Annotated in this window: 37 protein-coding genes and 1 riboswitch (2 of these 38 running past the window's edge); of the genes, 10 read left to right on the forward strand and 27 right to left on the reverse strand. The window is 39.2% G+C overall.

What is annotated here, in order from left to right:
* On the reverse strand, positions 1-113 hold the 5' portion of the coding sequence (locus tag LQ227_RS16820) for a CHRD domain-containing protein (RefSeq protein WP_230150050.1). 355 nt of this gene lie to the left of the window's left edge; 113 of the gene's 468 nt are visible here — the first part of the coding sequence; it begins with the start codon at positions 111-113; the stop codon falls past the left edge of the window.
* A 561-nt stretch (positions 114-674) separates the two neighbouring features.
* On the opposite strand from LQ227_RS16820, the gene LQ227_RS16825 reads away from it, so the two are divergent.
* The gene (locus tag LQ227_RS16825) at positions 675-4,661 is read left to right on the forward strand and encodes a hybrid sensor histidine kinase/response regulator transcription factor (protein ID WP_230150051.1); all 3,987 of its coding nucleotides are present in this window, start codon (positions 675-677) and stop codon (positions 4,659-4,661) included.
* A gap of 229 nt (positions 4,662-4,890) precedes the next feature.
* Here the strand turns inward: LQ227_RS16825 and LQ227_RS16830 are convergent, their stop codons facing one another.
* The 8 genes from LQ227_RS16830 to LQ227_RS16865 form a co-directional block, all read right to left on the reverse strand.
* A complete protein-coding gene (locus LQ227_RS16830) occupies positions 4,891-7,101 on the reverse strand; it encodes an alpha-galactosidase (RefSeq protein ID WP_230141827.1) in 2,211 nt (736 codons plus the stop codon).
* Positions 7,102-7,146: 45 nt separating this feature from the next.
* Entirely contained in the window at positions 7,147-9,192 is a 2,046-nt protein-coding gene (locus LQ227_RS16835) for an alpha-galactosidase (RefSeq protein ID WP_230141830.1), read from the reverse strand.
* Positions 9,193-11,532 (reverse strand): glycoside hydrolase N-terminal domain-containing protein, encoded by a 2,340-nt coding sequence (locus LQ227_RS16840; RefSeq protein ID WP_230141831.1) that lies wholly within the window; start codon positions 11,530-11,532, stop codon positions 9,193-9,195.
* Positions 11,533-11,817: 285 nt separating this feature from the next.
* Complete coding sequence (locus LQ227_RS16845; RefSeq protein ID WP_230141832.1) at positions 11,818-13,026, reverse strand: DUF4998 domain-containing protein; 1,209 nt, start codon at positions 13,024-13,026, stop codon at positions 11,818-11,820.
* Positions 13,027-13,142: 116 nt separating this feature from the next.
* Positions 13,143-14,366: a DUF4959 domain-containing protein gene (locus LQ227_RS16850; RefSeq protein WP_230141833.1), complete on the reverse strand. Its 1,224-nt coding sequence runs from the start codon at positions 14,364-14,366 to the stop codon at positions 13,143-13,145.
* A 20-nt stretch (positions 14,367-14,386) separates the two neighbouring features.
* On the reverse strand, positions 14,387-16,324 hold the full coding sequence (locus LQ227_RS16855; RefSeq protein ID WP_230141834.1) for a RagB/SusD family nutrient uptake outer membrane protein: 1,938 nt from the start codon (positions 16,322-16,324) through the stop codon (positions 14,387-14,389).
* Positions 16,325-16,345: 21 nt separating this feature from the next.
* Positions 16,346-19,621 carry a TonB-dependent receptor gene (locus LQ227_RS16860; RefSeq protein WP_230141836.1) on the reverse strand — a complete coding sequence of 1,092 codons (3,276 nt, stop codon included), beginning with the start codon at positions 19,619-19,621 and terminating at the stop codon, positions 16,346-16,348.
* 816 nt (positions 19,622-20,437) lie between these two features.
* Positions 20,438-21,460 carry a GntR family transcriptional regulator gene (locus tag LQ227_RS16865; protein WP_230141843.1) on the reverse strand — a complete coding sequence of 341 codons (1,023 nt, stop codon included), beginning with the start codon at positions 21,458-21,460 and terminating at the stop codon, positions 20,438-20,440.
* A 315-nt stretch (positions 21,461-21,775) separates the two neighbouring features.
* Here LQ227_RS16865 and LQ227_RS16870 point away from each other — a divergent pair, with 315 nt between their 5' ends.
* Positions 21,776-22,087 carry a hypothetical protein gene (locus LQ227_RS16870; RefSeq protein WP_230150053.1) on the forward strand — a complete coding sequence of 104 codons (312 nt, stop codon included), beginning with the start codon at positions 21,776-21,778 and terminating at the stop codon, positions 22,085-22,087.
* Between the two features lie 192 nt (positions 22,088-22,279).
* Here the strand turns inward: LQ227_RS16870 and LQ227_RS16875 are convergent, their stop codons facing one another.
* Together LQ227_RS16875 and LQ227_RS16880 are read right to left on the reverse strand one after the other, a co-directional pair.
* A complete protein-coding gene (locus LQ227_RS16875; RefSeq protein WP_230141845.1) occupies positions 22,280-23,716 on the reverse strand; it encodes a SusD/RagB family nutrient-binding outer membrane lipoprotein in 1,437 nt (478 codons plus the stop codon).
* An 11-nt stretch (positions 23,717-23,727) separates the two neighbouring features.
* Positions 23,728-26,895, reverse strand: a complete 3,168-nt coding sequence (locus LQ227_RS16880) for a SusC/RagA family TonB-linked outer membrane protein (protein ID WP_230150055.1) — start codon at positions 26,893-26,895, stop codon at positions 23,728-23,730.
* Positions 26,896-27,222: 327 nt separating this feature from the next.
* Positions 27,223-27,330: riboswitch (SAM riboswitch) on the reverse strand.
* Positions 27,331-27,467: 137 nt separating this feature from the next.
* On the opposite strand from LQ227_RS16880, the gene LQ227_RS16885 reads away from it, so the two are divergent.
* Positions 27,468-28,739, forward strand: coding sequence for a peroxiredoxin (locus LQ227_RS16885; RefSeq protein ID WP_230150057.1), 1,272 nt, complete (start codon positions 27,468-27,470; stop codon positions 28,737-28,739).
* A gap of 727 nt (positions 28,740-29,466) precedes the next feature.
* Here LQ227_RS16885 and LQ227_RS16890 read toward each other — a convergent pair.
* The 12 genes from LQ227_RS16890 to LQ227_RS16945 form a co-directional block, all read right to left on the reverse strand.
* Positions 29,467-31,143, reverse strand: coding sequence for a trypsin-like peptidase domain-containing protein (locus tag LQ227_RS16890; RefSeq protein WP_230150059.1), 1,677 nt, complete (start codon positions 31,141-31,143; stop codon positions 29,467-29,469).
* A gap of 2 nt (positions 31,144-31,145) precedes the next feature.
* A complete protein-coding gene (locus LQ227_RS16895) occupies positions 31,146-31,733 on the reverse strand; it encodes a TlpA family protein disulfide reductase (RefSeq protein ID WP_230150061.1) in 588 nt (195 codons plus the stop codon).
* A 67-nt stretch (positions 31,734-31,800) separates the two neighbouring features.
* Positions 31,801-33,669 carry a protein-disulfide reductase DsbD domain-containing protein gene (locus LQ227_RS16900; protein WP_230150064.1) on the reverse strand — a complete coding sequence of 623 codons (1,869 nt, stop codon included), beginning with the start codon at positions 33,667-33,669 and terminating at the stop codon, positions 31,801-31,803.
* 24 nt (positions 33,670-33,693) lie between these two features.
* Complete coding sequence (locus LQ227_RS16905; protein ID WP_230150066.1) at positions 33,694-34,827, reverse strand: TlpA disulfide reductase family protein; 1,134 nt, start codon at positions 34,825-34,827, stop codon at positions 33,694-33,696.
* Positions 34,828-34,892: 65 nt separating this feature from the next.
* Positions 34,893-36,314, reverse strand: a complete 1,422-nt coding sequence (locus LQ227_RS16910; protein ID WP_230150068.1) for a PKD-like family lipoprotein — start codon at positions 36,312-36,314, stop codon at positions 34,893-34,895.
* A gap of 10 nt (positions 36,315-36,324) precedes the next feature.
* Positions 36,325-37,134 carry a DUF4843 domain-containing protein gene (locus LQ227_RS16915; protein ID WP_230150069.1) on the reverse strand — a complete coding sequence of 270 codons (810 nt, stop codon included), beginning with the start codon at positions 37,132-37,134 and terminating at the stop codon, positions 36,325-36,327.
* A gap of 30 nt (positions 37,135-37,164) precedes the next feature.
* Entirely contained in the window at positions 37,165-38,655 is a 1,491-nt protein-coding gene (locus tag LQ227_RS16920) for a RagB/SusD family nutrient uptake outer membrane protein (RefSeq protein ID WP_230141877.1), read from the reverse strand.
* Between the two features lie 32 nt (positions 38,656-38,687).
* Complete coding sequence (locus LQ227_RS16925; RefSeq protein WP_230141879.1) at positions 38,688-42,020, reverse strand: SusC/RagA family TonB-linked outer membrane protein; 3,333 nt, start codon at positions 42,018-42,020, stop codon at positions 38,688-38,690.
* A gap of 276 nt (positions 42,021-42,296) precedes the next feature.
* Complete coding sequence (locus LQ227_RS16930) at positions 42,297-43,415, reverse strand: FecR family protein (protein WP_230150071.1); 1,119 nt, start codon at positions 43,413-43,415, stop codon at positions 42,297-42,299.
* Between the two features lie 145 nt (positions 43,416-43,560).
* Positions 43,561-44,145 carry an RNA polymerase sigma factor gene (locus tag LQ227_RS16935; protein WP_230141890.1) on the reverse strand — a complete coding sequence of 195 codons (585 nt, stop codon included), beginning with the start codon at positions 44,143-44,145 and terminating at the stop codon, positions 43,561-43,563.
* A 292-nt stretch (positions 44,146-44,437) separates the two neighbouring features.
* Positions 44,438-44,929 (reverse strand): DUF1772 domain-containing protein, encoded by a 492-nt coding sequence (locus LQ227_RS16940; protein ID WP_230141898.1) that lies wholly within the window; start codon positions 44,927-44,929, stop codon positions 44,438-44,440.
* Between the two features lie 311 nt (positions 44,930-45,240).
* Positions 45,241-45,462: a cold-shock protein gene (locus LQ227_RS16945; RefSeq protein ID WP_230141899.1), complete on the reverse strand. Its 222-nt coding sequence runs from the start codon at positions 45,460-45,462 to the stop codon at positions 45,241-45,243.
* A gap of 122 nt (positions 45,463-45,584) precedes the next feature.
* Between LQ227_RS16945 and LQ227_RS16950 the strand changes: the two genes are divergently transcribed.
* Positions 45,585-46,310 (forward strand): LytTR family DNA-binding domain-containing protein, encoded by a 726-nt coding sequence (locus LQ227_RS16950; RefSeq protein WP_230141901.1) that lies wholly within the window; start codon positions 45,585-45,587, stop codon positions 46,308-46,310.
* Between the two features lie 94 nt (positions 46,311-46,404).
* Here the strand turns inward: LQ227_RS16950 and LQ227_RS16955 are convergent, their stop codons facing one another.
* On the reverse strand, positions 46,405-46,584 hold the full coding sequence (locus LQ227_RS16955; protein ID WP_029279213.1) for a histone H1: 180 nt from the start codon (positions 46,582-46,584) through the stop codon (positions 46,405-46,407).
* 340 nt (positions 46,585-46,924) lie between these two features.
* On the opposite strand from LQ227_RS16955, the gene LQ227_RS16960 reads away from it, so the two are divergent.
* The 3 genes from LQ227_RS16960 to map all read left to right on the forward strand — a co-directional run bounded on the left by LQ227_RS16960 (position 46,925) and on the right by map (position 49,787).
* Entirely contained in the window at positions 46,925-48,079 is a 1,155-nt protein-coding gene (locus LQ227_RS16960) for an AraC family transcriptional regulator (RefSeq protein WP_230141903.1), read from the forward strand.
* A gap of 175 nt (positions 48,080-48,254) precedes the next feature.
* Positions 48,255-48,866: a Crp/Fnr family transcriptional regulator gene (locus LQ227_RS16965; protein ID WP_230150074.1), complete on the forward strand. Its 612-nt coding sequence runs from the start codon at positions 48,255-48,257 to the stop codon at positions 48,864-48,866.
* 120 nt (positions 48,867-48,986) lie between these two features.
* Entirely contained in the window at positions 48,987-49,787 is an 801-nt protein-coding gene (map, locus tag LQ227_RS16970) for a type I methionyl aminopeptidase (RefSeq protein ID WP_230141908.1), read from the forward strand.
* Between the two features lie 78 nt (positions 49,788-49,865).
* On the opposite strand, the gene LQ227_RS16975 is transcribed toward map, so the two are convergent.
* Complete coding sequence (locus LQ227_RS16975; protein ID WP_230141909.1) at positions 49,866-50,870, reverse strand: 2-hydroxyacid dehydrogenase; 1,005 nt, start codon at positions 50,868-50,870, stop codon at positions 49,866-49,868.
* Positions 50,871-50,932: 62 nt separating this feature from the next.
* Positions 50,933-53,686: a glycoside hydrolase family 2 TIM barrel-domain containing protein gene (locus tag LQ227_RS16980; protein WP_230141910.1), complete on the reverse strand. Its 2,754-nt coding sequence runs from the start codon at positions 53,684-53,686 to the stop codon at positions 50,933-50,935.
* A 203-nt stretch (positions 53,687-53,889) separates the two neighbouring features.
* On the opposite strand from LQ227_RS16980, the gene LQ227_RS16985 reads away from it, so the two are divergent.
* The 3 genes from LQ227_RS16985 (at position 53,890) to LQ227_RS16995 (ending at position 57,196) form a co-directional block, all read left to right on the forward strand.
* The gene (locus LQ227_RS16985) at positions 53,890-54,153 is read left to right on the forward strand and encodes a hypothetical protein (protein ID WP_230141911.1); all 264 of its coding nucleotides are present in this window, start codon (positions 53,890-53,892) and stop codon (positions 54,151-54,153) included.
* A gap of 8 nt (positions 54,154-54,161) precedes the next feature.
* Entirely contained in the window at positions 54,162-54,353 is a 192-nt protein-coding gene (locus LQ227_RS16990) for an RNA-binding protein (RefSeq protein WP_230141912.1), read from the forward strand.
* A gap of 134 nt (positions 54,354-54,487) precedes the next feature.
* Positions 54,488-57,196 carry an outer membrane beta-barrel protein gene (locus LQ227_RS16995; protein ID WP_230150076.1) on the forward strand — a complete coding sequence of 903 codons (2,709 nt, stop codon included), beginning with the start codon at positions 54,488-54,490 and terminating at the stop codon, positions 57,194-57,196.
* Between the two features lie 166 nt (positions 57,197-57,362).
* Here LQ227_RS16995 and LQ227_RS17000 read toward each other — a convergent pair whose 3' ends face one another.
* Positions 57,363-57,671, reverse strand: partial view of an AI-2E family transporter gene (locus LQ227_RS17000; protein ID WP_230141915.1) — the end only. The gene runs 816 nt beyond the window's last position; 309 of the gene's 1,125 nt are visible here — the last part of the coding sequence; its start codon lies off the right edge, out of view — the gene reads right to left on this strand; the stop codon is at positions 57,363-57,365.

A 57,671-nucleotide genomic window follows, 5' to 3' on the forward strand; every position in this document is an offset into this window, starting at 1 on the left:
CATTGTTTCTTAATAAAAACTTCAGAGGTGTAGGTATCTTTTTTGCAGGCGCTAAAAAACAGCAGCGCAAGCGCAGGCATCAGGCAATGCCTTTTCAGTGTAAATAGGTTCATAAAAATTTAGTTGTTGATTGTTTAAGGACGTTGATTTAATTGATCATCCATTTTTGTTGATTTTCACGTGTACGAACAAGAACTGCCTATACAGGTCCCTAAATTTTAAAAGCACAGCTTTTGGTGAAAGTAGTTTTTGTTTCATGGTTGGTTTGGTTAATACTTACTGCCAGCTTTGTGATGGGTTGATATCAGATTTGCCTGCAGCGTTGGTTGTTAGTCAAATTTGGTTAAGCCAATGGCAGAAATGGTTAATCTCTGCTGATGATTGCTCTTTTATCACCTTGCATTCGCTTTACCAAAATTAGTTGGGCATAAAATGAAAAAGGTCGAAAATTGTAAATGAAAGGGTAGAAAAACTGTAATCCTTTAATATTTTGATATGTTCGCGCTATATTTAAGGGAAATACATCAGGAGCTATTTTACTATTAGCTATAGGATGGCCAAAAAACTAGCTTAATTTTATGAATCTGCGTTTAAACGCTTTATGGTTTTTGTCAATGCTTTTTATCTGCACCTCTTTGTGTGCCCAGAAAAATATTGTTTTTAACCACCTCAGGATGGAAAATGGCCTGTCGCAAAATTCGGTGATGGCCATTGCGCAAGACAAAAACCAGTTTATTTGGATGGGTACCAAGCATGGATTAAACCGCTATGATGGCTATCGTTTTAAAATTTACAATAATAACGCCGATAACGTCAACAGCATTTCGGATAATGTGATTAATACCCTATTGAGTGATACCAAAGGAAGATTATGGGTAGGTACAGAGACCGGGCTGAATATTTACAATGAAAAAACCGATCATTTTTATCGCATCAATAAACGGAGTTCTGCAAATTCCTTTAGCTGCGATTCAGTAGAATGTTTATATGAAGATCCTCAAAAAAACATCTGGGTAGGCACCTATAATGGGCTCAACCTGGTTATAGATGCTGAAAAACAGATTTTTAAGAAATTCCTCTTTGATAAGCCCAATTATAAGTCTGGGCTCAACTGTGTTTTCTCGATTTTCAAAGACGAAAAGCAAAACCTTTGGGTAGGTACTTATAATGGCTTAGTGCGTATTTACCTGATTAAGGGCAAATATCACTTTGAGATTTTCAGACACAATCCCAATAACAAGAACAGCATCAGTTCTAATGCCGTAAAAAGTATTGTGATCGATAAGCAAAAGCGGCTTTGGTTAGGTACATACAACGGCTTAAACCTATTCGATTACGAACATAAAACCTTTAAACGATACCAAACCAGTGCTATAGATCCAAATTCGATTGTAAATAATGACATTAGAAAACTAACCTGCGACAAAGCGGGTAATATTTGGATCGGTACACAGGAAGGATTAAGTATCCTCGATCCAAATACGCGAAAATTTAGTAATTACCGTTACGACCCGGAGCAAGCAACCGGATTGAGCCAGAATTCTATCCACAGTATTTTTCAAGATCTTAACGGTTCAATGTATGTTGGTACTTTTTATAAAGGGGTAAACATAGTTTATCCGTCTGCTACGCCATTTACTGTATTCCGGAATTCGAAAAAACAACAGGGCTTGAGCAGCGATATTGTAAGTACCATTGTTGAAGATCAATACCAAAACCTGTGGATTGGAACAGAAGGCGGTGGTTTAAATTACATAAACAGAAGCAACAATACCTTTACCTATTATAAATCTGAACCTAATAAGCCCAACGGACTCAACTCCAACTTAATTAAAACCTTATGCCTCGATAAAACCGGGCAATTATTGGTGGGTACGCACCGCGGGGGCCTTTATGTGTTTAATCCAACTACCCATAATTTCAGGAAAATAACTAATGTAAAGGATGTAAAAAATATGCCCAGCAGTGCTGAAGTGATCGCGATAATGGAAGATAGTAATGGAATGGTTTGGGTAGGTTCCAGAGATGGTTTATCTACCCTGAACAAAACCAATGGAATTTATGCCAGCACCACGGTTAAAAGCATTGTAGAAAAAAGCTTAAAGAACCAATATATCGAGGTAATTTTTGAGGATCGAGCCAAAAACCTCTGGATCGGCACCAGGGCAGGATTATATGCCTACAACCCTGCATCAAAAAGAATTACAGCTTATTATCTGAATAAAGCCAAAGGTTTAAAGTCAGAATATATCAATTGTATCATGCAGTTGAAAAATGGAAATATCTGTATCGGAACAGCTTTGGGTGGATTGAGCATTTTCGACAATAAAAGCAGAAAATTCAAAAACTACAGCGAAAAGGATGGCTTGCCAAACGGTAATGTATTGGGAATAATTGAGGATGACGAAAATAACATGTGGATCAGTACAGATAAAGGACTATCCAAATTGGTTTCTAAAACGGGAAAATTCATTAATTACACTAAAAGCGACGGGCTTGCAGGCAACGATTTTAATATCCGATCGTTTTTTAAAGATAGTAAAGGCGAATTATTTTTTGGCGGTTATGATGGTTTAACAGCCTTTTATCCCAGCCAGATTGATATTAATAAGAATGTTGCACCAATCACCTTTACCGAACTCAAACTGTTCGATCAACCCGTAGCGGTAAATGCACCAGATGGATTGTTAAAAGAAGATATCAAAAGCACCAAACAAATTACGTTTAAACACGACAACAACAATTTCAGCATTGGTTTCGCTTTACTAAACTACATTAAACCAGAAAAAAACACTTACCGTTATATCCTCAAAGGTCATAGTAAAAATTGGGTAAAAACCGATGTACCGAGTGTTACCTTTACCGATCTTCCTGCCGGCAATTATACCTTTATGGTTACAGGAAATAATAATGATGGTAATCCCAGTGGTAAAGTTGCAACGCTTAAAATAACGGTGCTTCCACCCTTTTGGGCTACCTGGTGGGCCTATCTTATTTATTTGGCTTTCTTTTCGGGCTTACTGTTTTTAATTGTACGTTATCTTTTTGTACGTGCCCTGCTTAAACGTACGGAAGACATTCAGAAAATGAAACTGAATTTCTTCACCTATGTGGCCCACGAAATCAGAACACCACTTACCTTAATTCTTGGCCCCTTAGAAAATCTTTCCAGGCAATATCAAACCGATACAGAGTTAAATCGTCAGATTATTCCTATAAAAAATAATGCCAACAGGCTAATGCGGCTTATTACCGAGTTAATGGATTTTAGAAAAGCTGAAACCGGGCACCTTACCCTGCATGTTACAGAAGATAATATTGTCGATTTTATTAACGAAATTTTCATCTCCTTCTCTCATCTCGCCCAAACAAATGATATACAGTACGAGTTTGTACACGAGCAGGAAAACATCAGTCTATTTTTTGATAAACGGCAGCTCGAAAAAGTATTGTTCAACCTGTTATCTAATGCCTTTAAATTCTGCAATAAAGGTGGCAAAATATCTGTTTCTCTCTTGGAAATGGAGAATGAAGTAGCGATTAGCATTTCAGATAATGGATTGGGCATACCTGCAGAAAGTTTAAAGAATCTTTTCAGCGATTATTTCCAGGTAGATGAGCAACATTCAAATCAAATCGGTTCGGGAATAGGTTTGGCACTTTCTAAAGCAATTGTAGAAGAACATAAAGGGCATATTACCGTAGAAAGCACACCTGCTGAAAATAATGAACGTGGTTTCACAAATTTCACCGTAAGGTTAAAGAAAGGAAAATCACATTTTAAAACGGCTCTTTTTGATGGCGTAAAAGATTATTCAAGCTTTCCTGATATCTACACGCAACAAGCAGAACAAGAGGTAACAATTTTAAAATCCGAAAAAGAAACTGATATTTCAACCGAAACCATATTGGTGGTGGAAGATAATAGCGAAATCAGGCTACTAATTGCATCACTGGTTGGCAAACATTACCAGGTAGCGGAAAGTGAAAATGGATTAATGGGTTGGGAAACGGCTGTTGAAACACTGCCCGATCTGATTATCTGCGACATTATGATGCCGATAATGGATGGTATAGAACTTTGCCGCAAACTTAAGCAAGACGAACGGACCAGCCACATCCCTGTTATTATCCTTACAGCCCGCTCTTCTCATATCCACCAGGTTAGTGGTTTAGAAACAGGCGCCGATGCTTACATTACCAAACCTTTTAGTCCTGAATTGCTTTTACTTAACGTTCGTAATTTACTGATGTCGAGACAGGTAATGCGTCAAAAATTCCTGAAACACATCCATTTACAGCCGAAAGAACTCACCATAAATGCCATTGATGAAGCTTTTATGCTAAAACTCTTAAAATACATTGATGAACATATCGCCGATGAAGATTTTGGGGTATCTGAACTCGCTTCAATGGTTGGGATGAGCAGGCCTATTTTGTATAAAAAAATCAGAAAACTCACTAACCTCTCCGTAAATGATTTCGTTAAATCGATCCGTTTAAAGAAAGCGATGGAGCTGTTTAAACAAAATAGGTTTACCATTTATGAAGTGGCTTATCAGGTTGGCTTTAACGATCCAAAATATTTTAGCAGGGAGTTTAAAAAACAATTTGGAAAAAGTCCGCGGGCGTTTATGAATGGTAATGAAGAAGAGGATTAGTTTGGTAAAGAGTCCTTAGTCTGTAGTCCAAAGTCTTCAGTCGATCACCCTCGGTTCGTCATCCTGAATTTATTTCAGAATCTTAATAACAAGATAGATTGCGATGATTTGAGACAGCATTACGATCGCATAAGACAAAAGAGTTAAAAACAAAAGTGGAGAAACCTTTAAAAGATTTCTCCTCCAAAGGAGTTCCTTTGGAATATTATGGTCGAAATGACGAATTCTATTACTTTGCTTCTTCTAATTTAAGCACCACACTGGTTCTGGTAGTATTAAGAATAGGATTAAAGCCCACTTTCATCAAGAAATCACCTGTATAAGTTTTAGTAGCATCTATCGATGATTTTGTACCTGGATAAAGGTTGATTTCTTTAATGCGGTACTTCTTTGTTGCATCTAAACCGTTCAATTTAATTGGATACTTACTATTTTCACCATAACGGAAGTTTACCAGGTAATTGAAAATAACACCTTCGTTTTTTTGCGCATTCACATACAACATGGATGCTACGCTACCCGTACGTGGATTAGTCAAACGGTATTGTTCACCTTGCCAGATCGTTTGTTTTACATCGTTATAGTTCTTAATCGCCTCCTGACAGAACTGAAGCTCTTTTTCAGGTAATTTACTCACTACAATATCAAAGCCCAATTTGCCCATCATGGCTACATCGGTACGGAATTTTATTGGCTGTTTTCCCCAATCGGTTACATGGTTGGAACTGCTGATGGCCGGATAAAAATAAGAGTATTCCCATTGCATAAATATGCGCTCTAATGGGTCGGTATTATCACTAGGCCAAAACTCTGTAAAATACTGTAAGGCAGCATAATCTACCCTACCACCTCCACCAGAGCATAACATCATGGGCACCGTTGGATATTTTGCACGGATTCTTTGCAATACACTATACAATCCCCTTACATAATCGATGTAAAAATGAGATTGATTTTTTAAATGAGCGGAGTATGCATTGTAAATTACAGCATTACAATCCCATTTAATGTAAGCCAGTTTAGGATTTTTGGTAAACAGACCATCTACCACACCGAAAACAAAATCCTGTACTTTTGGGTTACTCAGATCGAGTTCTAATTGGTTTCTGAAATAGTACTCAGGTCTGTTTGGCTGTTTTACCACCCAATCTGGATGTTTTTCATAAAGTTCGCTTTTAGGGTTAACCATTTCGGGCTCTATCCAAATTCCGAATCTGGTTCCTACATTATCGGCCTCTTTTACCAAAGATGCTATTCCGTTTGGCAATTTCTTCTTGTTCTCCTGCCAATCGCCAAGCCCGGCATGGTCATCGTTACGTGGATATTTGTTCCCGAACCAACCATCATCAAGTAAAAAGAAATCGACACCCAGTTTTTTGGTATCTTTTAATAAATCGGCCAATTTTTGCTCATTGAAATCGAAATAAGTGGCCTCCCAGTTATTCAAGAGGGTTAACCTACTGCCTTTACCATCTAATATTTTATAATTACGCGCCCAATCTTGCAGTTTTCTGCTGGCATCGCCTTTTCCCTGGTCAGAAAAAGTGTACAAAAAAGCAGGGGTTGTAAAAACCTCACCTGGTTTTAAACTATAGGGCGAAGCATAATTGTTCATTCCGGCAATAATGCGGAGGTTATCCTGGTAATCCAGTTCAAGATCGATCTTAAAATTACCACTCCATTCCATTGCACCATACAAAACATTGCCTTCATTTTCTTCAGCAGGTTTATCTAACGAAATCATAAAAACAGAAGGTTGAAACAAATTTGCCCTCGTACCCAGTTTGCTATCCAAAGTTTTAATACCATGGGTAATTTCACTTTGCTCTGGCTGCATTTCTTTGGCCCAATCGCCATGATACTGATTTAACCAGAAACGTGGTGATTTTAAGTGCAGATTGGCCGATGCATATTTATGTAATACCACTGTACCTTTCTCATTATGTTTAATCTCTGTCCATTGTTCTATTACATCTTGTTTATAAAAAGACTTATAAAACATGGTGACTTCAAAATTGTAAACCGGGTCTTTCAACCTGATTTTAAGTAGGCTCACATTATCATCAATAGCCGTTACGGCATGATCAACGTATTTCAGATCGAGTGAGTTATTGCCATCGGCATGGGTAACGCTAATGGCTGGTTCTACAAGATTTCTCGATCCTGAAGGTGTATACACCGAATTTAGCTGACCGGTATAATCTTCAGTTTGTTTATATTGAGCAGTAACTTGGGCGTATTCTTGCTTATTTGCCAGTTTTTTTCCAAAAAAGATAGTGTTTACATCTTTCTTTACATCGGCCTGTAATACCATGGCATTATGCGCGGTTTCAATAGGAATAACGGTTTGGGCGTTAATATTGCCAACGGTAAAGAGTGAAATGGTAATGGCCAATGCCCCACGCTTGATGTAACCGGTAATTTGATCTGACTTGTTCATTTGTGTTTTCAATGTTAATCGGGTAATGTTTATAGGTAGTTGATTTTATTTATTGTTTATTATGATTTTGAAGATGATGGCATCTTTTGGGCCCACACTTAAAGCTTGGTTATTTTTGAAGTTTTCAGTTTTTTGAGTGATCAAATTCTGACAGCGGTACACTTCATCGATTTTTAAACCGATTCTCGAAAAGTCAAGTATAAAAGATCTTGATTCATCGCTATAATTAAATAACGTGAGATATTTCACATTTCCAACCTGTTTTACAAAAAGTTGCGAAGCCGATTTGCCCCTATTCCCTTCTACCGGAAGAAATGCCTTTCCATCTTTTAATACGTTTAAGATTTCGGTATTGTTCAATAAACGCTGTGCTGTATTGCTCCATTTGCCCTGTCGGGAAAAATCATCGCCGGTAATGCAGGATCCCGTAACAATCGCTGATAAAAACCTGGCCGTATTTTCCTGTTCAGATTGATCGGAAAATACCACGTGATCGGCATCAATATAGTCGTAAAGATAAGTTTGCCACCAGCCGTTGCTTAAACTATTTAAAGTGTACTCGGTATCTTTTATTGTTTTAAACGCATCGCAGGCAATGCGGCGTACATGTACATAACGACCAGATGCCAAACTTGGCGATATGGCTGCGTAAATCAACATTTTATTATCCAACTGTTTTAATAAAAATTCCATGCCCGCTTTATATGCTTGCATCCCCGTAGTAACCTTCGGATCGTAAAAATGATTGGATTCTATTGCAGCGTGACCTAAAAAGTCGATTTTAATCATTTCAAAACCGCATTCTTTAAACTTTTTAATCACTGTAGCAATACGTTGCTGCGTACCTGGATGCGTTGGATCGAGCGCCCTTGCGCCATCTATATCATGGTAGCCTGAACCGATTTTGGTCCACATCTCGCCAAATGTACAATCGCTTCCTTCCGCCTTGCGGGTACCGCCACCAGCGAATCCCCAATCTACAAAGGGTGCCCAGTAAATGCCTGGTTTTAATCCTTTCGATTTAGCATAATCAGCAAAGGCTTTTAGTTTAGAGTAGTCGCCGGTTAAGCCCCCTTTTAGCAGGTTATCCCAATAAGAATCGAGATCGATATACGCTACACCATCGCTTCTAAAGGTTTTTAGGCTATCAGCAAAAAAATCGACAACCTGATTGGCTTTTTCGAGTGTTATTTTCTCTTGCATTACACCCCAACTGTTCCATCCCACCGGAGTTCTGGCTTTCCATTTGAAAACAATAGGCGGCTCTGCTATCCGGTTGGCTCGTGCATAGGTCTCCATACCCGAACGCCAATCGGCAAAAGCACCAAAAAATACTTTTGACGAGCTGATGGTATTTCCTTTTAAATAACCATGTTCAATTTTATCGCGGGTAATGCTTTCTTCGGTATAACCACAAATGGCCTGTATATTTATTTTTTTATCAGCATTCATGCCCGTAATGATGCCTGTTTTCCAGTTGCTATGTTCTATCGAGCCAATTACAAAACCTTTTCTGGACTGATCGTGATACAAAGCCGTAACCTCCGCGCTTGGATTACTTGTGTTGGCCTTTAATGGAACGGCATTGTAAGAAATAAAGGTATCGTTATCAAAAGGAACAAATAAACTGGTTGGTACTTGTGAAGCTTCCTGATCGATTAAATTTCCATTTATAGGCACCATATGGTTGATGGATAGATCAGTGCCTAGCAAAGTAAGGCTGATCATAAAATAATTCTTACCTGCATAGGTATAAAAAACCTGTTGCATAGTTGGTAAACCATGCTGCTTTAACAAGAAAACATGTTTAAAACCCTTTCCAAAACCATCCATTATAACTGTTTTGGTGTAGCTAATCTGCGAGTAATTTTTAGAACTGATTATCTTTTTCTGATGTGCTGCCTGCGAAAAACCATTTAATAATAGTTGCACCGCTCCATCTGATACCCGAAAAGTGCCGGTTTTAAGGTTGTAGTCTATTTTTCCTGCCCGACCATAATTGATTATAATCGCTGACGCTGACCGTTCAGAAAATAACAGGATCAGTAAAATCAAGAATAGCTTATGCCTGGATAAAAATTTAAGAACCATTTATTTACTTAATTTGCTCGACATTATTTCGGTTAATTTTCCATTCATTTTTAGCTTTACCTTTTGAGGTACGGCCGAGGCAATTCTGTAATTTGTAATTTTACCATCTTTCCAATCCATATCAACTGTAAAATTACCCCTTGCCTTTAATCCTTTAATTTCACCAAAAGCTTTCCAGGCATCAGGAATAGCAGGGAGCAGTTCGATAAAACCATCATGACTTTGGATCAGCATTTCGGCAATAGCTGCAGATGCACCAAAATTCCCATCAATCTGAAACGGTGGTCCGGCTGATAACATATTTGGATAAACGCCTCCGCCGGCTCCATAATTAATATCGGTTCTCAAAGTAGGTTTTAAAATCTCTCTAAACAGTTTAAAAGCCCTGTTACCATCCTGCAATCTTGCCCAAAATAACTGTTTATAAGCAATTGACCAACTTGGTCCATCATCCCCCCTTACTTCTAGTGTTTTCTTTGCAGCCTCTGCCAATGCCGGAGTAGCTGTTGGCGTAATTAATCCGGCAGGATAAACCCCATATAAATGCGAGATGTGCCGGTGCTGCGGATCGGTTTCTTTATAATCTTCCAACCATTCCTGTATCCGGCCATCTTTGCTGATTAAACCCACTGGTGGAATAGATTTTAATTTTTCTTGTAACGAAGCACTAAAGGCGGCGTCAGTTTTAAGCAGTTTGGCTGCAGTAATTACATGATTAAAAAGCTCCCTCACAATCTGATTATCGATAGTTGGCCCCATTGAAATGCTTGCTGTTTTTCCGTTGGGCAGGTAAAAAGTATTCTCTGGCGATACTGATGGCGAAGTAACCAGCCAACCTGTTTTTGGATCTTTAACCAAAGCACTTTGATAAAATGCAGCTGATCCTTTTAAGATCGGGTAAATGCTTTTCAGGTATTTTAAATCACGGCTATAGGCAAAATGATCCCATAGATTGCTGCATAACCAACCCGAACCTGCATTTGATGCACCCCATGAGGCACTTTCGCCAGGCTCGGTAAAGCCCCAAACGTTCGTAATTACGTGGGCAATCCATCCATCGGCATTGTAATATGCTTTCGCTGTTCTTGCACCTGGCCCAGTTAAATTTCTTACCAATTCGGCCAGTGGAAGATTTAACTCTGAAAGGTTGGCCGGCTCAATAGCCCAGTGGTTCATCTGTACGTTTACATCTAAATGATAATCGCCGTTCCATGGCGTGTTGATCTGGTTTGCCCATAAACCCTGAAGATTTGGTGGCAAAAGTCCAACCCTTGTACTGCTAATGCTTAAATACCGACCGAACTGAAAAAACAAGGCGCTAAGCGAAACATCATTTTTGTAATCTTTATAGAAACGATCTAACCTCACGTCTGTTGGCAGTTTAGCGGCTTCGCCTTCTCCTAAATTAATTTTCAACCTGTTAAAGAGTTTAGCAAAATTTGCGCTATGATTTGCAAGTTCTAAACTATAAGCTTTCTTTTGAGCCGCTTGCAAAGCCTGTTTTACCCTGGATTCAAAATCCGCATGCTTAAAATCGGTTTCTGCCGCAACGTAAATAATCAGTTCAGTTGCATTTTTTATTTTAAGAATGTTCCCTTCGTTTGTTAGCGTACCATCTTTAAGTTTTGTACTTACGCGGCTCAGGTATTTCATTCCCTTACCATCAGTACCGTTATCCAGCTGGCCAAACATCAGCAGTTCATTACCTTCGCTAGCTAATGTTGCTTTTTCTGATCTGCTGATCGAAATATTACAATTGAGTTTATTAGGTTGATCGGCTGTGAGGCGGATGATATTTACATCATCATCAAAACTGCAGAAATATTCTCTTTTGTATTTTACCCCATTGAGCGTAAATTCGGTTGTGGCCACCGCTTTATCCAGCGATAATGTTCTTTTGTAAACTTCGGGTTTTACATCTTTAACGCCAGAAAATTCATAATCGAGCTGCAAATTACCCAATGTTTGGTATTTGCCCCAATTCGCTCCACCCGATCCCTGCCCTTTGCAAACAAAATCGCGGTTAACCAATTCCTGTGCTTCATCGTTTTTACCTTCCAATATCAGCTGCCTAATTTTGGGTAAACTTTTATACGCTTCGTAATTATTGGCATCTTGTTTCCCACCACTCCATAAAGTGATATCATTCAGCACTATATTCTCCCTGTTAATGCCCCCATCTGGTGTCATGCCCAATTTACCATTACCTAAAGGAAGGGTTTCCTCCCAAATTTTGGCAGGTTTATCGTACCACATCGTTAAAGGCTTTTGCTGGGCAGCGGTATATTCACCTATGAAAAACGAGAATAGTGAAAAAATAATCAAATACTTCTTATACATAGTTTCATTTGTGTGTTGTTATACTCGTAATTAAAAAAGGTTTTAACCACAGATGTACACAGATAAACACGGATTTTATATCTATGTGCTCCTTTTCATCTGTGGTTAAAATGGATCCAGTCACCGGGATCGTCATTTCGACTGGAGTGCAACGAAGTCGAGAAATCTATCTATATAGATCTCTCTATTCCGCTGCGCTCCAGTCGAGATGACGGCCCTTTTGTTTGAATACTTCATTCGAGATGTCGAAATTCAATTATTAATGAATTGAATTATATAAAAAGATTACTGTTTATTCCAGAACCTGATTTCGCTCATATTACTATAGTTCCCATCACCAGTGGTTACATGTTTAATCCTGATGCGAATATAACGAATCGGTTTTCCTGCATTATCCAGTTCTGCGGTTATTGCATTTTTGCCATCATCGCTTCTGGTTACATCTTTTAAAAGTGTCCATCCCTTACTTATTGCTTCAGCTGGCCAACCATTATTACTGGCTGATAAAGTAGTTGTGGCATTGGTTAAATCGGCTGTTCCCCAAACCTCAAAACGATCCGGATTATTGCAACAATCTCTTCCGGTTTCTTCAATACGCGATAAATTGGTATACACCTTACCTAAATCGAATGTGATTACATGAGGCATTCCGCTATTACCCGCACTATGAAAGATATTTGGATAACCTTGTGGCCCTACGCTTCCATCCCAAAGTTTACTGATGCTGGTACCCGATTCGTAAGTTGGCGCATCGCCTGGCAAACGCACTTCGCTAAAAAGCGAGCGATCGCAAAGTACATAATTATAAACCCTTGGAAAAACAGAATAGGCGCCTGCGTCAAAAATATCCAATGAATTTCTTTGCGGAATATAAGAAGAAAGGTACTGTATTTCAGTCCCCGTTTTATAGCTGGGAAGAACAATAGAATTGTCTTTAGGTAAAAGCGTAAGTTCTGAGGCGTTTCCCGAGGCATTGGTATATTTAATAACCGTACCCGTATTTATAGTATCGGGTGCATTAAAATTAAGTTTAACAGATCCGTCAGCATTTACAACATAAGGTTCAGCAGCATTGTAAGCCCTGTTCAGCAAGCCATTTTTGTAAATTGGCCCGAATACTTTTACATTGTTTACTTCTTTTGGAATTGATCTGTTCCCATTTTTATCATAAGAGTAAATCGTAAAAGAATAAACAAATTCCTGAAGGTTCGGTATCGTCGCAAAAACACTATCTGTTTTGCTATTGATTGCTATTACCTGAGAATCTACTTTATTATTATAGTAAATCACGTACTTTACAATACTCGGGTCGGAACTTGATTTCCATTTTAACTGTGCACGAAGATTTCCCGGCCTGCTAAGCACTTCTTTAGGACTACCCGTATAGATAATTTCATGTCCATCAAAAAAGTCCCTGAAATCTGTTTGCTGTTTTTTGCAGCCCATTGTAATAGCCAATGTAAAAAGGCCGACTAAAATTATAAGATTTTTCATCCGTATATAATTATTTTTCTGGTGATGAAGCCGTTACGGTTTATCGATCTCTTTGCGTGAATAAATCGTAACAGTTTCATTTTTTTAAAATTTGATATCAGATTCAATTAGTACTATTATTGTGCGGTGCCATAAGGTGTAAATTCCATCAGGTGAGCTGCGGCTTCGTTGCCCCACACCGTTTGTACGGCTATCCGGAGATATTTCACTGGCGGGGCTGCTATAGGTACTTTAAAGCTGACGCCGTTTCTAACAAAATCGTTATCTGATGAATTGATTGCGGTAGGAAGATTACCCGATGGCGGATCTGGAAAGCGGAAATTACCAAGATTTACCCAATTCCCGATAATCGTACCTTCAGCAGCTGTTACAGGAAGCTGAACATCAGTCGGCGTAGATGAGTTCGTCCCCCAAAGTGCAAATTGCTTAGGATTTGCAAATTTGTAGGTATACTGGTCTCCTGTTCTTTCGTAGAGCACAAAACGGCTTAACTTATAGGTTTTTCCAATACTAAAACTACAAGAATATGGAAGTGAAACGCCGTATCTCGTATGCCAGCCATTTCCATCCTGTTTCCCATCCCATAAATATGGTAGCGTCCAGCCAAAGTCAATCGGGCTGTCTGTGTTCAGGTTTAATGCGCTGAATTTTGATTTGTCAACCGCTTCTTCGGCCAGCGGGATTATTGCTTTCTGAAGCGTGTCTGAAATATTGCCCCATCTGTCAGTAACGTACACCCCAAACCGACGTTCTGTTGATGAAAAACCAGTAACCGAATAATCGATTTTTGGATCTTTAGTAAAACGCTGATCCTCGATTTCCAGGGATTTGGTATTGTTATTATAACTCAACACCACAATACCGATCTGTTTTTTTAGTGGATTCTCCGCTTTAATATTCACCCCACCAAAATCAGCAGAAAGATCTAATGATGGACGCACAACTGAATAAACCGGAGTTAAGGGATTAACCGTAACGGTAACAGGATCAGACATTACGTTTGCCCTCGAAACGGTGTAAAGGGTTACCTGGTATGCTTTTGCTTTTGCAAATCCTTCAACCACTACCGTATCCTGGTAATAGGATGATTTTGTCTCCCGGCCTACATTGTCATTTATCTTGTACTTGGCAAGCACATAAAGAATATTCTGTGAATTGGGAAGGTTATAGGTGATGTTTGCACCTCCGTTAAAATTGTCGACCTTAATATTGCTTACGGGTAATGGTTTAGTTGTATCTTCAGAAATAACGGCGTTAAAACCATTATTTTTCTTGCATGCCACTATGCCAATAATGATCAGCATGATCAAACAACGAAAACTATATTTTTTTATATTCATGATCAAATCTTCTTTAAATATTACCAAAATGGATTTTGAACTAAATTGGGGTTAACCGCCAGATTATCAGACTTAATAGGCCATAAATAATCTTTTGTATTAAACACCGGAACAAAAAGATTACGCGGACGATAGTAGTTCACCGCCTGATCGTCGAAAATGCTCCATCCCTGCATCGGTTTGGCCATTACCGTCTGTAGTTCTTTCCATCGGCGTAAATCCCATCCCGGCATACATTCAAAAGCAAGTTCAATCCTTCTTTCCTGATGAATGATTTGACGAAGACCTGCCTGCGTGCTATATTTTAAAGGGCTTGTAGAAAGCTGAGCCGTCCACGATTCTGCAACTGTCGGAATTTTTGCTCTTTTTCTTACCTCGTCTATATAAGGCAATACTTCAGAATAGTTTTTTCCCTGCTCATTCAAAGCCTCTGCATAAAGCAGGTAAAGATCTGAAAGCCTCATTAATGGAAAATGAAAATCTTCGTAAGACAAACGATCATTATAAACGGTTAGATAATTGACCAGTTTTTTTGGCCAATAGCCTGAAATGTTGGTGTGACTTCCATCTTTCGGACCTGCAAAACTCGTAGTACCACGTGCCTGTACATAATTTGCATTTGCCGGATCGCCCAGTTGACCGTTGCCATACCAAACACCGCCATCAAATCCAATAGATGCGTAAAATCTTGGTTCACGTTTAAAATGTGCTTTAACAGTTTCATAACCATTATGCACATAGTATTGATCTTCGGTTCCTGCAGTTTTTAAAGTGTAGCGGTCTCTGTAATCCCAGGTTTTATCCTCATCAATAGGTAGCCCGTTATTGGTATAAAACAACTCCTGCTGTGCAATGGGAACAGCGAAGAAACCCTGAGCGCTACCTATATTCAGGGCAGCGGCAGCATTAAGACGAGGGATACATCTTTCCTGTTTTCCAAATCCGAAAACCGGAGCCATGCCCCATATCAATTCTGTGTTCTGCTCCCATTTATCGGTAATTGCTGTCTGAAACGAAAGTACATTAATCAGTTCCTGGGGTAGATTAGCGGGCATATTTGCTGTCGGAGTAAAGGTGTGTAACTTCAGTCCGGCTGCCAAACATGCCTTTAATGCCTCATCGCAGGCCTGGGCAGCACGGTCCCATTTCCGTTGATCTTTTTGTGGGTTAAACAGCTGTTGCCCATCTTTATTACTAAGCCCGGCGTAATCAGCGTTGCCATTAAATAATGGGCTCGCAGCAGTTACCAAAATCTGAGCTTTAACGGCGCGTGTAACAAGTGAAGTCACCCTGCCAAGTTCCTGTGTCTGATTTTGGATTTGGGTCGGCAAATCCGGCGTAGCCTCATCTAATAACTGAACCATATAATTTACTACTGAATCTACAGGTTTTCTTTTCACCCTTGTAGCCTCTATCGAACTGTTAATCGGCAGGTTAACATTGGTGATTGGAATAGGTCCATACATCCTGAACAGGTAAAAGTGATAATAGGCTTTTAGGAATTTCACCTCCGCAATCCATCTCTTTTTTTCTGTATCGCCAAGATCTATCGGCTTGTCGATATTTTCCAGCATCGTATTACAGCGTCTGATGGCGTTGAACATTGCCTGCCCTCCCTCATTTCCATCCCAGTAATTTAATCCAGGGTTGTTGCTGGTCTGCGTACCCCTCATCATGTTAAAGCCAACGGCATTAATACCCTGCGTATCGTTCAATTCATTCTGCCCCGGGAAAACAATTTCACCCGAAGTAGAAAATCCCCCGTCCATCCATGGCTCCTGCAACCGCTGTAATGTACTATAACAGGTGAAGAGATAATTTTCAGCCTCGTTACGGTTTCTGAACGCATAATCTATTGTACCTACATTGTCTGGGGTAACGTTCAGGTACTTTTTGCATGATGCCATGGACAATACCATAACAACAGCATATAAAATTTTTGAATATAATGGTTTCATACCCTAATTCTTTGTTTTAAACTATAAACTAACATTTATGCCCAGGTTGTAAACTTTCTGCAATGGGTAAGAAAATCCATTGCCACCTATTTCCGGATCCCACATTTTAAATGGGCTCCAGGTTACCAGGTTAAGTCCGCTGAAATAAACCCTCAGGTTTCTGAGTTTAATCTTACTTGCCAGCGTTCGGGGTAAGGTGTAACCTACTTCCAATGATTTCATTCGGAGGAAACTGCCATCACGTAACCACCACGAACTATTCTGGCGGTTATTTTCAATCACCGCACCGTTTATGCCAAGCCTTGGATACAATGCATACAGATTCTGATTATCTTCAGACCAATGGTCATCTGCGAACTGTTGGATCACTTGGGTATTACCTGGTAACCATGCATCGGGGCTTTTAATAAACGGACTTGTTCTTGCCGGATCAATTACAAAAGATACACCTGCCTGTCCCTGGAAAAACATATTAAGATCGAAGTTCTTGAAACCGGTTGAGATGCCAAATCCATATACAATTGTGGGTACGGTAGGGTTTCCGAACCATGTTTGATCTTTACCGTCAATTACGCCATCATTGTTTAAATCGCGATATTTGATATCGCCACCCATTGGTGCGACGCCATTGGTACTGAATATCTGTTTAGGGGAGTTTCTGGCTTCACTGTCGTCTACAAATAAACGTTCTGCGATGTAGCCAAAATTTCTGTTCAGGGCAACACCATTGTGCAGACGGTACTTATCACTGAAATCAGGTTCCTCGTATTGTGTATATTTGTTTTTGGCCAAAGTAAAATTGGCTAAAGCTGATACCCATAAATCGTTACTGAAATTATGTTTTCCGTCAAGCGAGAATTCGATACCCTGCGATTCTACCTTTCCTATGTTAGCGGAGATCTGTGATTCCAATCCCGTTGTACTCGGAATATCTTTTCTATCCTGAAGGATGTCTGACTTAAAGTTTTTATAAACCTCTGTGGTAAATCTTATGTTTTTGAGGAGCGTTAATTCCAATCCCAGATTGATCTGCCTCGATACCTCCCAGGTAACATCCCTGTTTTCATAATTGTTGATCGTAACCCCGTTATGTGAGTAACCAAGGTTAGTTCCGAATGAAGCCGGATTTCCGCCGTTCAGGTTAACGTCTGATAAGTAAAAAAATCGTCTGTCACTGATCGCATCATTACCAACCAAACCGTAGCTACCCCTGATTTTCATGCGGCTGATCACATTGGAAAGATTTCCATAGAATTTTTCTCCAGATACGATCCACGAAGCACCAACAGTTGGGAAGAAACCAAACCGATGGTTTTCTGAGAAACGTTCCGAGCCATTGTAACCAAAGTTGAACTCTAAGAAATATTTACTCTTATACGCGTAAGTAGCACGTCCTGAAAGGCCGAGATTCCGGAAGGGTAAAGAATTAAATAATGTAGTGGCGTTTGCGTTGAGCAATTGCTGTTGTGTACCGATCAAGGCAGCACTTACATTGTGGTTTTCATTAATATCTGCTGAATAATCGAGTACACCCTGTAGATACAGAAAGGTATTAAGCGTACTCTGCCCTGCGTAGTAGTTTAGGTATTCTCTGGCCTGATCAGGCTTGTTATTGATCCAGTTTAGTGTATATTGGTTAGATGCCTTGTCGTACGACTGAACATTATAAAAATAAGGTGCATAGGCTAACTCTGATTCGAATCTGGCGTATCTGTTGGTACTGAAGATTCCTTTAAAGTTTAGGCCTTTTGTAAGGAAATCCAGTTTTTGGTTAAGCTCAAGTTGTGCGAGCATCCTCGATTCTGAAAATCGTCTGTTTCCTCTTAACAATGCAGCGTATGGGTTAATGTTTTTTACATCTGTAGAAGAAGTAGGCGGTGTGCTTCCATCGGGCAGCACTGTAGCTTCGGTATTGTTACCAAAAAGAATGTGCTGAACACGTGCATTGGCTTTGTCTGGTTCGTAATAGGCCGGAAAATCGACCGGGCTTGTGTGTGTAGCTATATTATATAGATCTGTTGCAAACGACGGGTCATTCGTCATAGGGCCTACATATTCATTAAAGTTACCCGATAAACGTACAATCAGTTCGGTAGTATTGGTTAGATCAATATTTACATTCGATCGTAACTGATAGTTTTTAAAACGAACGTTATTGTTATTGTTGTTTCTGATATCTGTTTTCAAGATTCCATTATCATTCGAAAAAGATCCGGCTACATAATACCTGGCTACTCCACCACCACCGGAGATATTCAGGTTAGCCCTTTGTGTTGATGTATTTTTTTTAAATAACATATCCATCCAGTTTACCGCAGGATAAACGTAAGGATTACTACCAGGGGCACCAGCCAATGAAGCCTGTGTGTTTAATATTTTGTTCGGAGTGTATGGTGCTCCCGGCGAATTTCTTGTACTCAGCGCTTCGTTGTAAAGCTTCATATAGGTAACCGGATCTGCAATTTGCAGCGGGCTAATCGGTGAAGATGTGGAGCCCTCCATGCGAACGCTAATCTGTGCTTTCCCGGCTTTCCCCTCTTTAGTTTTAACAAGGATTACACCGTTTCCACCTCTGGCACCATATAACGCCGTTGCACTTGCATCTTTTAAAACTGAAAAACTTTCAATATCATCCACTTGGAGGCGCGCCAGATCAGAAGAGGTCATTTCCACATTATCTATCAAAATCAATGGGTCTCTTCTATAACCAAAGGTAGTTACTCCCCGAATAAAGAAATTAGCATTGTCCTGGCCGGGTTGTCCACTCGGCTGAAATGCAACAACACCTGCTATTCTACCAGCAAATGCGGTGGTAAGGTTACTGGCAGGCACTTTTAAATCACCGGGCCGTACAGATGTTACCGCACCAACGATGGCTTCTTTTCGTTGTTTCTGCCCCAATGCTGTAATCACAACCTCGTCTGCCTGTACCGCATTTTCTGCAAGTTTAACGTTAAGTATGGTCGTGTTTGCAGTAACTGTTATTCTTTTTTCTACGTAACCCACAAACGAGAAACGGAGTTCGACACCAATGTTCACATCGAGAATAAACCTCCCATTGTTATCCGTTTGGGTACCGGCCTTAGTACCAGTAACAGTGGCCACAACAACGCCCGGAATGGCCATTCCTGCCGAATCGGTAACCTTACCGGTAATGGTTTTCTTTCCCGTTTGAGAAAAGCCTGTGGCGGGCATAAAAATCAGGAAAAACACAAGAATCGAACCGGTCAATACCATTGCATTTCTTAACCTGTTGGGCACCGATAAGTGCCCACAAAACAAAAATAATTGCTTCATTTGCTAATTAGCTTTTAAATGAGTGAATTAAAACTATTTAAGATAGATGTGAACAAACAGCAGTATTAATGCCCTTTAAGATTTTGTAAATCTGATGGTCGCCATTTAGCGATCATAAAAGAAGGAAATTGCTTCCCGGTAAAGTAATTTGTAAAATTTCTCATATTGTCTGGTTATTTGGTTAACGAAAATGTAATCTGGACTGGATTAACTTTTACAACAGTTCATTTAATTGTTTCGCATCTCTAACATGAAACTAAGCACTGAAACGCAATCAAATTGTTATTTTATCCTATCCTATCCTATCCTACTATTTTCGAATACAATTATAAACAAAAAAACTAATATTCCAACTTTCTAGAGATAAATCGTTTAAGAATAATGAAAAGGATTAAACCAGCATATCAACAGCATGGAAAAAGGATTTCTGCCAAATGTAAATTTAGGCTGATTCTTAATCTTTGGAAATGAACGGTTCTATCCTTTGGCGGTTTTCAGCCCCGCTCTCCGTTACTCCCGACGTAAAGTCGGGGACCACTGCGATCGTATTTAGTATAAAGTTTGGTGCTTTTGGCAACATACCGGGAGCAGACCTTTCGATTATAAACCTGACAGCAGCGGCAGCCTCCGATTTTTTCTATCGGAGCTAAAGTGGATGGCAGGGCTACAAAGGCTAAGAACTACAGCACGCTCGTTTTCAAAAAAAATAGCTCTTGATGTAAATTTAGATAGCTTCTAAGATTTTGAACAAGAAATTGCTTGAGTAAGAATATGAACTGTGTGAAATAGAGATTAGCTGTCGTGATGAAGTTTGCACTAAAGTGAATTCCTTCTCATCAGTTTATTCTCCATAATGTGTTTAATGGGTTTCAAACTGAGTACAAATTCAGCGGCCAGGCGGCCCATATGCGCAAAATCGATAGAAAATGTAGTAATCCCGTCAAATATGATCTCTTTCACATTATCATCATTATGCGAAAGAATACCTAAATCTTTACCCACCTTTAAGCCTTTTACCTTGGCATCTTTTAACATTTCCCAAAGTTCGAGGTTGTGGATGGTAAAATAAACCTTATCGGGTGCAATACTGCCAGATTCATAACTGTTTTTAATTACACCATTAATCTTAAACTCTTTTATGAAACGCTTAAATGAAACCAAAACTTCATTGGGCTCTGCAGACGATGGTTTAAAAAAGAAAACAAACTCTGAAAATTCTTTTATCCGGGGTGCCAGTTGCAAAAACGCATTATAAGAAGCTTTCTCAAATTCCTGAACGATGTAAGAATACTCGCCTTTCAATGCTACGTACCGGTCTACCATCAGGAGTTTTTCTTTGGGTAACTGTTCTAGTATTTCTTTGGCTTCGTTGCTTTCTATTGGTGCAATAACATACAAACCATACTGGCCTTTATTGCTGTTGATGATAGATTCGAAAACACTTAAATTATTGTGGTGGAAATATACGTCAACCTGAATATTTTCACCTAAATGGTCGCGGAAGTTCTGGTAAAAAGTTTCCTGAAAGGTATCGAATGCATAAATTAATAAACAAACCTTAAGGTGTTGTTCAGTATCATCAGTAGCTACAAAATAACCCCTTCTGTTTTTCGATTCTAAAATCCCCCTGCTGATCAGTTCTTTATATGCTTTGCCAATGGTTTCTTTGGCAAAACCTGTTTCCCTCATCATTTCGTTAACTGAAGGCAGAATATCTCCCTTAGCAATCAGTTTATGGTTTAGGCCATTAATGATTCCCTGAACAAGTTGTTCGTGTTTCGATAAAGAATTTATGATACTCAAATTCTTGATTTCAATGAACAGCTTTTCTTTATTCATGCAACTCCATTTAGTTTATAATCGATTTAGTTTAAGGTAATTTTGCTCGAAATATATAAATTTAATAGTGAAAATATTTAATTTTTTTATCGCTATACCAGCTGTTGATCGATCGTATTTAAGAAAATTCTTCATCGCGAGGCAAGCCGGCCACGCAATTACTTGCTTAAAAAGCAATCATTTGCACCTTAAAAACGAGCAAAATGCTTTTTTCATTGTAATGCCAAATTTTACATCCTGCAATATTAAATCCAGTTAATTACAGTGCATAAATAGATGATAATATCCTGTCGCACAACAACAAAAAAATGTTAAATGAGCAGAATAAAAATGCTCCATGAAACAACAATATGTAACAACCGGTATAGGAAATTGTCTAAAACTTTTAACGAGCTCAGAATGTTAATTAATAAAATAAGAAAGAACATGGGAATTTTAAAAACAGCAATTATTGGCGCTGCAGTTTATGCCGGCGTAAAATATATCACGAAGAAAGATCCAATTACCGGACAATCGATAGTTGATGAGTTATTGGATAAGGCTCCAGGATGGGTAGATAAAGCAAAAGGATATACCGAAGATCTGAAAAACAGGGCAAGTAATGCCGCCGAAGACTTAGCCAGATGAATACCTGGAAGAAAGCAGGAACTCCAATACACGAGATACCTTTTTCTTTAAAATTACAAACAAAAGCGTCCCGATTTAAATCGGGACGCTTTTGTTTGCAGTTTAAGATAATAACATATGATACCGCACTAAGGTGCTAACAGTTGATAATACTAAGAGTGTCAGATGGTAACATCTGATACCACTATCGGATTAAAATGCATCAAACCAAAGTTTGGTGGTTAATAAATCTGCACCCTGGCTGCTCACCGCATTTTTATAATTCTGTCCGTTTAACGATTGTTCAGAACCTGGATAAATAAAACGTACCGGAATTTTGCCATTCAACACGGTATTAACAGATGCAGTTAATTGGGGATAATCTAACCTTCTCTGCTCTGCCCAGGCTTCTAAACCCTGACCAAATAAAGCAATCCATTTTTGTTCACCGATTGATTTTTTATAATTACCTGCATCATATTGTACTGAAGCCTGATTAATATAATCATCAACAGCACTTCCACCAATACTGTATTGATCAAATGATGCCCTGATGGCCTGTTTATACAGATCAGCTGCATTTTCGGCAGTAAAACCTCTTGCAGCGGCTTCTGCCCTATCAAAAAGCAGTTCGGCATAGCTAAAAATCACAGCAGGTGCTTTTGGTGCTAAAAAATAAGTTCCTGGTCTGGAAGAATTTGCCAAACCTATTGCACTGGCTTCTGAATTTGTTGAGCCATTCGGAATGCCTACATACGTTTGAGGTGTAGCATTATCAGTTTTGCTTGCATAAACTGGCAACCTAGGATCATTTAGTGCAAAAAGTTTATCCACGATGGTTTTGCTGATCCGGTAATCATTCCTGGTTTCGAACGAGGCTGCTACCGGATTTTGCTGAGGTGAATCACTGTAGAACAGTTGTGCATTCTCCGATTTGCTATTAATATAAGTACCACCTTCTGCAAGTATTTCATCAATTACCTGTTTAGCTTTAGCTGGCTCTTTATCTGCAATGCGTAATGCGATACGGAGGCGTAAAGAATTGGCAAACTTTTTCCATAAAGCAATATTGCCGCTATAAATCACATCTCCACCTATAACTTTTCCTGAAGCTGGATCTAAAGCTGCCTGTGCAGTCTTTAAATCGTTAAGAATACCGTAGTAAACATCCTTTTGTTTATCGTAAACTGGTGTAACAAACTGTTTGATTTTTCCAGCCTGTGCGTACGGTATATCCCCATAAGCATCGGTAAGTAACAAAAAAACCCACGATCTCAGTACCAGGGCTACACCTTTATAATTTGGATTGCCCTGTGCATCGCCTAATTCGATAATTTTATTAAAGCCAGCAATACTTTGCGCATAACCAGTAGACCATAAAGAAGTAAAACTACTGTTCGAAAAGATATAACGATCTTCTTCGGTATATTGAACTTTAGCCCAGTGTTGTGCAAAAAGCAGACTCGAGTTCATGTTATTGGTTACCCCCCAATACGTATCAGCTGTAGTTTTAGTGGTACCAGTAAGTAAATAATCGGGTTGCGGAATTTCCGGAGCATTCGGATTAATGTTTACCTCATCAAGTTCTTTATTACAAGATGAAAATGCAATTGCCAGAATAGCCAGTATATATAGTTTTTTATTTTTCATGATGGTAAGATTTAAAATTTAACATTCAGGTTTATACCGTAACTGCGTGTGCTTGGATTAGAAAGACTTTCTAAACCCTGACCGTTACCCGTATTAAAAGCTACTTCTGGATCGATATCTACTGTGTTGCGGTGGATAATCCATAGGTTACGGCCAACAAGTGATACTGAAACGCCTTGTAAACTTAATGGGCGAAGCCATTTTGACGGCAGGTTATAACTTAATTTAACCTCGCGGAGTTTTACATATGAAGCATCGAAAATATTTGCTTCATCGATATTTCTGAATGATTTATAATATTGTTGCGCAGGCAATACTCTTTCATTGCGTTTACCATCGGCAGTTACGCCATCAAAAACAATCCCATCATCATAAACCGTAACTCCCGCCGGGGCTGTTCCGTTTATCCTTACCGTACCATTTTCCTTCTTATTATCCGGATAATAATATGAGATTCCGCCGTATTCTGCTGCTCTTCCCGGAAGCGTAGAGGCTAAAACCCCGGTATAAGTTCCTGTAGCATAAGTTCCGTTATAAATAGAGCCACCAATACTGGCATCAACCAAAACGCCTAAACTGATGCCTTTATAATTGAAAGTATTGTAAACGCCGCCAATCCAATCTGGTGTATATTTTCCCAATACCTGTTTTGTTGGATTTGTAGTTGGTGCACCTGTAGCGTTTACAATGATATTTCCATTGCCATCTCTTAAAAAAGCGGTTCCGAACAATGATCCATAAGGTTGTCCAACGGTAGCAATAACCTGCGCCGAATTGGTAGCCACAATATAATTCGTTAATAATTTCTCCGCATCAAGTTCAATTACCCTACTTCTATTAGCAGCAAAATTGAAATCAATATCCCAGGTAAAAGTTTTTTTAATTGGTGTAATGCCCAACTGTGCTTCAATACCTTTGTTGTTTATTTTTCCGGCATTAAGCAGTTTTGAACTAAATCCGGTACTTTGACTTACATCGGCAGCTAAAATCTGATTGTAACTATTGGTGTTATATGCACTTAAATCGAAACGTAACCTTTTGTTAAAGAAAACAGCCTCAACGCCCAGTTCTGTTGAAGTGGTAGTTTCTGGTTTAAGGTTAGGATTAAGGTCGATATTACTTGTGGTAAGCTGAGGGTTTGCGCTAAACGGTGCACTAAATGCATAAGTATTGATCAAGCGATAAGGATCTGCATCTTTACCTACTTTAGACCAACCTCCACGTATTTTCAAATAATTAAGGGCTTCACTTTTAATGTCGAATGCTTCTGTTGCTACAAAACTTCCGTTAAATGATGGATAAAAATACGATCTGTTTTGCGCTGGTAAGGTAGATGACCAATCGTTACGGGCCGTGATGTTGGCAAAAAGGTAATTCCTGAAACCAATCTGTCCAGAGGCATAAACACTGTAAGATTTTAACCGCGATAAATTATTTGATGAAATTAAAGGATCGCGGGAGTTTTTAAGGGTATACAGTCCGGCAATGGCCAATTTAGGCGCACTTTGATCGTTCTGCTCGATATATTGCCTGCGGATGTTCCCACCACCTAACAATTCGAGACTAAAATCGTCATTCAACTGTTTGTTAAAGTTTAATGTCGCATCTGTATTATTTTCACTTACTGTAAAGGCACTCTCAGTATAAGAGCCGAAAGGCGTTCCATTGGTGCCATATGCAATCCTAACTTTACGTCTATCGTTGTAATAATCGGTCCCTGATCTGAAATTGAAATCAAGTCCATCAATAATCTTATAATTCAGGGCTAAACTTCCAATAATGCGGCTACGGTTTTGCGATACGGTATTTTCGTAAGCTACCCAATAAGGATTGCTGTAATAGCTATTGTTCCAGTTAAACGTTTTTCCATTTTCATCCAAATAATCTTTCAATTGGTTGATATCAACCTGACGGCCGAACCAGGTAAACTGCAACATGGTACTGGTAGATCTCGAACCACCCGTTCCCGGTAAATTATCAGAATTAAGTTTGCTGTAGTTTGCATTTGCGGTTAAACTTAATTTGGGTGTTACTTTTATTGTAGTATTCAATACAAATGAATTTTTGCCCTGTCCGGAGTTTGGTACTATACCTACCTGTTTCAGGTTATTGTACGATAAACGGAAGTCGTACTTTTCGCCTGCATCTGCAATAGATACCCCATTGTTTAATGAATATCCGGTTTGGAAGAAATCACGTACATTATCAGGATGCGCCACAAATGGAACGGCTACTCCCTTCGAATAAAATTGTGGGATTAGCCTACCATCCAATTTAGGACCCCAGCTTTCATCTACTCCATCGTTAATGCCTTTACCTGCACCATCTACATAACTAAATTTGCCCTCCGATCCCTGACCGAAAGCATTTTGATACACGGGTAGCGTAAGCAAGGTTTCTAAAACCGCGTTTGAATTGATGGCAATGCCTAATCCTTTTTTCGATTTACCTGTTTTGGTTTTAATGAGGATGACACCTGCCGCAGCCCTCGAACCGTATAATGCAGCGGCATTTGGTCCTTTTAATACACTCATCGATTCTATATCTTCTGGATTAATGTCTGAAATGGTATTGGCATAATCTCTGGCCCCAGCCGAATTTAACTGAGAATTATCTACCGGAATCCCATCAACCACAAATAATGGCTGGTTATTTCCGGCAATAGATGTTTCCCCCCTGATGACCACACGCGAGGAACCCATGCTCCCCTGACTATTGGTTACCCTTACACCTGCTATTTTTCCGGCCAGTGCATTTACCAGGTTCGACTCTTTAGCTTCGGCCAAATCCTGTCCTTTTAATTCCTGAACAGCATAACCAAGCGATTTCTTCTGCCTCGAAATACCCAATGCAGTAACCACTACCTCATCAAGCGCATTATCGCTTGACTGAAGAATGATCGAAATGGGGCCGGCGTTTTTATTGATCTGTATTTCCTGGCTCTTAAAACCGATATAAGAAAATACCAATGTACCCTTATCTGGTGCATGAATAGAAAAAGCTCCTTTTGCATCAGAAATGGTGGCTTGTTTGGTTTCTTTTATTAAAATGGAAACACCAGGGAGTGTTTCACCATCTGCCGACTTTACCGTTCCGGTAACCGCGGCATTTTGAGCGGAAAGCTTTTGCACAATAAAGAGCAGAAAGATAAACGCTATTGACTTTAAAATTTTAAACATAAGTGTGTAGTTAATAATCAATTAAAAGGGATAATAATTTTGGGCAAAACAATTTTACCACGGCTAAAAGTGTATTTGTTTTTAAAGAGAAAAAGGAATGGTTAGCCTAAAAAAGCCTGTTAAAATGGAGCAATTTTAACAGACTCCACGCATTCGGAAGCATGCGTTAAGGTTTACATTAATAGATTTCAGCTCGTCTGTCTTTTTCATTTGAATGATTTTATTTAATGCATAATTTAATTTCAAGAACGCATTCAGGGCAAAAAAAAAGCACCCCTTAAATCAGAAGTGCTCCATATAGTTCTTATAAGGATAACGCAAACAACTGACTTAACTACCCCAGATTCATCTGGGATGGAATTAGCACCATTTCTAAAAATTTAGATGGTTGCTAAGGCTTCACAGGGCCATTCCCTCCGCCTTTCTTGATAAGTATTTTAAAATAACTGGGGCAAAGGTATAATTAATTCCATTTATCCTATAGTTTTTATAGATTTTTGTTGAAAAATTTTTTCTTTGCCAATTACATCCATATATTTGTCTACTAGTTTAGTCGACAAATACACATCCCAATGAAACTAAAATCCATTTTAACAGCCGTATTGGCTATATCAATAACTTTCACCTATGCTCAGGACCATATTGCATTAGCAAATAATCAAGCAGCAAAGCTTAAAGAGAAAAAACAAAATGTTTTTGTTGCCCTCGGCATCTGGCGTGGAATAGCTAAGGTTAAGGAAGGATTAGAAATCCCCTTTAACTTCGAAATCAGCGAAAAAAGCGGTCAGCAGAAATTATACTTCCGCAATGCTGAAGAAAGTTTCGAAGGTGGCCTTGTAAAACAAACAGCTGATTCGCTTTTCGTAAAACTGGATCAATTTGATAACGAACTCGCATTTGCAATAGATGGTGATCAATTAACAGGCACATTAAGGAAACAGGATAAAGCCGGCAAACCTTTAACCATTGTTGCTGAACGAAAAAATTACCGTTTTAAAACAACAGATAAACCTGCAAAGGCAGACTATTCTGGCAGTTATGATGTAGTTTTTAAATCGCCAAATGGTAAGGAAGAGAAAACAGTAGGTTTATTTAAGCAAACTGGTAACAAACTTACTGGCACTTTTCTCCGTGTAACAGGCGATTCACGTTATCTGGAAGGTGTAGTAGAAGGAAATGAATTTCAACTTTCCAGCTTTATTGGTTCCTCTCCTTCCTATTACAAAGGAACTTTTCAGCCAGATGGCTCCCTAACTGGCGAAATTTTAGGCGCAAGGGGAAGTCAGCCTTTTACCGGAACTAAAAATAAAGATGCTGCCCTGCCCGATCCTTACAAACTTACTTACCTGAAAAAAGGATACAAAACGCTTGATTTTAGCTTTCCTGATGTAAACGGGAAAAAGATTTCGTTAAAGGATGAAAAATATAAAAACAAGGTGGTGATTTTAACCATAACCGGAAGCTGGTGTCCAAATTGTGTTGACGAAGCTACTTTTATTGCGCCCTGGTATAAAGAAAACAAGAAACGTGGTGTAGAAATTATTGCTTTGCATTACGAACGCTCAACCGAACCCGAATATGCAAAAAAGGTGATGACACGTTTCCGCGAACGTTTTGGAATAGATTACGACCAGGTTATTGCAGGTACTGCCGATAAGCAGGTCGTATCAGAATCGTTGCCTGCACTCGATTCTTTTTTATCGTTTCCAACCACAATAATCATCGATAAACAGGGCAATGTAGCGCAGATCCATACGGGTTTTAATGGCCCCGCAACCGGTAAATTTTATGATGAATTTGTGAAAGAATTTAATACAGAGATTGATACCTTACTGAAGAAATAATTTGTCTTATCGATCCTTCTTAACGAAATCGTCACCCTGATCTGTACCGAAGTGGAAAGCTACGAAGTAAACCAAGCCTTAAGCGAGCTCACCGAAGGTAATTCATTTCAGGGTCTTGTATGGCAGTAATCCTAAAGTAGTGGTCGGTGAGACACCACCTACTAGAAAGAATAATTATGCATAACGTATTGTTTTTTGGAAAGCAGGTGCAGCGCGCTTCGGTTTAGGCAGTCCTTCTTTCCGCTTCTATCTTTTTGTGAATTAATTGCATAAACGATATAGTCTTGCAACAAAAAGAATAGCCGCTACAATAAGGTTTATTTTACCGGGGGCTGTGTAGTAAACAAAGCCGAAAGCGAGCTTACCAAAGTTAATTCATCACAGGGCCGGGGTGTTTAGATAAATTCAGGTAATTACGTATGCATCAGCTTCCTTGCAGAAAAAAAGTGCTTAGCCCCGGGCGTAGCGGCATCCCCGAAGCGCAGCGTAAGGATACAGCAAAGCAAGGGAACAAACTTTAATATTAGCACAGGCAAACCGCTCCAAAGAATTATGCATAACGTACCGTTTTTTAGAAAGCAGGCGCAACGCTCTTCGGTTAGGCAGTCCTTATCGGTAGCTGTCTCACCGACCGAAATATATTTGGTAATAAATCCTAAGTATTGGTCGGTGAAACACCGACCAATAGAAATTCCGTGACTTCTGTGTTTCCGTGGCGAAAACCATGCTACTGAATAGTCTTCAAAACAAAATCTATTATCGTTTTCTTCGGTACCACAACAGTAGTAGTTCGGCTAAACCTGGCGATGTTAATCCCATAAAAATTACCCTCCCAATCGAAAACAGGAGAACCGCAGGCATTGGCTTTAACGGCTGCATCGTGTGTAAAAACAGCATTAAAACCATCTCTTCGCTCCGACTTTCCACCTTCAAATTTCTCTGCTGGGTGATTAAATACCGACTGACCCCGTCCCTCTAGTTTTAATGTTTTACTCATCTTACCTGAAGCATTTTCCCATTCAAAAGAAACCTCATCGTCTGCCCAATATTTCATTATTTCCGGGGCAAATTCACTTGCTTTTTTTATCAGTTTACCATTCATACTGATCAGCTCATCGCCAACTTTTATGCCTGCTTTTTCTGCCGGACTGCCTTCTTTGATTAACGAAAACTGAACAGGACTGGAATTATAAACCACCATTGCGCCTAAATAAGGCTGACTATTAATTTTCGGCAAATTAAATAGCTTACTGCCCAAAACACTGCGCATCACTTTGCCAGCGGGATCAATGCTATAAAGAAGTTTACCCATCTCTATTCTAACGCTGTCGCTGTCAGAAATATTTAAATCAATCCCACCGCTTATCCGTTGGTCAAGTTCAAATAAAACCAGGTCATTCTCCTGATCTTTTCCTATTAACTTAATTGGCACCGCAACTCCATTAATATCACCTTTTGCTTGTTCGCCAACCATCGTGTTTTTACTCAATAGAAGTTGTTTTTTAGCTCCATTGGCTGTGTTAACATTCAATAAAGTGGCATAAATATCCTGGTTTTTTCCTTTTATCATACTTTTGATGGAAAAGCAGCTGTTTTTAAGCGTTGGCATATTAAAATCAGGGTGTAAAGCCTTCTGTTTGCTTTCTTTCTGTAATAGCAAAGACAAGGGATCTGTTTTCACACTATCCTTCTTTTCTGGGAAAACGGTATAAAGTTTTTCGCTGTTTAAAGCCGTCCAATAGCGGCGGTAAAGGTCAACAGGAATTTCGAAATTCATGTCTTCCGAAACATCAATAGCACTGTGTAAGCCGATTACGCGGCCATAATAATCAAATAAAGGGCCACCAGAATCACCTGGTTCCATTTTGCAGGTGGAGCGGATAAAACCATATTCATTTTTCACCTCTGCAATATTTCCTAACCTTAAGGTTGGCAGTGTTTGATTTAGGGTTTCGGGATAAGAAATGCTGATACAAGGTTCGTTTTTAAGCAAACTTGCTGAATAACCCATCTCAGCAAATGGATAGGTACCTTTATCGGTAATTTTCATCATGCCCACATCTGGAATGCCTGGCGTTTCTTTATTTTCTATTTTACCAAGTGCCAGCGCGATGCACTCGCGGCCATCAGGAAAAAAAACCTTATAATTTTTACCGGGCAAAATGGTGTGTGCAGCGGTTAGGATATAACCATCGGCACTAACCACAACCCCACTAAACTGAGCACTGGTTCTTTGGTTTTGCTGTACATCGAAACCCCACATCCTTACACTTGCAGGATATGCTTTTTTAACTGCATCGGCAATGGTTTTCTGAAATTTGACAACTTGCTTTTTCTGTGCAATAGCACTTAGGTTAAACAGTATCACTAAGGCTACTGTTAATGCCTTTATAGAATTATTCATTATTACTTATGATTTTTTGCCAGGTTAATCCGCTCAGAAATTTCCTGGAGCGCAGCGGCATCGGTTCCGGTGAAGCCGGTTAGTTTAAATACAATGTTGCCTGCTTTATCGATAATAAATTTGGCAGGGATGGCACTTACGCCATAATCTTCAACCGCAGCATTATGTCCAGTTTCATCTTTCAGGTCCATTAGCACCTGAAAATTAAAGCCCGATTGTGCGATGTATTTTTTTACATCTTCAACTGGTGTTTTGGTGGTTTCCCAGGTATGGATAAATAAGAACTTTACAGAAGGATCATTTTTATAGGTATTAACGGCAAGCTGCATCGCAGGAAAAGATTTTTTACAGGGCACACACCATGTCGACCAAAAATCGAGTACAACTATTTTCCCTTTCAGATCCTTTAGCGATACTGCATTTCCATCGAGATCTTTTAAGGTAAAATTTGCAGCAGGTAAACCGATCATTTCTGATAAAAGCTTATTGTGCAAGGAATCAGCTTTGTTTACAGCAGTTTGCGCCGATACAGAAATACGTGCAAACAGGCACAAAGAAGCCAAGAGACAAAGCCTTAAAAAAGATTTCATATTTTAAGTTAAAGGGTTAAAAAAAAGGCAAGGTCATTTTACCGACCATGCCGAGCGCATAGATAGCTTAAATGAGTATCTCCAATATCTTTTCTTTCGGTGGGTAACATTTGGTTTCATCACACACCTGATAGTATAAGCCACATTTAATTTTAGTGCCTGCTTTTGCCTTGCTGTAATCGACCATTATCCTAAAGTTTGCCTTTCCTTCAAAAATAAACATGCCATCGTTGCCCGGATATGGAATAGCTGCTGTTGTTTTCCATTCCTGATCAGCTACAGCGCCTTCAGGAAGTTCCAACCTGGTTTCGGTAACGACAAATGGGTTATCTTTAGAAACATAAGCATAAATATGCCAGCCTTTTAAAATTTTGGCTTCGATAAGCAAACTGTCTTTTTTATTTCCATTACCGGGAATAAACCTTGCAGAAACCGCAACCGGATCGGTCGCGGTAGGCTCATCATTAACAATCGCTTTTGGCAACTGGTAACTTTGCTGTTGACCATTAGGAAAGCTTTTTCCATAGGTATTGACCATGAATTTAAAGCCGCCAGATTCGGTATAAAATAAATTATTACGGTTTAGATTGAGCCAATTTCTCCATTCAGCTGCTTTGTTGAATTTTTGAGTAGTGTAACGTTCGAGCAAGCGCTGGGCCATCGCTACCTCTTTGTTGGCCTCCAATAAACTTACACATTTATCTAAAAGCGCCACTTTACGGTTAGAAATGCCTAGCTTTTGTGCATCACGGTCTAACTGAAGGGTATACACGCCAGAAGGATAGAAATATTCATAATTTTGGCGGTAGTATTTGTGGTAGAGACTGATATTAGTACCATATATGGCAAATAAACTATCTCCGGCATAACCCTTTACATAATCCCCAAAAGACTGGGTATCATTGGTTACCGGCATTTTCAAAAACATTTCGTTGCCATGGCCAATATCTTCTCCCTTTGCTTTTTTATCTTTTAATTCCTGTTGCATTTTCAGCATACGTAGGTTCCCTTCACGCCTTGATACAATGGCCTGATTATAAAGATCTTTGCTTAACCGATAGATTTGTTCATCTATACCACTACGGGTTTCGATCTGCACTTTTTTAACAATAGCCGGAAGACGATCGAATTTTTTGATGTAACAGATCGTGTTTACAAAAACATCTTTTGCCTCATCTGTCATATAATCAGGAGAGCCTGCAAAACCCCACATAAAGTAATTCCCCTGGCGACCTAATGCCACTGCCTCGGCATTTTTAAGGCAAACACCACCTGAAATAGATTCAGCATCTGGAGAATCGTTAAATCCTTCGCCATGCGAAACCATGCCAATTAAATAAGGTTCTTTGGAAGAAAAGCCTTGCTTTACCACCTGCCACCTATTCATTTCTTTGGGTGTACCAACGCCTTGATGTCCGTTAAAAAAAGAGCCCGGCGTCGGTTTTTTCACCATGCTTAATTTTACAGCATTTGGGGTATTAAAAATGGGATGATCGGTTCTGATGTTCAAGGCTTCATCATCCAGACACTGGCAGTACCAGTCGAATTTTAAACTTAAAGGCAAACCCACATTGGGTGCCATGGCGTGCATTAAAACCATTGGGCGACTAAAGTTTGCGGGCATGTTAACCGGGCCGGCATCCATTAAGGTTACATCTACCTCATCAGACATCCCTACCTTGTAATCGGCAACATCCACTACCTTAACTTCGGTAAAACGTTGTTCCAAAAAGGTTTTAAAATCTGCCATTCTGGTTTTGTATATTTTTTCGACAACAGCTGGGGTTGTCGAATAATAAACTACATTTTTCGGCATTGGTTTATCGGGATTATACCCGACATACAAAACCTTTAAGGCAATTTTATCCCGAGATTTCGCAGTTCCAAAAGTGAGCAGCGAAAACAGCATCAGGCATGCCGTTAGCATTCTTTTCATCATCTATATTTTATCAGCCAATAACTAATTGAATATTTCAGCAAGCTTTTTATTCAAAGGTTCGCCACGCAAGCCATTACCGATAATTTTACCCTGCGCATCTACCAGAAAACTTGCAGGTACTGCGCGTACGCCATATAAACGGCCTACTTCGTTGTTCCACCCTTTCAGGTCAGAAACGTGAATCCAGTCTAAACCATCTTTTTCTATCGCTTCTAACCAGCGTTCTTTTACATTATCCAATGAAACTGAAATAATTTCGAAGCCTTTATCTTTGTAGGTTTGATATTGTTTTACCAGGTTCGGATTTTCGGCCCTGCAGGGACCGCACCAGCTTGCCCAAAACTCAACCAGTACTACTTTTCCTTTTAAACTGGCTAACGAAACTGGCTTGCCTACCACATTGTTCTGTGTAAAAAGCGGCGCAACATTTCCAACAGCGGTAATGCCACTTGCGGCAATACGCTGAGCGAGTTCTTTTCCCATATCGGTTTCACGGTACGCTTTGTTCAAGGCATTAAAAAGCGGTTCAACTTTGGCTACATCAACCTTACTTCCGGCAGCTTCTGAAAGTGCTACCAAAGCGAAGTATGAAGTTGGGTGTTCTTTAGCAAATTGAAATTGTTTGTCGGTTCTGTTCTGGATGTTTTTTCTGAAGCGCAGGTCTACTGCTTTCATGTAAGCGGTATCTTTTTGCTGCTCGGGTGTGCCACGGTTAAAATCTATATTAACGGCTTTGGTAAGTGCCATAATGGTACCACCAATAGCTTTGTTATAGGCATCATATTCCTGATAAACCTTCGAACCGGTAAAAACTGCATTTTCTAAAGAATCCTTTGAAGTAATCGTTACCTGTTCCTTACCAAAATAAAAGTAAATCACATCTCCGGTATACACCGCCTTACCTTTACCGCCACCAGTATGATCGAGTGCCATACGGGCGTAGGCATTGCCAGAAATATGTCCGGCAAACTTGAAACTTCCGTTAACAAGCGCTACTGAATCTTCGTGGCTTACACCATTGTCCATGTAATCGATATAGGCTTTCGCTGGTGCGCCCAATGTGCCTATTTTACCTGTTAAACTAAAATTCGGCGCTTGTGCCCAGCTTAAAACTGGTAACAAAAAGGCCAATACTGCTAATTTTATGATTTTCATTTGTATGTTTCTTTATGTTTAAAATAAGTTCCACGCTCAGATTTAAGCCCAAGCGTGGAACAGCGTTATTTTCTGATTGCGATATCAACCGGAGCGCCGGGAATTCCTTCGATCTTTTTAATGAGTACGCCATTCATTCCTGTAGCTATATTTAGAAATGAAACGGTTTCTTCTGTTCCCACCATCAATGTTTCTTCGTCTTCGCTGAGTTTTAGCATCGTAATCGATTTACCACTAAAGGTTGTAGCCAGCTCTCTGAGCTCTTCATTTACAGGATTATACCGATACACTTTACCGCCATTGGCAATATAGATTACCCCATTTTTAGCACCACTCCATTTTGTATTTTCGTTAATTAACTCCTGGCGTACAAAAAGACGCTTATGTTGAGGGGTAAAGGTAAACGGCCCGTTAAACTGAACATTGAACTTTAATTCATAAATCTTTCCATCGGTTCCCTTACTATAGGCAAAACAATCTGCGTTGTTAAGTTGCTCCAAATGAATAAGATCCATACCTACATTTAAAGGATCGAAAGCGTTTGTTGTGGTAACCGAGTATTGAGTACCAAAATAAACAGGTGCTCCATAAAGATTGATCCTGACAAATTGCTTTCTGTTTTTGTCGAAGCCAATAAAATAAGTAGCCGATTGCGTAAAGCTCATTACAAAAGACGGGGCCAATTCATAATCACCATCAGCAGGTAAGCCGAACATTCCATAAGTAGCTGCCTGATCCCATGTGCTCGTTGTTCCACCATAAAATTTACCATTTACAACGCCCATCATTACTCCTTGAGGATGCGAGATCAGTGAACCAACCTCAAGATTATCCGGTTGTGTAAAGAAGTTATCCTTAAGTGTATTTGGGTATTTTGGATCTTCCTGCATGGTATTGGGCTCCAACCTGATTCCGCCATTTTTGGTAATAATCCAATACCCCAACATTGTGCCGCCCGTAAATGCGTTCCTAAGCAGAAATAAATTTGTAGGGTTTGCAGGCAAATCTTTCCCCTGCATTGCCCTGTATAAACGGGCCTTTACACTGCCGTCTGGTTTTACAAATGAAAACTGTGTTATTCCATTTTCAATACTCAATACCGTTGTACCGCTGGCAAATTCGGTTCCCCCGTCTATGTAAAACTTATGGAAATATTTCATTCCATTTGCTTTGTTGAACACTGTAAGACGGGCAGCGTATCTTTTAGCCTGCAAACCAAATATGATTCTTAAAGCTGGTCCGGTATAAAGAACGTCATTCCCTTCCATCACACTGATTTTCCATTGAAGTTCTACATTGGCCGCATCCACACCTTCTATTTTTGGTTTGATGATCAAACTATCACCTACACTTGCAGTGTAAACAGAATCGAGGTTGGCCAGTTTAGGCTCAATAGGCATATCGATATCATAATTGCCAAGGTCTTTATGACATGCGGCAAGAGAAACCACACCAATTATTAACAAGATTAATTTTTTAATATCCATGTTTTTACATTTAAATAACCTCATTGCCGTTTTCATCTATAAAATAGTATTTGCCATTTTGCGTGTTTTTTCTCAACAACGTTTTCTTGGCCGGATTTTTTTTATTGTAGAAATAATAACTATTCGAATTACCAGCAGTTACCTCTTCAATTACATAACCTTTTGCTTCATTTTTAGTTACCCAATTAAATGGATTATTTAGCATAGTGGTTAATAAACCTATATAATAGAGGTTTTTTGGTGCGTCCAGTCCATCGGTAGTAAGGGAGGTTTGCCCGGTTACCAGAATAAACAACTCGTGTTTGGTTCTCGAATAAGGAGGAAGCGGCCAGCTATCCCACCAGCTTGGTTTTTCCAATTTGGAAGAGAATACGACTTTTGCCCTGATCAGATAAGGATTTTCAATGCCCAGATCTGGTGTACCTGTTAATTTGATCAAAATGGAAACTGATCTGTTTTCAAGTTCCTTATCCTTATTATAAATCACCACAGGAATGTATCCCAATCCTTTATTAGGAAGGATTGAATATTGAGTTTTCAAAGCTTCGTAATGAATTCCTGGAGTGGCCGTAGAAGAATCAGCATCTACCCGTGCACTAAATTTTCGCTCTACATCTGTTCTGATTCCGGATAAACGTACCGGTAGCCATACGGTATCCTGGGCCAGTGTAGGATTATAGGCAAAGGTTCTTACTATACTGTCTTTATCTCCATTATAAATGTCGAAATAGACATTAGCACTGTGATCAAAACGCATTTCTTCTGCTTTCTTGCATGAAACAAGGCAGATAATTGCGAATATTAATATATATATTTTCATAATTTGCTATTAATAGAATTTCAAATTGTTTTATCTGCCACCATAAACAATCTCATCGTTAGGAAGAGGAAGTACGAAAATGTTATCGGAAGCAGGAATGGTTACACCGGTTTGCCCTACTATACCTCTGTTAAGCCGCTTATACATATAGAATAACTGGCCTTCGGCTAACCATTCTTTACGGGCATCTTTAAGCAGTTCTTTTAATAAATCTTCTTCGTTGTTTATGGTCAAAGGATCACCTATTTGCCTCGCTTCACGAACCTGCGTAAGGTAATTGACCGCTGTTGTGGGATTACTTGCATATGAACACTCGGCAGCGATGTAATACATCTCACTAAGCCTGATTGCAGGAGCCATGAGGTAATGTAAATTTGCGCCCGTTTCAGCACTTAAGGGGTTTCTACGGTATTTAACGATATCGTAAGACCTTGACGATTGGCTGGAAGTAGCGGATAACCAGTATTTATAACGGGAATCACTTGCTCCGGCTGTTGCCTTCTCATAAATATAATCTGCGGCATCCTCAATCAAGTAAAAACCCCTGGTACCACTTTGAAACCAATTGTCTTTTATTTCTTTTGCAGCACCTGGAATGTACCATCCAAAAACGAGTTCCTTATAAAGAATACGATCTTTTTTCGAATCTTCGAATGCCTCAAAATCACTTTTTGCTGTCCATGGGAATTTTTTCGAGTCAATAACCTCCTTAGCATTAAGCAAGGCCTTAACCTTATCATTTTTATAAAGGTAAACCCGGGCAAGCGTTCCACATACTGCATAATAATTTAAACGATGCCTTCTGTTCTGCAAGAAAAGACTTGGATTTCTCTCTTCTGTATTTTTCAGTGTATCGGTAACTAAGGGATAATTCACGATATAACTGGCACTCCGAATCGGATCTGCAATCAATAATTGTTTCGACTCTTCTAAATCTTTGATGATCAAATCAAGGGTTTCTGATACGTTAGCAACAGGCGTAATCTCCTTTGTGTATTTATTAGCATATGGAATTCCCTTTGCAGTTGGGTTTCTTAAATAAGAAGGTGCAAAAAGACGCAAGAGGTCGAAATGCAAGTATGCTCTTAAGGCAAGTGCTTCGCCTTTGACAATGGAATAATTGGCACCGCTAAAAATGTTCCTTTTTGCATCTACGTTTTCGAGGATCAGGTTACAGTTTACAATGGCATTGTATAACCCCGCCCATATTTTATCCTTACGCTTGATAAACTCGCCATGCTTATAATTGTACAATGAAGTCTGTCTATAATCCTGTCCGTCATCACGCATCGAAAAATTTTGCGCCAGCACCTCTGTTGTGCCAAATGTAAGTTCTTTGCCGTACAGATCTGATTCTGTACTGCGGTTATACACGCCGTTTATGGCTTCCATAAAGCCATTTTCTGTACTGAATAAAATTGGAGCAGCAATTTCTGATTCCGGCTCAACTTCCAGCCATTTCTTGCAGGAACTCAATAACCCTGTTACGAAGATGAGGCCTATTAACAATCTAATTTTCATGTTTTTATATTTTAAATCTGTTCATTAATAGCTTAAAAAGCTGCTCTGACAGAAAAGGTTAAACTCCTGGTAAACGGATAATTAATGCCTCTTTCTTCTTTTACTGATGACCAGCGCACTACATCATTGGCCGTTATCTGAAACATGAGACTCGACATCGATAATTTAGATGCGAGTTTTTTATTCATATCATAAGAAAGGTTTACTGATTGAAGGTTGATCAGATTATCAGGCTGTATAAATCTCGAGCTTACATCCGTCTCGCCATTATCTGCTATATTTTTATAAAATGAGAGGTCGCCAGACTGCTTCCACTTTTCTTCGAATACACGTTTATCAACATTATATCTTGGATCAGCATTTTCAACACGCTCTACCAGTGTCAGGTTATATTTGTCGCCACCGAAAAAAGTTTGAAACTGTACATACAAGCTAAATCTTTTGTAGTTAACCGTTCCACCAAAGTAGCCGCTCACTTTAGGATTAGGATCGCCAATTACAACATAATCTCTCTTATCATAATCATACGTAAGTGTACCATCTCTTTTGAGGTATAATTCACGCCCGTTTTCCGGATCTATGCCTAACGAACGTACACCATAAATGGCATTAAAAGGTTGTCCTTCGCTAAACCTAAGTAAGGGAATGCCCCTGTAACCACCATCTCCTGGTTTTACAGACTGCAGCTCGTCTGCCCTATCATTGTATTTTTTTAATGCGTTAGAGATTCTCACCACTTTGTTTTTGTTGGAAACCATACTTGCATTCAGGTTTACCGACCAGTCTTTGCTTCTTACTGCATCTATGGTTAGCCCCAGCTCAGCGCCTTTGTTCTCCATATCGCCAAGGTTTTCTTTATAAGATAAAAATCCTGTTGACGGCGGCAATGTAATATCGGCCAGAATATCTTTGGTAAACTTCTTATATATTCTCGGCGTAATCATTACACGGTCTTTAAACAGTCCGATATCGATACCAATATCCGTCATCCTCGTTTTTTGCCACCCAAGGTTATCATTTCCATAACTGTTTACTCCGGCACCAATACCAGATGAATACCAGTTTCCTGTATTATATTTATAAATGGTTTTTGATAAATAAGGATCGAACTCAACCGAACCGGTGAGACCCGTTGAGGCTTTTATTCTAAGCTGGCTAATTACAGGATTACCCTGCAGAAATTCCTCCTGATGTACATTCCATCCTAATCCGAACGACCAAAAAGGAGCCAGTTTATTGTTCACTCCGAATTTAGAAGAACCATCAATACGAACGGTTCCATCCATAAGGTAGCGGTTTTTATACGAGTAGTTCATCGTAAAAAAAGAGCCAAAAAGCCTTGCTTTTTCGAGCCTGCTTTGCGGTTTTCCATCTTCAGCATAACCCTTGGCAAAGCCTATACTGGTAAAACGATCATTAGCAAATCCAATAGCCGTAAATTCTTTTTGATCGCGCAGCTCTGTACGGGCATTTACACCCACTAAAGCGTTAAAATAACTACCGCCTATCTGCTTTAGCCAGGTTAACCTGATATTACTATCCCAATAGGTTTCTTTCATTTCCCTGTTCGTATATTCGCCCTTTTCATCTATTTTATCTGTTGTGTACAGGTAATATTTATTTGCCAGTGGCGAGGTGAATATGTCATCAGAATTCGATTTGCTGGTTAAACTCATTTGCGCCCTTAACCGAAGGTTGTTCGCAACCTCTACATCAGCAGAAAGGTTATCAATAATTTCGGTGTATTTCGATTTATTGAAACTGCTTAAGCCAGCATCGAACAGCGGGTTAAAAACATATTCTCTCGATCGGTCTTGTTTTTCATATACATCAGAAATCCTCATTGTCATGCCATTGGCATCTTGCAACGGGTAATAAGGATTCATCCTTACATAATTAGAAAAATCGCCATATGGAGATTCGGTAGCGCCTACTTGTGTTATGGATAATTCATTTCTGAACTGAATTTTCTTCACATTATACTGGAAACTCATTCCTCCTGAATATTGGTCCCTTTCCGACCCTTTCATTGCTCCTGGCCTGGTTTGGTAACGAAGATTTACATTGTACCGAAATGCTTGTGAACCACCATCCAGATTTACGGCATGCTTATGCCCTATGGTATTACGCAGGGGTTGCGATAGCCAATAACTGTTAACGCCACCAACAACATTGGCTTTTTTATGGTAATAGATTTCATCAAGCTGATCTTGAGATACCTGTTGTTTCGAAGAATTATATAATCCTGCCAAAACTTCATAATCTAGTTTTTCAGCTGCATTTAAAACCTGATAATCAGTTAGATCCGCAGCGGTAAGATTCAATTCGTAGTTGTATTCTATTCTTAGTTTTCCTTCTAAAGGTGTTTTAGTCGTAATCACAATTACACCATTTGCCGCGCGTGAACCATAAATTGCCGTTGCAGCCGCATCTTTTAATGAGGTAACCGATGCAATTCTATTAACATCCAGATCAAATACTTTCTCTACGCTTACTTCATACCCGTCAAGCATAAAAACAGGCGTGTTCGCTCTGCCTTGAATATCATCCCTTCTCAGCACCTGCCCATCGCCACTTGGCAATGCAGAAGCTCCCCTAACATTGATAGAAGGAATTCTGTTTGGATTAGAGCCTGCAAGATTATTATCTATCAGTTTAAATGAAGGATCGAATGTTCCGATACTTTGAAGCAAACTCTGTGGGTTTACCCTTCTCAGCTGATCTCCGGATATCGTAATCGCGTTACCGGTATAGTTATCTTTTTTTATCGTTTGATAACCCGTTACCACTACATCGTTCATTTGAGTCATCTTAGAGACAAGCTTAACGTTTAACGTTTTAGTACCTGTAACCTTGGTTTCAAACAAGTCGTAGCCCACATAACTAAAAACCAAAATGTTTCCTTCGTCAACATTTATTTTGAATTCGCCTTTTTCGTTGGTAATGCCTACACTTGCACCATTTTTAATGGAAATATTAACGCCCGGAATGGTTTCTCCTGTAGCTTTATCAGCAACAACACCTTTTACTTCAATTTTGGCGTTAACAACTGCCGTTGGCGCCGGTAAATCTGCCTTACCGTTAATTACGACGGTCTTATTAACAATGTTAAAACTGAGGTTCTGATCTTTTAAAGCGGCATTCAATGCATCAGTTAACGAAGCTTTCATTAATTCTATTGTTATTTCGGGCTTATCTTGCAACAACTGACCTTTATAAAAGAAAAAATAGCCTGTTTGCTTTTTGATCTCCTTAAAAACCTGTTTAAGCGAAGTTTTTCTTCGAGAGAGCGTTACAGTTTGCGAAAAGGTGGCTGCCGAAACATGTAAGGCACCAACCAATAGTAAAATCGTAGTCAATTTCATGACCAATAAAAATTTAATCTTTACCCTCCGGATGTCGCACACGGGGTTGTAAAGGGTAGTTAATTTCATACCTTTGTAATGAATGAGGTTAAAAAATAGCAGCTGGGTTTCGAAGCAAGCTGCTTGTCCAAATTTCTACCGGAAGCGTTATCGCGCTTTCGGTTTTTTTTTAAAGGTAGGATGCTAAATTTCTGGTAGTTTTTTCATCATAAAGTTTAGTTAGTTCGTGAATTGGTTGGTTGATTTCTCGGCTGTTTAAAGAAAAGCCACTCTTGTTTAATTTCTAGTTACGGTAAGCACCTTGCCTTTCGCATCAATATGTACGTGATTAAGTTCTAATATTTTAAATACCTCTGCCAGGTTGCTATTTCTTGGGATTTCGCCTACATATTTTTCAGTTGAAATTTTGCCCTCGTAAACGACATCTACATCATACCAACGCGAAATTTGTCGCATAATGCTTTGGAGATCATCATTATCAAAAGAGAAAATATTATTCTTCCAGGCCATTTCTTTATCAATATCAATTTCCTGATCGACAATTAATTTAGCCGTGTTTATATTTAGTTTCGATTGTTCTCCTGGGCGCAGGTTTACGCTACCAGAGGCATTGCTCACTTTTACAGCACCTTCTAAAAGCGTGGTTTTAACAGCGGCTTCATCATTATAGGCATTAATATTAAAATGAGTACCCAAAACTTCTACCGTCTGTCCCTCTGTTTTTACCCTAAAAGGGCGGGTATGGTCTTTTGAAACCTCAAAGTAGGCTTCTCCATTAAGTTCTACTACCCTTTCGTTTTTAGCAAAGGCATAAGGGTATTTTAAGATCGTGGCTGCATTAAGCCAAACTTTTGTACCATCGGGCAGGCTTACCTGGTACTGTCCGCCGCGGGGCGTGCTAATCGTATTGGAGCCTGTAACTGATGCATTTGGGATTTCTTTAATGATGTATTCGAGCTGGCCGTTTTTTGCCTTACGGATTTCGATACCATTTTGGCTCGCAATCTGACCATTTTTAGCATCATCCAAATTTACCACCGTTCCATCGGCTAGTGTTAACATAGCTTTATTTCCACCTGGAAGAATATCTCTTAATTCGGTTTTAGCTGTTAATGGTAAAGTATTGCGACCGGCCATAAAATAGAGTCCTGCGCTAAAGCATAAAATAATACTGGCAGCTATCGCTATGCGCTTAACCGTGACCAATTTTACAGATCTTCTTCCCGGCCTTAACCGGTTCCATACTTCTTCTTTACTGGTTTCAATGAGCAAGTGGTCAGGAGCCTCTTTTTCGAAAGGCAACTGAAGGTACCATGCTTCTACAATAGCAATTTCTTCTGGCGTACAATGGCCTGCACGGTATTTATCTAAAAGCTTTTTTGCATTTTTCTCCATTAAAAAGAAATCTAGTTTGGTTGATTATTATATATACGGCGAAGCTATAGCCTTGGGGGTATCGAAAAATTATTTTTTTTTATAATAATTTCATTCAACACACATTTAAAAGAAAAAAATTGAATTTAAATTACAACCATAGTGGCTAACTATAGGTTTTTAACAAGAAAAGAACATAAACTGCCACCCCCAGCCGAGTTTTAAGAATTCGCAGTGCTTTTTTTACCTGCGTTTTAACAGTTAACTCAGAAAGCCCTAATTCGACCGCTATTTCTTTATGCGATTTATTCTCTTTACGGCTTAAAATAAATATTTCGCGCATTTTTGGCGGCAAAGCATCAATTTCTTGCTCAATTAATAGCGCCATCTGCTTTTCGCGCACCATATAGTCAGTTAACACATGATCCTGATCTATATAATCCTGTAAAGAATCAACGTATTTGCTTTCTACTTTTTGATGCGCAAACACATCCAGTACACGGTTACGCACTGCTGTATATAGATATGCTGATAAATTACCATCAGGAGCTACCTGTAAACGTTTAACCCAAAGCGATTCGAACAACTGGTGTAATACATCCTTTGCTTCTTCATCGTCATTTAAGCGTTTATTGGCATGGATAAAAAGCAGGCCATAAAAGCGGTTGTAAATTTCGGTAAAGGCCAATTCATCACCTTGAGTTAACAAGACTGCCAATTCGCTATCAGAATATGAACCGTAAACACGCATAGAGATAACACAAAGATAATATAAATACAATCGGTTTCATTGGCTTGTATCGAGTCTTATCTTACTTATCTCTTGATATTTGTAAATTTTTATATAAATCGGTGTACGTTTATGCCATAAAAAGAGAAACAGCACAATTTCTAAAGCCTTTGTCACTATAAAAAGACCAAAATAAACAGGATGTGATGATTATATCGTTTCGATTGATGAGATTCTAACAGAAGCGTTTAACTAAAGATGCGCACAGATTTTACATCTGTTTCTAAAGCTATAAAAATTGATACACAGACCCTTAAACATTACGACTTAATATTGCTGCATACGCTACCAGTACAATGCAGATAAATGAGGCGATGGTTCTGATCCGATGGAATAAATTCCAGCTGGGCTCAAATTTTTCTCGCAATGCAGTGAGGTCTGTAGCACCAAGTCTACTTAGGTCTGCTCCATCCAAAAGGTTATTGAGCGGTACATTACCAATTATGGTAACCAGAAAAACACCGCCAAAATATAATAATGTTGCCGCCAAAAGCAGGTAAAATACAGTAGCTTGCTCTCTAAAAAACCAAACACTTATGGGTAATATGACTAGCGTACCCATAAAAGAAATAAAAAACAACGGATTTAAAATAGCCCGGTTGATTGATTGCATTGCTTGTAAAAAAGAAGCATCAGAAAGACGTGCAAGGCCCGGAATAACCGAACAGGAGTACGCATAAAAAAGACCACCAATAAGTGCAGTAGAAACTGTACTCAACAAAAGAACCAAGGTTTTGAAATTCATAAACAATTGCTTTAAATATATCCTTACCCTAAGGAGTATGACGAATTTAAGCAAAAACGTTAGCTGAAAAAAAATAATTCCTATCTAAAAAAGAGCGCTAATTTAGATAGGAAAGAGAGATAATCTAGATATGAAAAGTTAATAGGTAGATGTTAAATAAAAAATTTTAATGTTTATTGCTCCCAAACAAACGCCGTCTAGATTAAAATTTCTACATTTTCATTGATTGTAAACGAAGATCGTATTTTGCCTTTATCTTAAGCATTAAGTTATATAGATCGGTCTGTTTTCGTTACAGATCGGTACAAATGTTAATCAAAACCCATATTTAGAACTACAATATTAGTAGCTTGGCATCCTACCTGCCCTTGTTCTAAATTAAAGCGGACTTTGGTTCCTACAACTAAAGAACGACGGTAAATCCCTATCAATTTCTGGTTATCTGCATAAACCATTTCCTTTCCATTATCGGGTGCAACAAATCCGAAACCTCGTATCGGATTATACCATTTAATCACTCCTGTATACATCATAACGCATTTTTTTACCTTAAATTAGCCAACTGAAAGAAAATTTACTACGAAACAGGATAAAGCGTTCTATTTTCGGTATGAAAAGGTGTAATTTCGTTATGTATACAAAGGAAAATTAACAAATGATTAAGTGTATAGCCATTGATGACCAACAAAATTCGATTTCGGGGCTTGAAAAATATATAGCAGATACTCCGAATATGAAGCTTGTGGCGAGTTACACCGATCCGGTGGTGGCTTTGAACGAGCTTAAAAAGATTGACCAGGTAGATGTGATATTTATGGACATTCAAATGCCACAGATTTCGGGCATCGAACTTTCTAAAGCTATCCGCTCCAAAACCAGGAAACTGATATTTACCACCTCTCATGAAGAATATGCCTTTGAAGCATTCGAAGCAGAAGCAGATGCATATTTACTTAAACCTTATGGCTATGCCAAATTTGCCTTAACGGTAAACCGTGTTTTTGAGGAAGAAATAGAAAATATAGGGCAGGAAACTTATTTCTTGGTCAAAAATAAATCAGAAGACCACAAAGCGGTTTTAGTGCGCTATGCAGATATAATTGCTTTTGAAAGTTTCCATAATTATATAAAAATACATACAAAAGAGAAGATAATTATTGCTTATTTAAGTTTGAAAGATGTTAAAGAACAACTGAACCTTAAAAAGGGCTTCATCCAACTGCATAGGGGGTATATTATTTCCATCAATCATATTTTACATGTTGAGGGAACAAGAGTAACACTTTCTAACCATACCAGCTTTACTGTTGGCGACCTTTACTACAATGATTTCCGTGATTTCTTCACCGATAAACTTATTACCAGTAAACGGAATAAATAACGGTTAAGGATAGATAAAAGGCAATGGCCTAGACTAGCATATAAAAAGAAAGCCCACGTAAAACGCGGGCTTTCTTTTTAAAAGCGAAAACAAATTATTTAGCGCTATTTTTTTTATCAGTTACTTCAGCTCTAATTTCTTGGGCTAAAACTTTTAGGTCTTGCATTGCTTTACGTACACGCGTACCTGCTGCTGCATTACCACCATCATAAAATTTAGTTGCGTCTGCTTCAACAGAAGAGATTAGATCTTGCACTTTTTTAAATTTGTCCATAATTTTTCTTTTATCGGGATGGTAAACATCCATTAATTAAATATATTCCTTTCCGCTCACAATAAACGGGCCGCAAAACTATTGTTTTTTATAAATTAAACAAACGTTTATGCCAAATCATTATTGCGGAATAGTATTGAAACAATGGCAACAGCGGCAATATTAGCCTGTTTTTTGCCAAAATACTTCATTCTTAGTATTTTGTACATTAAACATTTACAACAACATAATTTACAATGAAGGTAACTTAATTTAACAATTATGTTTTATCTTGGTTGGAAATATGCAGTCGTTGAACCTTATAATTAGTACCAGTTGCCTATTCTTACTTTTATTCGCTATGCATCTTTTTTTCGCAAAAAAAGGGAATAAGCTGCTTAACGTTCTACTTTCGGTTATATTTTTTGCCCGGTTTGGGCAGATTTTAACTTCGCTGCTCTTTAAATCGGGCCAACCTAATGCTTTAGCCTTTTTTCATCAAACTTTTACCCCGCTTTATTATGCTGCCCCAGCCTGCTTTTACCTTTATATCACCGGCTTTCTTCAAGATCGTAAAAGTTTACAAAAAATAGAATGGCTTCATTTTGTACCAGCTTTGTTGGCTATTATCCACGTTATCCCCTGGCATTTCTCTACAACGCTCAATTGGGATTTGATAGGAAACCAATTGGCTGAAAATGGTTACTTCTCACTAAAAGCAAAAAGTGGCCTGTTTCCGCCATATTTCCATTACTTATTTAGGCCAATACTGGTATTTGGTTATTTGTGCCTTACCTGGATTGCAGTACTCCGTTTAAAAAACAAACCACAACAGCTACTTGAAGGTGAAGGCAGAAAATGGATCATCTTTTTTCTCCGGATTGCGACCTTTTTCCAGTTGTTTAGTTTAGTGCCCATTATATTAAGAAGCTTACACATCCCATATGTTAATGCCTCTTTTATTGTGCTCAATTGTTTGGCCCTATTAGTCATTTTATTATATGCACTTCACAAGCCTTATATTTTTTATGGCTACTTGCTGGTAGCTGTTGATTGGACTAAAAAAGCTGCAACCAAGAAAACTGAAACTGATTCCTCATTAGCTCCTTTATTGGAAGAAGATCCAAAACATGCACTTAAAGCTGTCAAAAAAATCAATCTTTTAGATGCGCAACTGTCTGACTATGCCCTTGCCATGAAAGAAATAATGGAAGCAGAACGACTTTACCTGGTGCATGATTTTCAGATTATCGATCTGGCGGCAAAACTTAACCTTCCGATCCATCATTGCTCTTTCGTAATTAACAAACATATTGGCAAAAATTTCCGCGACTGGATAAACAGTTACCGGGTAAATCATTTCCTAACACAGTATCCGCTCCAATCGGATAAAATAACTATAGAAGCTATTGCTACTGAAGCTGGCTTTAAAAGTCTGGCTACATTTTATAATGCATTTAAAAAAGAAACGGGCTTAATGCCAACCACCTATTTTGCACAGGAATTAAGCCGTTAACCTGTTATTTCCTCTTTTTTTACTCTAACGATCGTATCGTTAGAGGCCACAACCACGCTTTATTTCGCTTAATATTGAAATGCCAGATACCTTTGGTTTCTGATCAGCATATGAGTATGGTATTTCAAATGAGTATGCTTTAATCCATTTCTCAGAAATCTAACAAGCCTTAACTATGCTTTATTCAACATCGTTTTTACGCCCCCTTTTCGATTATATGGAGCAATTCTATTCTTTATCTGAAGCCTTTAAGGCCGAACATGAAAAATCTTGTAAGCTCATCCATGTTAAAAAGAACAAACACATCCTTTCACCAATAGACAGTAATACTTCGCTCTATTTTTTGGTACACGGACTCGTTCGTGGCTTCATACGCGATGGCAAAAAAGATATCAGCACCTGGTTTAGCTGTGGAAATGAATTAATTGGCGCCATACGTCACCCCGATCAGCAACCCGATCATTCGATAGAATATCTTCAGGCCCTGGAAGAATGTCAGCTCATCTGCATTCCTTATACCCTAATCGATTCGATGTATGCAAACTATCCAGAGGCCAACCTAATCGGCAGAAAGCTATTGGCGCTTCATTATTATGCAGCATCAGAAAGATCAATCCTGGCCAGGATACCAAAAGCAATAAGCAGGTACCGCAAACTCCAGGAAAGCGATTTGGATATCAACAGGATACCGCAGCGTTATCTGGCCAGCTACCTTGGTATGCGCTTAGAAACCCTGAGTAGAATCAGAAATAAAATTTCAACATCCGATTACCGGTTGTGCTCTTAATTTAGCAAAAAACAATCAATCATTCTAACATGCAGTCATTCGGTTACGCAAACATTCAAGCCTTTTAGCTACTAGCCTTTCTACTTTTTCCTTTCCGCTTCTTTTGCTAAATTTGCGGCAATGATTTTATATAAAACCAACGAAGAAGTAGAACTGATGCAGATCAGTGCCCTACTGGTGAGCGATACCCTTGCAGAAGTAGCTAAAATATTAAAGCCAGGCATTACAACCCTCGAGATTGATAGAATAGCCAACGAATTTATACTTGATAATGGCGCCGTACCTTCCTTTTACAACTATAATGGTTTTCCTTTCCATATTATTACCTCGGTAAACGATGTGGTTGTACATGGCTTTCCGACTAAAGATGAGCTGAAAGATGGCGATATTATCTCAGTAGATGTGGGTACCATAAAAAACGGTTTTCACGGCGATCATGCTTATACTTTTATCGTCGGCGAAGTATCGCCAGCAGTACTAAACCTGGTAAAAACAACTAAAGAATCACTTTTTCTTGGAATTAAAGAAGCTGTTGTGGGCAAACGCATTGGCGATATTGGTGCAGCTATCCAAAGCCATAACGAAAAGCAGGGCTATGGCGTAGTAAGAGATCTGGTAGGCCATGGCTTAGGGAAAGATATGCACGAAGACCCACAGGTACCAAATTATGGTCGTAAAGGCAATGGTTTACTCTTAAGAGAAAACCTGGTACTGGCCATAGAACCTATGATAAATATGGGTAAAAAAGACGTTTTTCTAGATGATGATGGCTGGACGATCAGAACTGCTGATGGAAGTCCATCTGTACATTTTGAGCATGATGTATGTGTGAAAAAAGGGGAAGCACTTATTCTTTCTAATTATGCCCCTATTGAGGCTGCTGAAAAGCAGAACAGCAACCTTAATACCTCTTATTACTAAATAGCAATACAATGGGTGCATGGAGATTTTGAAGAAATCAGCTTTTCAAAAACTCCTTGCGTTTATTCCTTTACCTTCTTACACCAATATTGCATCTGAAACTATCTCCCCAGCATTATCGTCTAACAATATTTTAACTGTTTTTAGGGTAGACTCCGCAATTTCTGTTAAGGCCTCTTGTGTAAAAAAAGCCTGATGCCCGGTAAGCAAAACATTCGGAAAACTAATTAGCCGCTGAATATCATCGTCACCAATAATACTTGCTGAAAGATCTTTAAAAAAGAGTTGTTCTTCCTGTTCGTATACATCAATTCCCAGCGCCGCAAGTTGACCTGTTTTTAGCGCTTCAATCACGTCTCGTGTGTTAATCAACCCGCCTCTGCTTGTATTGATTAGCATAACACCTTTTTTCATCGTCAATAAGCTATTTGATCCAATCAGGTAATGGTTTTCTGGTGTAAGCGGGCAATGCAGCGAAATAATATCGGCTTCTTTTATTACTTCATGAAAAGGCAAATATTTTACTCCTGCATCTTGCAATGCTGTATTCACAAAAGGATCCGAAGCCAGTACAGTACAGCCAAAACCAAGCATAATTTTACAGAAAGCAGCGCCAATTTTCCCTGTGCCGATTACGCCTACTGTTTTGCCAAAAAGATTGAAACCCATTAAACCTGAAAGCGAAAAATTCTGTTCGCGTACGCGGTTGTAGGCCTTATGGGTTTTACGGTTTAGGGTAAGCAACATGGCTACTGCATGTTCTGCAACAGCTTGTGGCGAATAAGCCGGAACGCGGCAAACACGGATCCCGTATTGTTTGGCCGCATTCAGATCCACATTGTTAAAGCCTGCACAACGCAAAGCAATAATATTCACCCCTTTTTGCGCCAATATGGCTATAACATCAGCCGTTAGTTTATCGTTCACAAATACACAAACAGCATCAGTACCTACTTTTATCGCGTCAGCAATATGAGGCCCCAGATGAGTTTCCCAAAATTCTAATTCAAAATCATAATGTTTATTACAGCTTTCAAAAAATTCACGGTCGTAAGGCTTCGCAGAAAAAAACACAATCTTCATATCGTTAAAAATACGGATTAAATAGGATTTGCCGTGCTGTTTTAACCCAGAGATCAAAACGCTTATTTTCCAAAATCAAATAATAGCGTCCCCTTAAAAGTTTTTCCGTCTGTTTTGTTTTTTTGGCTTTGAGGTCCCAATAATAAAGCCGACTGAAACTTGGTACCGATGGCACTTATCCCTTTTAAGAAACCGATACTCCCTTCCGGGAAGGCAGGCTCTACATTGTTGTTGCTTAATGCCGCAGCTTCACGTGCAGGCCTTAACATTTGCAGATAAGTGTCCTGATCGGGTATATAAACCGTAAATGGGGCTTCCTTATTTTCTACAGTCACCCAGTTCACTTCGGCATGATAGCCTTTAAACTCAGGGTAGCCCCAGGTTTCGCCGGTAATCGAATTATTGTAATCCTTATGCCAAACCCCGAACTGCTGCCCTTTTAACCTGTTTTTCCAAACCCGGTACGGGCCACGGCCAAGGTATTTCATTCCGGTAATTTTATCCTCAGGATAATTAAAGCTAATACCCATAAAATCAGCATCGCCCTGCTGGTTAAATTGATATTCGAGTTTTACCAGCTTTCCGGTTTCAAATGTCCACTTCGCCTGCAAATTACCAGCACCCTGATAATCAGACTCAACGATGTACTTTGCGCCTTCTGCTTTATGACTAAAATTTTTCAATTCGGTATTTACACCAGCCAACACCGGACCTTTTGACAAAGAAATAATGGTATTCCCCTTAACAACTTTCTCCAGATAACCTGTTGCCTTTTCAAAATAGTAGCTAACACCATCCTGTTTAATCAGGAGCGATTGGTTAGTTTCTTCGGCTTTTACTCCTGAACTGGACAGTGTAGTTTCTTGCTTCTCTGCAATCAAGCGGGCAGTTTTTATCGGCCAGCTCCAGGTAAATATTTCCTTCTTATCAGCCCCATAAGCAGTTAGATATAAAGCATCACTTTGTGCCCACGATTTTGGCAAAGCCAGATCAAGCGTACCTTTTGCACCGGGTTTAAGCTTATAAACCGTTGCTCCACTGGCTTTTACAATAGCTTTTGTTCCTGCAGCGTTAGCCGATGGGAAACTAAGCAATTTCCATTTAAAAGTACATTGATCAAGATTGGTAAAATTGAAACGGTTCTCGATCGCAATTTTACCGTTAAAATCACTGTCAATTTTTGCCAGATCGACAAAAACCGGAGACCATATCTCTTTTATGGTGTAAAAACTGGCTTCCTTTTCGCGATGTGGGCCAATAATTCCATCAGGTGCATGGTTTCCATCACCATCATAAATACCATTTTTATCTGTACGGATCACGTTTTCATCAACCAAAGCCCAAATAAAACCGCCGGCACCATGCGGGTGAATCAACATTTGATTCCAGAAATCATCTAAAGCAGCACCAGCACCACCATCATAAAGCGCATGCATAAATTCAGTCGGAAAGAAAACCTCCTGCCCTGAAGTAGTGGCCTTAACCATATAATTATAATCTGGGTAATGTTTGGTATCGGTTCCGTTAAACTTCTCCCATGGGTGAATTACGGTACGTTTCTGCGGATCGTATAAAGCATAATCATTATCAAGATCAGTATTAAAGCCCCCCTCGTTGCCATTGGCCCAAAAAATAATAGATGGATGATTTACATCCCTGATTACAAGTTCTTTTACTAACCTGTGCCCAACTGTGTTATCGTATTTTGCCTGCCAGCCCGTTAATTCATTAATCACATACAGTCCTAAGGAGTCGCAGATATCCAAAAACTCTGCATCGGGTGGATAATGCGACATGCGAACGGCATTCATATTCATTTCTTTCATTAACCTCACATCCATTAAATGTACCTCGCGACTTAATGTACGTCCGCTTTCTGGCCAAAAGCTATGGCGATTAACACCTTTTAAAATCATTTTCGAACCATTAACATAAAAACCATCGCCATTGCGCAGTTCAAGCGTACGAAAACCGAACTTTTGTTTTACCTGATGAATAATTTTCTGTTTATTTTTGATCCGAACCACCACCTGATATAAATTGGGGAATTCGCTACTCCATAATAAAGGGTTTGAGAAAGTAGCCTTCAGGGTCTGCATACCATTCACTAAATTCGCTTTTACAGCAAATGCTTTTCCCACATTTTCGCCAGTTAGTTTTTTCACCTGGGCTTCAAGAATATCATCAGCAGCCAAATTTTGGCCATAAACATCAAGCTGAAAGGTTCCATCGGCCTTAGCATTAACCGCAACTCTTTCTATAAATTTGTTTGGTACAGTTTCGAGGTAAACCGGCCGGAAAATACCACCAAAAATCCAAAAATCGCTCGTTCTTTCTGCTTTATTAATCGACGCATTTGCCGATACTTTATCAACCGTAACTTCCAGTAAGTTCTTCTGGCCGGGTTTTAACAGTGTGGTAATATCATATTTAAACCGATAAAATCCGCCCTGGTGCAGGTCTCCGGCCAGCTTTCCGTTAATACTAACCTTAGTATCGGTCATAGCGCCTTCAAAAACCAGGAAAACTTTTTTTCCCGTGATTTTACCTACCGGAAACTCATAACGATAAATGCCCTGTTCGCTGGCTTTAACTTTATCGTGCCCATAGTTGTAAGTTCCAAAGCCCTGTAATTCCCAGTTAGATGGCACAGGTATTTTAGTCCATATGCCGCTTTTACGACCGGCAGTACAATAAAAATCCCATTGTTTGGTATGGTCTTTATCCGTTCCGGAAAGATAGGTTTTAGTAGTTTCCTGCGAAAAGCCCGCGAAAGAAATCAATAGCAACAATAAAGATATTAATCTTTTGATCATGATATATTTGGTATAAACATTAAAACAGCGTCAGCTTTCAACCAAAAATAATGGTTTTGAATTTATTAAACCGAACGTTTACAAGATAATGGAATTTGTGCTTAAATTAGACTGGATAACCAGCATTTTACATCTTTAATCTTTCAGGGTTTTAAAAACATTAAAAATTTAATAATTTTACTAAGCAGTCTAACTGATCCACTATGAAAAACAACAAGCTATCCGAACTTAGCCTAACCGAATTAAACAAACAGAAAAAACAATTGAGCGGCCTGTTAATTGGAAGTGCTATTTTGATGTTGTTTCTGTTTGGTGCACTTTTATATCTGATTGTTAAAAAACAAAACTTTGTGCTCCTTTCCGTTATTCCAGGCTGTATGCTCGCTTGGTTACCCGTTGCAATTAAATTAAGTCAATTAAATGCTGAAATAAAATTACGGGGTTCAGAAACAAACTCAGGTCTGTAAAAACTAAAATGGAAACAACAAATTTAAAAGATGGCGACTACTGCGCTGTGGTTAAAGGAACGCATACCGGTAAATCTGGTAGGGTAAGCGACATAAATACCAGTAAAACGGGCCACATAACCATTACTGTAGAACAAGATAATACTGTAAGGTTTAAAACCCTTGCCCGGAATGTAGTACTCAAAGCGCATACAAAATAAAATACCTGATGAGTTGGTAGTTCAATCTTAAATACCAGCTCTTACCAACTTACGTCTGCTATTCGGCCTGATACCCAAGGGAAAGGCAGCAAAAAGCCATCACCTCAATAGCTAAAATAGCCAAAATCAGTAACATGTTGATTACGCTGAACAGGGTTAACGCGCTGCTCCGTACTTTTATGCCACACACAAATAAATTCATGAGGGCTTTTACTAAATCGATTTTGCTACTCCTGCTCTTTGCAGGTATTTTCACAAACACTAACGCACAAAATTATGCCGTAAAGGGTATAGTGTTAGATACTGCAGGCTTACCACTACCCGGTGCGGTAGTCAGGATTAAATTCGGTGCCGACAGTATAGGCACCTCTGCCAATAATGATGGTACATTTGCGTTGGACAAAATTAAATCTAAACAGTTTACCTTATCAGCAGCTTTTATCGGCTTCGATACATTTATTAAACAGTATCAGATCGAAAAGGGTAGTATTTTAAACATCACCGATATCAGGCTTAAACCATCATCGAACACACTTGAGGGCGTAGTGATCTCGGGTGTTCCTCCTGTTAAAGTAACCGAAGATACCGTGAGTTTTAGTGCCAAAGCCTTTCCGGTTAGAGATGGAGATGCTGTTGACGAAGTGCTGAAAAAACTGCCCGGTATTAAGGTAGATAAGGATGGGAATGTAACCAGTCAGGGTTCGCCTGTAACCAAAATACGAGTTAACGGCAAAGATTTCTTCGGAACTGATGTAGCCACAGCCATTAAAAATCTTCCTGCCGATATTATCAAAAACCTTCAGTTTATCGACGATTATGGCGATCAGGCCAAACTTACAGGCATTAAAACGGGCGAGCCGGAAAAGGTGCTGAACCTGACCATTGAAGAAGATAAAAAGAAAGGTTATTTTGCCAGGGCCTCTGCAGGTTTGGGCAACGCCGATCGTTATAATACCAATATACGGGGAAATAGCATGAAGGGTGAACAGCAGATCTCATTCGATGGCACTTCGGCCAATGCCAATATGCGTGGTGGTGGCGGCGATGGCATTACAACCAGAAATGTTGCCGGACTTAACTATAAAAATGAGTTTAACACCAAACTCTCGGCAGATGCCGGATATAATTTTAACAACAATAAAAACAACACCATTAGTTCTACCTATACCCAGAGTGTTTTACAAGATGCAGGGCAAAATCCGCTGAGCAGACTTGAAGATGCCCGCAACAAGAGTAAGAGCGATAACTATAGCCATTGGTTTGGTGGTAATTTAGAGTATAAAATAGATACCATGAATTATCTTAAAATTTCTCCAAACTTTTCTTATAATACCAATAGTGGCAATAACACAGGTAGCTCGCTTATTACCCAGGATACCTTGTTTACCCGAAGAGAAAGCAATAATTTCAGTAATTCGAATAACCTGAATGCCCGAACCAATATATTTTTCAACCATAAATTTTCGAAGAAAGGCCGGAACCTGACTTCCTGGGGTAACATTAATTACACCAATGGCGAAAATTTTGGCGATGTGTACAACAAATACATCAACATTCATGCTAACGTAGCCGATTCGGTGCTACAAAACCAGCTGAACAACCAGAATAGCCGAAATTTAGGCCTTAATGTAGGTGCATCGTACATGGAGCCTCTTTGGAAAAAAACCTTTTTAGAAGTAAACTACAGCTGGAACCGATCGTCAACAAATAATTCGAGAGATGCTTATGATGTGGCTAATGGTAATCAGGTATTTAATCCAAACCTTAGCAATATTTACGATTATCAGTTTATCACCAATAAAGTGGGACTGAATTACCGTTATATCGGCGAAAAGCTGAACTATACACTGGGCATAAATGCACAGCCGGCCTTACTCCAGGGACAGAATTTAAGTAATAATATTGAAACCGTTAACCGTACTTTTAACCTCATTCCATCTGGTCGGTTCTCGTATAAATTTTCTAACCAGCAATCGCTGGATGTAAATTATTGGGGCAGAAATAACCAACCTGGATTCTTACAGTTGCAACCTATATCCGACAATTCGAACCTGCAGAATGTGGTTACGGGTAACCCGAATTTAAAACCCGAATTTATCCACAGTATCAATGCCCATTACAAACAAGCCGATTGGAGCGCCGGAAAAGTGATCATAGCCAATTTCAAGTACGAACGCACTAACGATAGGATTGTAACCACTAAGGAGCGTGTACCAGGCACTGTTAACCAGCTTACCAGTTACATTAACACAGACGGATACTACACCCTGCAGGGCGATTACGACATCAGTAAACCGCTCTCGCCAGAGCGGAAGTTTACCATTGGCTATTCTGGTTCGGGACAGTTGAACAACAACATTACTTTTACCGATAATAGCCGAATAGAAGCACGTAATATGGCCTGGCGCCAGGAACTCGAATTTAGGGTAGACCTGAAAGATATTGTTAATTTTGAGGTAGAAACCTCTTATTCGCAAAACCTGACCAAATATTCGAATGAGACGTTTACTGACCGCCAATCTAACCGTTTTGAGTGTGGGATAGAAGGCCGTAATTATTTCTTTAAAGACCTTACCCTGGGCTACGATTTCACGAAACAGATTAACTCAGGTTTTGATAATGGTGCGGTGCGTAATCCAACATTGCTTCGTTTATCAATGGAATATAAGTTTATGAAGAATGATATGGCTGCTATCCGTGTAGAAGGATTCGATCTTTTTGATCAAAACTCAGGGATATCAAGAGATGTATTCGATAACGTAATTGTAGATAAGCAAGTTAACCGATTAGGAAGGTATTTCATGTTATCACTCATTTATAGAGTACGTAAATTTGGAGGTTAAGATTAGCTTACATTTTTTTACGAGGAAGAGAGATAGATCTCATCTGCGCTTATCTTCTTAAATCTGCGGGAAAACTATACTAATTGGCTTCCCGTAGATTACGCTGATTGCCGCAGAACCAATTACATTCTCCATTATACATTTCCCATCCTCCATCCTTATCAGCCTAGCCCTTTTCTATCCCCGTTTTAGTAGCCACTGGCTTTTTCTTCCTAAAGTTGGGAAAAGTCATCGGACTTTTAGCCGGGCGTTCATCTCCTAGTAATACCCCCCATTGTTTGAATGATTCTGTGCGATCGAAGACAATTTTGAGTACAGCCACAATAGGCAGTGCGAGGAACATTCCCGAAACCCCGGCTATACTGCCACCGATAAATACCCCGAGGATGGCAAATAAGGCATTAATTTTCACTTTAGAGCCTACTATGCGCGGCATGAGTATGTTGTTATCTAAAAATTGAACGAATGCTATTAC

It is taken from the genome of Pedobacter sp. Bi27 (genome assembly GCF_918698255.1).
GTDB lineage: Bacteria > Bacteroidota > Bacteroidia > Sphingobacteriales > Sphingobacteriaceae > Pedobacter.

Excerpts from the sequence above, each read along its gene's own strand:
- LQ227_RS16825 (WP_230150051.1), top strand. The coding sequence starts at position 675 with ATGGAAAATGGCCTGTCGCAAAATTCGGTGATGGCCATTGCGCAAGAC.
- LQ227_RS16830 (WP_230141827.1), bottom strand. The coding sequence starts at position 7,101 with ATGAACAAGTCAGATCAAATTACCGGTTACATCAAGCGTGGGGCATTG.
- LQ227_RS16835 (WP_230141830.1), bottom strand. The coding sequence starts at position 9,192 with ATGGTTCTTAAATTTTTATCCAGGCATAAGCTATTCTTGATTTTACTG.
- LQ227_RS16840 (WP_230141831.1), bottom strand. The coding sequence starts at position 11,532 with ATGTATAAGAAGTATTTGATTATTTTTTCACTATTCTCGTTTTTCATA.
- LQ227_RS16845 (WP_230141832.1), bottom strand. The coding sequence starts at position 13,026 with ATGAAAAATCTTATAATTTTAGTCGGCCTTTTTACATTGGCTATTACA.
- LQ227_RS16850 (WP_230141833.1), bottom strand. The coding sequence starts at position 14,366 with ATGAATATAAAAAAATATAGTTTTCGTTGTTTGATCATGCTGATCATT.
- LQ227_RS16855 (WP_230141834.1), bottom strand. The coding sequence starts at position 16,324 with ATGAAACCATTATATTCAAAAATTTTATATGCTGTTGTTATGGTATTG.
- LQ227_RS16860 (WP_230141836.1), bottom strand. The coding sequence starts at position 19,621 with ATGAAGCAATTATTTTTGTTTTGTGGGCACTTATCGGTGCCCAACAGG.
- LQ227_RS16865 (WP_230141843.1), bottom strand. The coding sequence starts at position 21,460 with ATGAATAAAGAAAAGCTGTTCATTGAAATCAAGAATTTGAGTATCATA.
- LQ227_RS16870 (WP_230150053.1), top strand. The coding sequence starts at position 21,776 with ATGAGCAGAATAAAAATGCTCCATGAAACAACAATATGTAACAACCGG.
- LQ227_RS16875 (WP_230141845.1), bottom strand. The coding sequence starts at position 23,716 with ATGAAAAATAAAAAACTATATATACTGGCTATTCTGGCAATTGCATTT.
- LQ227_RS16880 (WP_230150055.1), bottom strand. The coding sequence starts at position 26,895 with ATGTTTAAAATTTTAAAGTCAATAGCGTTTATCTTTCTGCTCTTTATT.
- LQ227_RS16885 (WP_230150057.1), top strand. The coding sequence starts at position 27,468 with ATGAAACTAAAATCCATTTTAACAGCCGTATTGGCTATATCAATAACT.
- LQ227_RS16890 (WP_230150059.1), bottom strand. The coding sequence starts at position 31,143 with ATGAATAATTCTATAAAGGCATTAACAGTAGCCTTAGTGATACTGTTT.
- LQ227_RS16895 (WP_230150061.1), bottom strand. The coding sequence starts at position 31,733 with ATGAAATCTTTTTTAAGGCTTTGTCTCTTGGCTTCTTTGTGCCTGTTT.
- LQ227_RS16900 (WP_230150064.1), bottom strand. The coding sequence starts at position 33,669 with ATGAAAAGAATGCTAACGGCATGCCTGATGCTGTTTTCGCTGCTCACT.
- LQ227_RS16905 (WP_230150066.1), bottom strand. The coding sequence starts at position 34,827 with ATGAAAATCATAAAATTAGCAGTATTGGCCTTTTTGTTACCAGTTTTA.
- LQ227_RS16910 (WP_230150068.1), bottom strand. The coding sequence starts at position 36,314 with ATGGATATTAAAAAATTAATCTTGTTAATAATTGGTGTGGTTTCTCTT.
- LQ227_RS16915 (WP_230150069.1), bottom strand. The coding sequence starts at position 37,134 with ATGAAAATATATATATTAATATTCGCAATTATCTGCCTTGTTTCATGC.
- LQ227_RS16920 (WP_230141877.1), bottom strand. The coding sequence starts at position 38,655 with ATGAAAATTAGATTGTTAATAGGCCTCATCTTCGTAACAGGGTTATTG.
- LQ227_RS16925 (WP_230141879.1), bottom strand. The coding sequence starts at position 42,020 with ATGAAATTGACTACGATTTTACTATTGGTTGGTGCCTTACATGTTTCG.
- LQ227_RS16930 (WP_230150071.1), bottom strand. The coding sequence starts at position 43,415 with ATGGAGAAAAATGCAAAAAAGCTTTTAGATAAATACCGTGCAGGCCAT.
- LQ227_RS16935 (WP_230141890.1), bottom strand. The coding sequence starts at position 44,145 with ATGCGTGTTTACGGTTCATATTCTGATAGCGAATTGGCAGTCTTGTTA.
- LQ227_RS16940 (WP_230141898.1), bottom strand. The coding sequence starts at position 44,929 with ATGAATTTCAAAACCTTGGTTCTTTTGTTGAGTACAGTTTCTACTGCA.
- LQ227_RS16945 (WP_230141899.1), bottom strand. The coding sequence starts at position 45,462 with ATGATGTATACAGGAGTGATTAAATGGTATAATCCGATACGAGGTTTC.
- LQ227_RS16950 (WP_230141901.1), top strand. The coding sequence starts at position 45,585 with ATGATTAAGTGTATAGCCATTGATGACCAACAAAATTCGATTTCGGGG.
- LQ227_RS16955 (WP_029279213.1), bottom strand. The coding sequence starts at position 46,584 with ATGGACAAATTTAAAAAAGTGCAAGATCTAATCTCTTCTGTTGAAGCA.
- LQ227_RS16960 (WP_230141903.1), top strand. The coding sequence starts at position 46,925 with ATGCATCTTTTTTTCGCAAAAAAAGGGAATAAGCTGCTTAACGTTCTA.
- LQ227_RS16965 (WP_230150074.1), top strand. The coding sequence starts at position 48,255 with ATGCTTTATTCAACATCGTTTTTACGCCCCCTTTTCGATTATATGGAG.
- map (WP_230141908.1), top strand. The coding sequence starts at position 48,987 with ATGATTTTATATAAAACCAACGAAGAAGTAGAACTGATGCAGATCAGT.
- LQ227_RS16975 (WP_230141909.1), bottom strand. The coding sequence starts at position 50,870 with ATGAAGATTGTGTTTTTTTCTGCGAAGCCTTACGACCGTGAATTTTTT.
- LQ227_RS16980 (WP_230141910.1), bottom strand. The coding sequence starts at position 53,686 with ATGATCAAAAGATTAATATCTTTATTGTTGCTATTGATTTCTTTCGCG.
- LQ227_RS16985 (WP_230141911.1), top strand. The coding sequence starts at position 53,890 with ATGAAAAACAACAAGCTATCCGAACTTAGCCTAACCGAATTAAACAAA.
- LQ227_RS16990 (WP_230141912.1), top strand. The coding sequence starts at position 54,162 with ATGGAAACAACAAATTTAAAAGATGGCGACTACTGCGCTGTGGTTAAA.
- LQ227_RS16995 (WP_230150076.1), top strand. The coding sequence starts at position 54,488 with ATGTTGATTACGCTGAACAGGGTTAACGCGCTGCTCCGTACTTTTATG.